Origin of the sequence: Psychrobacter sp. NPDC064578, assembly GCF_044901245.1 — a bacterium.
GTDB lineage: Bacteria > Pseudomonadota > Gammaproteobacteria > Pseudomonadales > Moraxellaceae > Psychrobacter > Psychrobacter cibarius_C.
The window spans coordinates 1-57,671 of record NZ_JBJDPI010000014.1; the positions used below are offsets into that span (position 1 = coordinate 1).

Below are 57,671 nucleotides of genomic sequence, written 5' to 3' on the forward strand. Positions count from 1 at the left end.
AACCTGCAGATGTCATCACCCAAGCAACCATGAAGGATCTGTATAACGTCGATGTTACCGTGCTCAGTCATCAAGGTCGCCCAGTGATTGTCGATGCGGTTTAAGTACAGCATATCTTATAGTTGCTCTTTAATGGCTGGTTTCGCGTAATCGCTTCAAAGAGTTGTCTTTAACCGTCAATTTTTGCCTTTGCTTTAACCGACTTTGACGCCCTTTGACCCATAAATACACACCTGTGCCAGATAAGGCCGCCACGGCTAACCCCGTCAATGCTAAAAATATTTGATACAACAAATGACCTACGCCATGGCTGATATGACCCATGTGTAGCGTTGCCATCCATTGATCAGCTTGATTACCAAATGCGCTCTGATAACCAAAATTGACCTTTTCAACTTTGCCAGTCGCCGCATCCACGGTGATAGATGACGCACCGCCTTTTTTACCGATATCTTTATTGGTTTTAAAGCGCATTTGCCATTGATTGTCCTCTTCTACCCAACGCACTCCCAATAGCTGCTGGACACTGACGCCATTTTTTTGCGCGGCGATCTCTGCCTGCCTGCTTAAATAAGCAATACTGTTAGCCTTGTCTACCTTATTAGTACTGTTCATATTAGTGCCAATAGTAGTCGCCTTATCACTACTAGATTCCGTATTCATCGCAGGCTTCTTTTGTTTATCTCCTTTACCTTCTCTACCTTCAAGACCCACCATTGCTTGCATCACAGGCTGATATACCGATTTTAAATTAAAACCGACACTCGACCACGCAATGACAAACAGCATCAACCACAGCCATAAGCCAAATGCATGATGCAAGTCATAATTGAGTTTAAAAGCATTGGTTTTACGACGGATTTTCCAAGCAGGCAGCCAGCGTTTAAAAAATGAAGCGCGGGGTTTACCAGATGATTTTCTCAATGCTGCTTGTTGAGATTTATTGGTACTAACCGCTCTGGGAAAGGTTAAATAAAATCCGATAAAACAGTTAATCGTCCAAATTAAGGACACGATACCCAGTATTAATTTGCCGATATCTCCCAGCAATAAATCTCGGTGCAACCAGAATACCTTGTACATCGTATTGCGCCATGCCCATTCCTCTTTATCACGTGTACCGATGATTTCACTAGTAAGGGGATCGACATACACCTCTTGGAACGGGGCTTTAGGAGCATTATCTGCTGCCTGACCTCGCGTTCTATCTACCGAAAAAACTGCTGATTTGTTAGGCTCTACTGAAGTTGGCATACTAGAAAATTGATACTGTGGATAGGCACTGATAACAGCATCATGCAGTGTGGCGATCGGTAGTGGCGGCTTGTGTTGCGCCTCAATATTTGCCAGCTTGTGATTAAACACATCATCTAGCTCATCATGAAATGCCAATAGCGTGCCCGTGATACCAGCAATGATCAAAAAAGCGGCCATTGCAAGCCCAGTATAGCGATGAATCCATAAGCAGCTCTGACGCAACGTAGGGGGAAATGAAGTCATTAGTATTGGTTTTTTATTCATCGTTTCTTTATTCATTGGTTATTTTGATTGGTATTCAAAAAAAGTTGTAATTGCTATCACATGCTTCATCATTTACTGACCATAAAAAAGCCAGCTATCTTATACAGACAGCTGGCCCTTTCATCTATCATCAAGTGACAATAAGATTAGAACTGATACGTCAATGACGCTTTAATATTACGACCTTTCTCAAAGTCAGTAGCAACATCATCAATCGGATTTAGACGAGATGAGTGGCTCGCATAAGCTTCATCAAAAAGATTGTAAACGCCAAGCGTGGCTTTTAATCCATCAACTTGTTTTGGCGAATAGTTCATAAAGATATCATGAACATTATAGCTTGGTTTTTCAATCTCATTTTCAGACGTATTCGGCATCACTGAAGCAACATACGTACTGCGCCAGCCGATATCTGTGGTCTCTGTTGGGGCATAAGCCAGATTGACCATATATTTATCGCCTGATTCTGAGCTGCTTCCGGTCACTGATGGAATGCTGTAGCCCGTTTTTTCACCTTTGCTGCGCGCGCGTGAATAGCTCAAACCCATACTAAAGTTATTCATTTTATAGTCGGCAGCGAGCTCGACCCCTTTAATTTTAAAATCTTCATCTTTATTGATGACGCCTTGACATTCACCACCTGATTGTCCAGTGACACAGTCTAAGCCAACGCGAGTTCCGCCAGAACGAACAAATTCGATATAGTTTTCGATATCAGTTTCAAAGTATTTACCGCTTAGTTGTAGTGCATCACCGGCTACCGTTAGGTCGCGTAACGTTGTGACTATACCCACTTCAGCATTAGACCCTTCTTCTGCTTTTAAGTCATTATTAACGTAAGTTTTGTCACCATTTGAATTAAAAATGGTTTGGCTTAAGTCAGGACCATTAAATAACTGCGTGTAGCTTGCAAATACTTGCGTCAATGGTGCAATCTCATAGCTTGCGGCAAGTGCACCAACGACATTATCATAGGTTTTGCCACCAGAGATAAACTCAGGAGATTTGTAGCGGTCATAACGCACACCAGGTGTTAAAGTGAGCTTACCATTTTTCCATTGGTCTTCTAGATATACTGATGTATTGGTTGCCTCGTCTGACCCTGCTTTGACGAAGTCGCGCTCCATCTCCGATTCTTTTTTGTAGTGCTCAATACCAGAGATGAGTTTGTGTGTGCCAACATTCGTAGCAATGTCACTGGTATTTTGGATTTTTGCGCCTGTGGTTTGAACTTGTGCGTTAAAATCAAAACCTGGATCATTGATATAATCAGAATCGCGCAAAATGCGGGTTTTGGTTTGATACACGTTGGTATCTACATCAATCAGTGGGTTGCTAGGATTAAAGGTATAATCAATACCATAAGTATCGCGCTTCACTTGTTGCGGAATTGGAGGCTCAGAGCGGCTAGGGAAGTCTGGACGGAATGGGAAAATACCTTTCTTTTCAGTTTGGCTGAAATTTGCGCCAATATGATGGTCATCCGCAATATAAGCACCCGCCTTTAATAAGATGCTTTCAGTTTTACTGTCTTCAAACAGCTCACGACCGTTACCATCTTCGCCAGAATCGCTATCACGCTTGCCATAATAAGCCAGTAAGTCAACATTGTCCGTTGGTGCGGCATATACAGTCGTTGACGTTAGTAGCTCGTCATTATTACTGGCATAGCCTGCGTGAACTTTAGCCCCTATTCTTTGACCCTGTTTCAGCAAATCCACTGCATCAACGGTTTTAAAGGCCACCGCCCCGCCAATGGCATCATTTCCTAGCGTCACTGAGTTATTACCGACTGAGACATCAGCTTGCTTAAGCAAGTCAGGGTCAATAGTAATGTCACCCATATGATAAAAAAGTTTGCCTTCTTGACGCGCCCCATCGATAGTGACTTTTAGGTTGCTGTCTTCAAGACCACGAATACGAATACGCTGATTGACCGCAGAGGTACCACCTACCGTAACCCCAGGAACGACATTCAAAAAATCGCTTAAATGGCTGGCTTGCTGCGCTGGCGTATAGTCTTCTATGTAAACAGAATCGGTTTGCACTTTATCACGTACTGAGCTATTGGCTGTCACCGTAATGGTCTGCAACGTGGTGCTTGGCATGTCTTCTGCAGGTGCTGCACTGACTGCTTGTGACCATAATACCGCTGCCACGCCCATGGACAATACCGTCATTTGACTAGATAGTTTTGATAACTTTACTTCACGCATAACACACTCACCTTATTGACTATCACAAATTAGAATTTTTAAGAGCTATTTACTGTTGAGCACAGCTTGTGGCAGTTGCACCGCTTATTATTGAAAACCATTTTTTAGACGATTAGAGTCTTGACAAAGACAAAGTCTTTCATACGAATAACAATGTTAATGATAATTATTAGCATTTTAATAGTGAGAGGCATAATAACGAAGTACTAACAATTTGGCAATAATTAATGCGAGAAATTTAATATTAAAAAATAGCGCTAAATCTGGCTGGCTTATTCCGTTTTGTTGCTTACTGTTTTTAGACAAGTCAAAATAGCGAGCAAACCAAATCCACTGCGCTATGTTCGTCTAATAGACTGTTATTATTTAAGAAATAAAGCCATCAACATGAAAAAAAACGTTGCAATGGCCAACCCTTTCACTATACCCTTAGATAGTTGACCAATTAGTCAGGTTTAAACCTACGACTATTAGTCATATTGATAAATAATAGCTAGCTGCTGATATTTATTAGCACAAGGATAAGTGCGACTCTTTGTGAGACAACTAAGCAATATGAAGATAAACGGTGTGTCGATATCCATCTCTAAATTCATCACACTGCTTAGCTCTCTCCACAGAGCTTGGACTAAAAGTCACTTTAGGAGGAAGCCAAGATGAGCGAACACATTCAAGGGAACCCCGATTTACTATACGGATTGCATGACCGCCCTACCCCTACAAAAGCCTTTTTGGGCGCAGTACAACACGTACTTGCCAGCTTTGTCGGTATCATCACCCCCTCATTAATCATAGGCGGCGTCTTGGGTTTGGGGGAACATATCCCTTATCTCATCAGCATGTCATTGATGGTATCAGGGGTCGCTACCTTTATTCAGACCCATAAAGTTGGACCTGTAGGTTCAGGTCTTATGGCGTTACAAGGAACCAGTTTTGGCTTCTTGGCCGCGGTATTGGCGGCAGGTTTTGTGGTAAAAAACAAAGGCGGGAGTCCGGAGGAGATTCTCTCTGTTATCTTTGGCGTCTCCTTTCTTGGTGCCTTCGTTGAGATTTTCTTAAGTCAATTTATTACCAGACTCAAATCCTTGATGAGCCCTATCGTGACGGGTTGTGTGATTGTGACCATCGGTCTGTCATTAACCAAGGTTGGTCTGACGGATTTGGCAGGCGGCGTGGGCGCTGAAGATTTCGGGAGTATACAGAATCTGCTGCTCGGTGGCGGGGTCTTGGTCAGTGTGGTATTGATTAGTATTGTTAATAATAAAGTCATTCGCTCCAGTGCTATTTTTATAGGTTTGATGCTTGGTCTGATCGCAGCCATTCTTATGGGACGCATTGATTTCTCTTTGGTCTCTGACGCCCCTATCTTTACGCTACCTGTGCCATTCAAGTTTGGCTTTGGGTTTGATTGGCAGGCTTTTATTCCTATCGCCTTTATGTATGTCATTACCAGTATTGAAACCTCTGGTGATTTGACGGCGACTTCGATGATATCGGGCGAACCCATCAAAGGACCTTTATACGAAAAACGTATTAAAGGTGGCGTATTAGGAGATGGTGTCAACTCGTTGATTGCGGCGGTATTTAACACGTTCCCAGTGACGACTTTTAGCCAAAACAACGGCGTGATTCAGATGACTGGTATTGCCAGTCGCTATGTGGGCTTTTATGTTGGGGCTATCTTGTTCACTATGGGGCTATTTCCTATTTTGGGTGCTATCTTTACCCAATTGCCAAAACCAGTCGTTGGCGGCGTGACGTTATTGATGTTTGCAACGGTAGCGACTGCTGGTATTCGTATCCTATCAACGGTCAACTTTACCCATCGAAATATCTTAATCATTGCCACTTCGCTAGGTCTGTCCATGGGCGTGGCTTTTGTTCCTGATGTATTCGCACAGGCGCCGCAGCTTTTCCGTAATATCTTTGGGTCAGCAGTTACTATGTCAGGTATTGTGGCCATTACTCTCGATATGATTTTGCCCAAAAACTACGGTGTCGAATTTGATACAGCAGAGCAGCATCTGGATGACGGTCTAAAGCCTCTTAGACAAAAGGCTTCTTAAACGTACGTTAGGATAGTCAAATTCTTTACCAATCAGCATTGCTGTTCTGGTTCTGGACATTGACTCTTTTAGCGCTCCTTAATACGAAAACATTCAGAATGCTTTCGTATTAATGGCATGTTATAGACGTAAAATAATGATGCATAAGCATTACTCAAGACCACAGCCACGCAAAATAAACGGCACCAAAAAGTCTGCCGCCCGCGCTTCATCCTGCTGATCGTATTCACTCTTTTCCATCAAACCGACAATTTCTGTCTCAAATTCTGCATATCGCTGCGTCGTTGCCCAAATCAAAATCAATAGCTGTAAAGGGTCAGCGATGCCAATTTTGCCTTGCTCATGCCAAGTTTTCATCACTTGTGCCTTGTCTAGCGCCCACGCCTTCATGGTCGCCGACATAAATTCATGCAGGTGCGGGGCACCGCCGATGACTTCCAGCGCAAACAATTTATGGCGATTGGGATGAGCAAACGCTTGATGCAGTTTGGTACGGACAAACTTTTCGATGACCGTTTTAGGGTCACTATCGACACTCATAGCGACCAAGCCATCGTTCCACTCTTGAATAATAGAATGCAGCACGGCTTGGTACAGATTTTTTTTATTCTTAAAATAGTAATGCACGTTGGCTTTTGGCAGCTCGGCTCTATCGGCAATACCTTGCATCGTCGCACCGCGAAAACCTTGCAGCACGAACTCCTCTTCTGCCGCCGCCAAAATGACGGTTTGGTTGTGGGCGCGGATATCTTGCTGGTTGCGCTGTACAGGCGCGTCAGACGCGGCTTGTGGTTCTATATCGTTATGTTGAGCCATGATTAATGTTACCTGTCATTATTGTGATGAATAAAGAGCCATATCCCAGCCAATAACTGGATTCATATGCTAATTTTTATGAAATATCACCAGTCTAAATAAAATATTTGCATAAAGTAGTTGACCAAATGGTCAGGTTTAAGCAGAATAGCTCATAGTAAACCAATTATTAATCGATAAATACTACTTTAGCATGAGATGTTATCTAGAGATGCTACTCCACTGCTTTTGTCAGAAAAGAAAAGGATGTCATAGTGAAATTATCTTTACAGCAGTTTAATGAGCTCTCAACAGCTGAGGCAATTTCACATCTATTGACCTGCTGTACCAGCACCCATTGGGCGCAGGCTTTAGAAAAAAAACGTCCTTTCGCTGATATATCTACATTACTTGCTCATAGTGATGATGCTTGGGCACAAGCACAGACAGCAGAAGCCCAGTTACTAGAGGCTTTTGATGGTCATCCACAAATAGGCAATGTCGACTCGTTAAAAGAAAAATACCGCAATACTCAAGACAGTGCTGCCCATGAGCAGTCGGGTGCCAATGATGCCAATGACGAGGTGATTGAAGCTTTGGCACAAGGCAATCAAGACTACCTTGATAAATTTGGCTTTATCTTTATCGTATTTGCTACCGGTAAGAGCGCGCAGCAAATGCTCGATTTATTGTTAGCACGCTTGCCCAATGATCGCGCTACTGAACTGGTCAATGCGGCGGCTGAGCAAAATAAAATCACCCGCTTACGTTTACAGAAACTGCTGAGTGACGCTTAAAGCATTCAGCCCATCTGACTCATTTATATAAAAGGAATTATTATGTCAGGTACTCTCTCATCGCATATTTTAGATACCCATTTGGGCAAACCAGCCGCTGGTATTGCCGTGACGCTAGATCGCGTAAGCGCAACTGGCGAGGCATCTCTATTAGCCAATGGCGTCACCAACGCGGATGGACGCGTGGCACCAGATAGCTGGTCGTTTGACCCAACGATTGATATTGCTGAATATCACTTAGATGTTGGTCGTTATACCTTAACCTTTGATACGCAGTCTTATTTCGATGCACAAAATCTCACGGCTTTTTATCCACAAGTAGTCATCGATTTTATGATAAGTGATAACGGTCACTATCATGTACCGCTACTGCTTAGCGCACATGGCTACAGCACATACCGCGGCTCGTAGTTATGTAGCATCACCATATAAAAGAACATCATAAAAGCACGTCGCCATAGCAAAACGCGTCGAAAGATTGAAAAAAGCTGAACAAAAGAAAATTGTAAAAAGGACATTTGCAACATGGGCGCTTATTATCTCGATTGGTTTAACTTATTTTTTCGCTGGTTCCACGTCATCGCTGGCGTGGCATGGATTGGTGCGTCTTTTTACTTTGTTTGGCTAGATCTTAGTTTACGCAAGCCACCACAGTGGAAGGCTGACAAAGGCATTTCAGGCGACTTATGGGCGGTACATGGTGGCGGCTTTTATGAAATTGCCAAATACAAGCTTGAACCCGAAGAGATGCCAAAAACCCTGCACTGGTTTAAATGGGAAGCTTATACCACTTGGCTGACGGGTATGGCGATGCTCTCTATCGTCTATTATGCCAATGCGACTGCCTACTTGATTGATCCCAGCAAAGTTGATTTTGGTAGTAGTATCGGTGCCATCTCGACCAGTTTGTTGTTTTTATTCGGCAGCTATTTCATTTATGAGGTGATTGTCCGCAGCCACTTGGGCAAAAACTCGTTCATTTTTAGCACCATTATTTTTATCCTATTAATCATCGCCTGCTGGGGTTCTTATCAGCTATTTAGTGACCGTGCTTCGTTCATTCATATCGGTGCTATCTTAGGTACGGTAATGGCAGGTAATGTGTTCTTTGGCATCATGCCCGCTCAACGAGCGCTGGTAGAAAGCGTGAGGCGTGGCGAAAAACCAGGCAAAGAAGTAGCGGACTTGGCACTACAAGCAAAAAATCGCTCGCTGATGAACAACTATTTTACCTTACCGCTGATCTTTACCATGATTAGCAACCATTATCCGATGATGTACTCTCATGCTCACGGCTGGTTGGTATTGGTATTTGTGGGTATCATCACGGCTATTGTACGTCACTATTTTAACCAAAAGCATTTAGATAATCATAAGCCGCGTTATTTGGTCATCCCTGCTGTCTTAACTGTATTATTAATTATTTGGATGCGCCCAGAACCAATTGAGCCATTACCTGTTGTCAATGCTGCAGTCGCTGCTGAAACGGCGACACCAAATAGTGTGCCACCAACAACTACTGATAGTGCAGTCGACGGTTCTACTATAAGCACTGATGCCACCTCAAATGAAAATATCACTGCCGACGTCGTGCCAGTAACTGCCTCTGCTGATGATGCCATTATGGATGTCGTGCACACGCGCTGTAGCACGTGCCATGCCGCCCAGCCTACTCAGCAAGGATTTGCCGCGCCGCCAGCTGGTATCATCTTGCAAACACCGACCGACATGAAAACTCATAAAGCAAAAATCGTCACTGCCGTACAAACGGGCTATATGCCACTGGGTAATCTCACAAAATTGACTGATGAAGAACGTCAGCAAATGGTGGCTTACGCATCGGGATTATAGATAAAGGTCGCAGATAAATATTATATAGATCCAAAGTTACGCCTTATTTTGCTTTAATTGACTTAAGTTGCTTTAAAATATTTAGGATATATTGACAATGACCAAAAAAATAATCAGCGATTTCAATCAAGACGCCTACCCTCGCGACTTAAAAGGCTATGCTGACAAGCCACCAAAAGCCAACTGGCCAGGCGGCGCTAAAATCGCTGTACAGTTCGTCCTCAATATCGAAGAAGGCGCAGAAAATAGCGTGATTCATGGTGACGGTCAATCAGAGCGGTTTTTATCGGATGTCTTGGGTACGCCAGAATTTAACAATCGTCATCAGTCGATTGAGTCGGCATTTGAGTATGGTAGCCGTGTGGGTGTTTGGCGAGTATTAGACACTTTTAAAGAATACGGTTTGCCTATTACGACCTTCACTTGCGCCGCTGCTGCCGAAAAAACGCCACATATTATCGAGCGAGTATTAGAAGATGGGCACGAAATCGCCAGTCACGGTCTACGCTGGATTACTTATCAAAATATGTACCGCGAGACCGAGCGCGAGCATGTGCGCCGTGCCACTGAAATATTCGAGCGCATGATCGGTGGTCAGCCGCTCGGTTGGTACACGGGACGAGATAGCCCGAATACTCGTGAGTTGGTCGCCGAACAAGGTGGCTATATTTATGACTCAGACTCTTACGCGGATGAGCTCCCTTACTGGCTCAATGTCAAAGTAGAAGACGGTAATAAAATCGCTCGTAAGCCGCATTTGGTCATTCCCTATACTTTAGAGACCAATGACATGCGTTTTTCCTCAAGCCCAGGCTTTACCAACGCCGAGCCTTTTTATCAATATTTAAAAGACAGCTTCGATACCTTATACGAGGAAGGCGCACACACACCCAAAATGCTGACCATCGGTTTGCATTGCCGCATCATTGGTCGCGCCGGTCGCATCATCGCCCTCAAAAAGTTTTTGCAATATATCACCAGCAAGCCCGATGTGTGGGTATGCCGCCGTGATGACATTGCCAAACACTGGTATAAAAACCATCCAGCCACTGCCGATAACACTGCAAACTGGATGTAACCATACGTTTAGACACAAATTTATTGCGGCACAACACCACTAAGGAACATCAACAATGTCAACAAAGAGTACTTATTACGCACCAACTGGCGGTTTGCCTCCACAAACACAACTATTATCAGATCGCGCTATCTTCACCGAAGCTTATGCCATTATTCCCAAACGTGTACTGACCGACATTGTTATTAGCTATCTGCCGTTTTGGACAGGTATGCGCATGTGGGTGCTTGCACGCCCACTTTCAGGTTTCTCTGAGACCTTTTCACAGTATATCGTCGAAGTTGAGCCTAATGGCGGCTCAGAAAAGCCTGAGCTAGATGCAAACGCTGAAGGTGTTATATTCATCGTTGAAGGCGAAATGGACATGACTATCGAAGGCGTGTCACATCATCTTGAATCGGGTGGTTATGCATTCTTACCACCTAGCTGCAAATGGTCGCTAAAAAACAATAGCGACAAGCACGTTAAATTCCATTGGATTCGCAAAGCTTATCAACACTGTGAAGGTATTGATGTGCCTGAAGCCTTTGTTACTAGCGATCACGATGTTGCAGCGATTGAGATGCCAGGTACTGATGGCGTATGGGCAACCACCAGATTTACCGAGCAGTCGGATATGCGTCACGACATGCATGTGAATATCGTCACTTTCCAACCAGGTGGCGTGATTCCATTCGATGAAACACATGTAATGGAACATGGACTGTATGTCCTAGAAGGTAAAGCGGTCTATCACTTAAACGGTGAATGGGTAGAAGTTGAAGCGGGTGACTTTATGTGGCTACGCGCATTCTGCCCACAATCTTGTTACGCTGGCGGACCTGGTCCATTTAGATACTTACTATACAAAGACGTGAATCGTCATATGCCGTTTATTCGCCCAGCACGATAAGCCCTGCGCAATAACAATAATAATCAGCACAACAAAGCATTCAGAACGATGAGCAATATAGCGGCATAATCGTTCATTCGAATATGTCATTTATTCCCAGATGTTGATTTAATTCGCGTACGGGCTTATGGCAAAGTGGCTCATAGCAATTATAAACAGTGATCACCAAAAGTAAGGCAAAGTCATGAGTACTCTTATGAAGACTACGATCGTTGCAAGACCTTTAACCAAAGCTGAGTTTGCGCCCTACGGCACCGTAATCGAACCCTATGACAAGGCAGCACAGACGCCTGAAAATAGCTACCATATCAATAAAGGCTATGCCTGCCGCCATCACGCCATTGCTGAAGCCAAACTTGACGGCGGCGATGTCGGCATGAGTATCTTCCGCGCCAAAAAACGTGAATTTCCTATTGCCTTATCGGTCATGGAATATCATCCGTTTGGCACGCAAGCGTTTTTTTCAATGAATGGGCAGGATTATATCGTCATCGTTGCGCCTGCTGGTGCGCCGCCACAGTCTGCGGATGATTTGACCGTGTTTTATGTCCAATCTCATCAAGGTGTGCAATACGATGCCAATGTCTGGCATCATCCGCTACTTGCCCTCGGTCGCGACTCTGATTTTTTGGTGATAGATCGCATCAATGGCGAAGGCAAAAACTGTTATGAGCTGGATATAGAGGATTGGCAGGTGCAAATTGAACTTGCCAGTGAGCACTCTTCCGTTTAATTAGGGTCTGTAAACGAGCTGTTAGCCATTTATAAAGATAAAGCCAGTTAATAAAAATTAGCTGGCTTTATCTTTATAAATGTAGGATCCATCCTATATTTATAATCATCTTCCAAAACACAGTGCCTATTTAACAGCAATAGCAAAACATCTACATAGGCTACTTGCCTTTTATGTACTATCGTACTAGAATACTGAAACGAAGTAAGCTTCCCTTTTCTTTTCCATTAAGATGAATGTTATGAGCACAGACCCTTATCAAAGCTTATTAAGCCATTTAGCCAGTTGTCATGACAGCACCGCTATCGACCTACTATTCAGTGCGCTATTGACGGAAAAAGAGCAGCAGGAAATCGCCAATCGTATCCGCATTTTTGACTTGCTTGAGCGCGGTGTCACCCAGCGCGAGATATCTGAGCAGCTAGGTGTCGGTATCGCTACCGTCTCGCGCGGCGCCAAAGCCATGCAAGTCCACGATGTGAGTGCCTTACTAATTACTCATAGACATGACTCATAGAAAACATTCATAAAAGACACAGCTGAAAAGGCCGCCTAATTAATCAGAAACTAGAATTTTAATTTGTCTTACTTTTTATTTGATCAATCATTGAACCAATTTGGATATTGTTATGACCTCTCCTAACTTAAAACCTAACCAACCTGCTGCTATTGATATTCCTAGTAAACCACAGCGCATTAAACTCACTCAGGATATTGATTTCTTTGCGTTGTTCAAACGTATTGAGCGCGCTTTTGAGACCTGTTATTTGCTCGAATCATTGGGCGAAGATGGACATATGGCGCGTCATCATGCGATTGGTTTTGATCCAGTGATGACCATTGCCGCCATCGATCGTACAACCCTCGCGATTACTGATAATAAAACTGCTGAAACTAGCCGTTATCAAACGGATAATCCTTACGAGCTACTGCGCAAAATTACGCCGCAGCACGTCATTGCTCGCGACCAAAGCGGTGGTCTTGTCGGTTATTTGGGTTACGACAGTGTCAATTTCTTTGAACCCAGTCTCAATGCTAAAGCGAGCGATGACTTTGAACCGTTTAAATTTGGCGTATATTTGGATGGTTTGACGCTCGATAAGATGACCGGTGAGATTTTCTACTTTTACTATCCAACTGCGCAGCAAGAAAACCGCATCGAGCAAATCAAAGCGCTACTTGATGAGCAAATTCCAAGCTATGAGCCGCCTACAGTTGAGTTTTTGGGTGACGGCATGAGTCCAGAAGAGCACGCTAAAGCCGTCATGCAAGTCAAAGAAGACATCATCTCAGGGCGTATCTTTCAGTGTGAGGTAGGTTTTAAATCCAAATACCGTATTGCCGGCGATAAAATGCCCATTTATGAAAAATTGCGGTCGGTCAATCCGTCGCCGCACATGTATTTTATGAAATTTGCCCAGCAATGCATCATTGGAGCGTCACCAGAGCTGCTATTTCGCTTGCGTCAAGGTGAGATGGAAACCTATCCACTGGCAGGTACTGCCAAGCGCGGTGTCGATGTCATCGAAGACCGACAGCTTGCCCGTGCATTGCTAAACGATGCCAAAGAGATTGCCGAGCACAATATGTTGGTCGATTTGCATCGCAATGACATTGGCCGTGTGGCACAATTTGGCACTGTCAAAGTACGTAGTCTCATGGATATCAAACGCTTCTCTCACGTGCAACATATCTCGTCTGAAATCGTCGGAATCTTACACCCTAATGAAGATATGTTTAGCGCCCTTGCCAGCAACTTCCCCGCTGGGACGTTGTCAGGCGCACCGAAAGTTGAAGCGATTAAAGTTATTAATGAGCTCGAACCCGATGGTCGAGGTGCTTATGGCGGTGCGCTTGGATCGTTTAACTTTAATGGTGACTGTATCTTTGCCATTCCTATTCGCAGCCTATTCATCAACGGCGAGTCTGCCTATGCGCAAACCTGTGGCGGCAATGTCTATGACTCCAATCCTGCTGATGAATATCTAGAAATTCAGCGTAAATTGTCTGCCATGAAAGTAGTCTTAGACAGTTTGATGAACCCGTAAATTGCTTATATTTTGCCAAAGAGTGGATAACCCATGAATGTTTTAATTATAGATAACTACGACTCGTTTACCTTTAATCTTTACCAATATATCGGTGAGATTTTGCAGACGATGGACGGCGATAAAGCCGCGAACGTCATTGTTAAACGCAATAATGAGATAACGTTAGCAGATGTACAGGCCATGAATCTTGACCGCATTATCATCTCACCGGGCCCTGGCGCACCCGATGATCCTTCCTACTTCGGTATTTGTGCCGAAGTGATTGAAGTCATGGGTAAGACGACGCCGCTATTGGGTGTGTGCCTCGGCATGCAAGGGATTGCGCATGTGTTCGGCGGCGATGTGGTACGGGCAAGCGTGCCGATGCATGGTAAGGTCTCATCGATTCGCCATGATGGCGCAGGTGTCTATCAAGGATTGCCACAAGAAATTGAAATCATGCGCTACCACTCCTTGATGGTAAAAGCAGACACCTTACCAGATTGCTTGGCTGTCACAGCTGTCGTTGCTAATGACGCTCATGCTGAGTTCAGCCTAACCGAATCTGCGCTAGCAGGTGAGGAGATTATGGGACTACAGCATAAAGACTATCCCATTCAAGGTGTGCAGTTTCACCCAGAGTCATTTGCGACCGAAGGTGCCAAACGCTTGCTGACGAATTTTTTACTACAAGTGTAAATCTTGATGCTTAAGTTTGGGGGATATGACACCAAAGGGTGATAAGCCAAAAACAAGCGTACCTCTAACTCAAATAAATTGAATTTTGTGTCTGACTAACTTGCGTTCGAACTTAATTAACGCTTTAATGATAGACTGAAAAAATAAACAAAAGACAGCCCTTACTCGGGTTGTCTTTTTCTTATTTCAGTATTGTATGATGCCATTAGCTAAAAGGCTTGGACTGTTTGAGGTTTTGAGTTTGGGCATGAGTTTTGATATCACATAAAAATAGAGAGCGATATGGCAAATACCGATGGCGTAATGTCAGCACGGCAGTCATGGATAGGCACTATTCAAATTATCACAGCCGCTGTCTGCTGGGGTACCTTGGGGATATTCTCGACCTACCTCAATCAAATCGGCTTTAGTGGCTGGCAGATTACGATCTTACGTATCGTAACCGCAGCTTTTCTTATTCTTGTCATGCTACCGAAATTATGGCCGCATCTTATCAAGCTTCGTCGAAAGCAGTGGCTTGGACTGGCATTGCAGTCTTTGATTGGCGTACTTGGTATGTCGGTATGCTACTTTTTTGCTGTGATCTATGTCGGTGCTGGGCCTGCGGTTGCCTTGCTTTATACTGCGCCTGTGTTTAGCTTAATGTTTTCGGCATTCTTGCTTGATGAATCTATCACTCGCCAGTCGGCATTACTGGCGCTCATGGCGGTATTTGGTGTTGGATTGACGATGCTGGGTGAGCAAGCACAAGTCAACTGGGGCATCCTATTAGGACTGCTAGCAGGCGTCTGTTATTCCTTATACGGGGTACTGGGCAAGCGCGCGATGCACGATGCACACCCTGCGCCTTTGGTGTTTTTTACCTCTATTATCATCAGTGCTGGTGTACTGCTATTATTACCTGAAACCTATCAAACCTATGGGCAGTTATTGAGCTTACCTTTACATACTTGGGGCTATGCCTTGGGGTTGTCTTTGATTGGAACCGTCGTGCCCTTTGCCCTTTATATGAAAGCATTAGAGAAATTACCTGCCACTCGTGCATCGGTATTTACGATTTTTGAGCCATTGACTGCCATTGCCCTTGCCATACTATTACTGCATCAATCCTTATCTTGGATTCAATATGTGGGCGTGGTATTAATCTTATTGGCAGCTTTATTTAATGCCATATTAAACGGCACTGCCACTCGCGTACCACGCTGGCTAAAAAGACGACAAAGAATTTAGTCTGTACTTTTTAAGACCTTTGAATAACCTTGGTACCATTGCTATTAAACGACAAAAGCCCCAACTATATCGATATAGTCGGGGCTTTCTTGCGCTTGACACTTTACTTAAGAGATAAGTATTTATGCCATAGATGGTTGCTAAATAACTTGGACTGTCTTTATGATATTACTGTTCAATACGCTGCAAAAAGGCCTGCGTACGTGGATGCGTAGACACTTCGAACATCTGCTTAGCGCTACCTTCTTCGACCACATGACCATCCTCAATTAACACCACATGATCTGCCACATCACGAGCAAATTTAATCTCATGAGTCACAACGACCATCGTCCAGCCTTCGGATGCCAGTTGCTTCATCGTGCCCAGCACATCTTGTACCAATTCAGGATCGAGCGCAGACGTTGGCTCATCAAATAATAATAATGACGGCTCGATAGCCAGTGCACGAGCAATGCCGATACGCTGCTGCTGACCACCAGATAGCTGAAACGGATACAGATCTGCCTTATCCGATAAGCCTACTTTATCAAGTAATGCCAGTGCCTGTTCGCGGGCTTGCGCCTTAGTTTGCCCTTGCACTACCGTCGGCCCAAGCATTAAATTCTCAATCGCGGTCTTGTGTGGAAACAAGTTATAAGATTGAAATACCATGCCTGATTTACGCTGCAACGCCAGCAACGTTTTCTTCTTGGGCTTGGTAGCAAAATTAACCGTTAAACTACCATCATCAAAAGCAATGATGCCTTGATCAGGAATTTCCAGCGCATTCAAACAACGTAAAAAAGTGGTTTTACCAGACCCTGACGGTCCTAATATCACCACTACCTTGCCTTTTTCGATGGTCAAGTCGATGCCTTTAAGCACTTGATTGCCACCAAAGGCTTTGTGAATATTAGTGACTTGAATCATAAAGCTTCCTGTTGTACTGATATCTGTTTGCTAATAGCACACGCTTATCAACGCGGTATTACCATCCTATACTGCCCCCATTATCAAGGGTTTATTTCGCCACGTAGCGATCGAGTCTGGTTTCAAGCTTACCTTGAATAAAGGTTAAGAACAGACAAATACCCCAATAAATAATCGCCGCTTCAGTATAGACCAACATAAATTCGTAGTTACGTGCCGTGATGATTTGCGCCTGCTTAAATAGCTCGGTTACCAATACCAATGACGCCAAAGACGTGTCTTTTACTAGGCTGATAAAGGTATTGGATAACGGGGGTACTGACACCCGAAGTGCTTGCGGCAAAATGACATGACGAAAGGTCTGTAGATACGTCAATCCTACCGTCGAGCCTGCTTCCCACTGTCCTTTTGGAATGGACAAAATAGAGGCACGCACCGTCTCCGATGCATACGCACCAATATTGAGCGAAAAGGCAATAATCGCTGAGGGAAAAGGATCAAGCTTTACTCCGATACTTGGCAAACCGTAGAAAATAATAAATAGCTGAACCAGCATTGGTGTCCCGCGAATGGCGGACACATAAATACGCGCAAGTCTGTATATGATTTCATGGAACCAGCCAGCACGCGGTACGATACGAATCAGCGCCACTATCAGCGCAATAGCCATACCAATCGCAAATGAGATCAACGCCAGCGGTATCGAATAATAAATACCGCCTTTAAGCATTGGCCAAAATGAATTGATGACAATTTGCGCCCGCGCAGGATCCATAAATGGTAGTAGTGCCAGTAACTCAGCCAGCATTGACGTGATAGACGCTAGCATTATTTTTGTTGACTTATATCAGCACCAAAGAACTCTTCGCTAAGCTTGGTCAGCGTCCCATCGGCTGCTAATGCGGCCATTGCTTCATTCAATTTTGCCACCACAGCGTCATCCCCTTTGATGAGTACTAAACCTGAACCAGTCTGCTCACTCGCAGGCGCTGTCAGTTTGATCTCAAGTGCTGCATCTGGGAATTTTTTGAGATAATCCAATATTGCCAGATTGTCATTCATCGTGAAGTCAGCACGGTCTTGCTTAACCAATTGAATCGCTTGCGCCATACCATCGACAGGAACGATTTCTGCGCCGTAGCGTTCTGCAAGCTCACCATAGTTGCTGCTCAGTGATTGCGCAGTACGCAGACCTTTTAAACCTTCCCACGAGCTATAACGATTGTCATCAGTCGGTGCTAGTACAACCGCGCCCGACCAGCTATAAGGCATGGCTTTGTCATACTTAGCCAAACGCTCAGGCGTGGTCAAGCTTACTTGATTGGCCACCATATCGAAGCGTTTTGAGTCAAGACCTGCCAGCATAGCATCCCACTGGGTCTCTTTAAATTCGACGTCTACGCCTAGTTTATCCGCAACCGCACGTGTCACTTCGACATCATAGCCAGTTAGCTTGCCACTCTCATCATGATAAGTGAATGGCGGATAAGTACCCTCTGTACCGACGTTGATGGTGCCACCATTATTGATACGTTGCAGCAAATCAGAGCCACCCGTCGCGGCACTGTCTGTCGCATTGGTTTCTGCTTCATTGGTAGTAGACTGACCACAAGCGGCAAGTAGCATAGTACTGGCGGCAAGTGCTAAAAGAGTACGACGTTTCATAAGACGTCCTTATAAGAGTGAATGAATAATGCAAAAAGGTATCGTGCCAATAAAACCATAGCAACAAATAAGGATAAGACCAGCACAGGCAAATACTATAATAAAGTATTTGCGCCGCATTATTTAGCTTTGGCTGCTCGATTTGAGGATGCTCAGCATATTTTTCAATACTGTTTCTATATTATCTTTGAATTTTTGGACATTTTTTAGGCAGATATTAACGTTATTATTGCCAATTAAATAGCCATTTATTCATATACTAGCGCACTTCAGAAAGAATAAACGTACAAAAACAGTGAGCATGCGTAAGACTATTATAATTCACCGGAGAATTGATAACGATCGCCTGCATGCCACATCTTCACAAAGGTCAATACTCGACCTGCTGAATACGTCTGACGACGCAATACCAATGTCGGCGACTGCGGTGCGATTTGCAATAGCGCAGCTATCTCATCTGGTGCCGCCAGTGCACGAATGGTATAGCGACCGCGCTCCAGTGGACTTTTGGCAATGAGATAATCACTGGTATTGACCACACTAAAATCCTGCTCAATAAATTCTGGCACCTTTTGAGCATCCACCCAGCGCTCTTCGAACTGTATGGGCTGACCATCCGCAAAGTGAATGATTTTTACCTCGTATAAAACAGCAACGTCGCTGCTACTATCTGCGCCAGTACTGTCATCCATTACGGTTGTATCAGCGTTTGTACTAGCGCTTGTATTAGAAGACACAGCTACTTCATCAATATCAAATTTACGCCGTAATTCATCGTCTAACATCGCAGCAGTAAGTATGCGTTTACTCACCACTTGCGCCTGATAATCACGGTTGGCAGATTTTAAATCCTGCGCGATATTGCGCACTTCTACAAAGGTATGATTGAACTGCTGCTGGGCGACAAACGTCCCCGACCCTTGCCGGCGCTCTAGCACTCGCTCTTCGCTCAGCTCTTTTAGGGCGCGATTGACCGTCATACGCGATACGCCAAACTCTTTTGCCAACGCCATTTCTGTAGAAATTGCATTGCCCGCCTGCCATTTACCCGAGTGTATATTGTCTAATATGGCGTTTTTTATGCGCTGATATGCCGGAATCGTCTTTGTCATGTCCGTGTTTAACCGTTAGTTTCACCAATAATAGTAGCGCCATAATATCACGAGATAACGTCATGAACCTTGTCAAAACACTGTGACATTTATCTATCTACCAAAACCCTCACAAAAATAATTGAGTCATTTATAAAAAATTGCTTGCATGAAAAAAGTATCTTTGATAATTTGTATATACAACTTTACGACGGTGCTAAAAGATCTGCGTCATCTAATCGATGTTTCGCTGAATTTATAGACTGACGGTAAAACACTTACTTTTATTACTTTATCGTCTTAACAGATATCACAAGGATATGATAATGACTACTGACCATGGAACCAATAAAGAGACTAAGCTGACTCGCCGTGATGAGAGCCGCGAAATCGCCGCGCCCACTGGCAGTACTCTACATTGCAAAAGCTGGCTGACCGAAGCACCTTATCGCATGCTGCAAAACAATTTGCATCCTGATGTGGCCGAAAACCCTAAAATCCTAGTCGTCTACGGTGGTATCGGACGCGCAGCTCGTAATTGGGAAAGCTATGATCAAATCCTAGAATCACTAAAAGAATTAGAAGACGATGAGACGTTGCTCGTGCAATCAGGCAAGCCAGTTGGCGTGTTTCAAACGCACGAAAATGCCCCGCGTGTATTGATTGCAAACTCTAACCTTGTGCCGCGCTGGGCGACGTGGGAGCACTTTAACGAGCTCGATCGCAAAGACTTAATGATGTACGGTCAAATGACAGCTGGTAGCTGGATTTATATTGGCACGCAAGGCATCGTGCAAGGGACGTATGAGACCTTTGTAGAAGCAGGTCGTCAGCATTATGATGGTAGCTGGGCGGGACGTTGGATTTTGACTGCGGGTCTTGGCGGCATGGGCGGTGCGCAGCCATTAGCCGCGACTTTTGCAGGTGCCACTTCATTAAACATCGAGTGTCAGCAGTCTAGTATCGATTTCCGCTTACGTACTGGTTATGTCGACAAGCAAGCCAATGACTTAGACCATGCTTACGAGTTGATAAAACAGCATACCGATGCTGGTGAAGCGGTCTCTATTGCCCTACTTGGTAATGCAGCAGACATCTTGCCTGAGATGGTCAAGCGAGCCAATGCTGGCGGTATGAAGCCTGATTTGGTCACTGATCAAACCTCAGCACATGATTTGATCAATGGCTATCTACCAAGTGGCTGGACAGTTGAAGAATGGAAAGCTGCGCAAGAAGATTCAGAGCAACATGCAGCATTGACCAAAGATGCCGCTCAGTCTTGTGCCGTACATGTACAGGCGATGCTAGACTTGCAGGCAATGGACATCCCAACGACCGATTATGGCAATAACATTCGTCAAGTGGCTTTTGATGAAGGCGTTAAAGATGCCTTTAATTTCCCAGGTTTTGTCCCCGCTTATATTCGCCCGCTGTTCTGCCAAGGTAAAGGCCCATTCCGCTGGGTAGCATTATCAGGCGATCCAGAAGACATCTACAAAACCGATCAAAAAATCAAAGAGCTGTTTCCTGAAAACCAACATATCCATCGCTGGTTAGACATGGCAAAAGAGCGCATTCAATTCCAAGGCCTGCCTGCTCGTATCTGCTGGTTAGGATTGGGTGAACGCGATAAAGCTGGCTTAGCATTCAATGAAATGGTCAAAAACGGCGAGCTAAAAGGCCCTATCGTCATTGGTCGTGACCATTTGGATACGGGCTCTGTTGCCAGTCCAAACCGCGAAACAGAAAGTATGAAAGATGGCTCAGACGCGGTATCTGACTGGGCATTATTGAATGGTATGCTCAACGTCGCAGGCGGCGCAACTTGGGTATCGCTGCATCATGGCGGCGGCGTTGGCATGGGTTACTCGCAACACTCAGGTATGGTCATTGTCGCAGATGGCACTGATGCCGCTGCCAAACGCTTGGCACGAGTACTTGTCAACGATTGCGGCTCAGGGGTTATGCGTCATGCCGATGCAGGCTATGAGCTGGCGATCAAAACAGCGAAAGATTATGGTCTAAATCTGCCGATGGTTAAGTAGCATACCCTTTATCCTTATAAGTGATTACTTGACTTAAGGATATCATCGACATTTTATCAAGGAGGATAATGTGATTGAGCAAAATACGACACTAAATCTCAAGGATGCAGCAGCGAAACCAACTGAAGCACTACTGTCTAAACCTGTAGCGTTACTGCAACTGATAGTCTTTAGTGCTATCGGTTTGGTCATGTTTTTTGTGCCATTTACCATTGGTGAGAAAAGCACGATTTTGTTCGATCATGGGGCAACTTATCTGGTCAATCAGCAGCATACATTGTCTGTGACGTTATTATTTTTATTGATGATCTTTGGGGTAAGCAAGCCATTTATAGACGGCTCATGGCGTAAAAACATCACCCACATGATTATGACTGCTTTTAAAATCATTGGTCTGATACTAGCAGTGATGTATGTGGCTGACGTAGCGCCTGCCTTTATGATGGAAAAGGACATGCTGCCGTTTTTGTTTGAAAAACTGGCATTACCAGTCGGTATGATTGTACCGCTTGGGGCATTAATTTTAGCATTTTTGGTGGGTTTTGGTTTGCTCGAGATGGTCGGTGTGCTCATGCAGCCGATCATGAAACCTATCTGGAAAACCCCAGGTTCATCAGCGATTGATGCGGTCGCATCCTTTGTTGGTAGCTACTCTATCGGGCTACTCATTACTAATCGCGTGTATTTGCAAAAGCAATATTCAGCCCGCGAAGCCATTATCATTGCGACTGGATTTTCGACCGTATCAGCAGCGTTTATGGTCATTGTTGCCAAAACGCTTGGTCTGATGGAGTTCTGGAATGTGTTCTTTTGGTCTACGCTAGTGATTACTTTTATTGTCACTGCGATTACCGCTCGCATTCCGCCTATCAGTCTGTTTGATGATAGCGTCGAACGTCCAACGATAGATTATAAAGGCAGCACTCGTTTGGCAGCAGCATTTGCTTTGGGTTTATCCACATCTCGCCAAGCTACTGACCTCAAGCAAATTTTATGGTCTAACTTTCGCGACGGTCTAACGATGGCTGCCGCTATTGTGCCTTCTATCATCGCTGTCGGCTTAACAGGATTGCTATTAGCAAAATATACGCCTGTTTTCGATGCGTTAGGTTTGCTGCTTTATCCATTTACTTGGCTGGGTGGCCTACCAGAGCCGCTCGTCGCGGCTAAAGGGATGTCAGCAGGATTGGCTGAGATGTTCTTGCCGGCATTACTACTAAGTGATGCAGATATATTGACACGTTATGTTGCAGGGGTCATCTCTATTAGCAGCGTGTTGTTTTTCTCTGCCATGATTCCTTGTGTACTTGCCACTGAAATACCATTATCTGTCGGCAAAATGGTCATTATCTGGTTCGAGCGCGTGGTACTCAGTATTTTATTGGCTGCGGCATTCGGACATCTAGCCATGTACTTCAACTGGATTGGCTAAAGAAACAAATTTAATAACAGGTATTACGTTAACTAAAAACATTTAAAAAACGTCATTTCAACAAAGACATGAATCAAAAATAATATAACCCATATGTCTTACAATACTAGGATCATCTTATGAACGATATCAAACAATTAACGCTACACCCTCGCCAGCTTAGCTTTAAGATGCTACGTGATATCTATGAGCAGCCTGTCATATTGACATTACCTGAGAGTGCTTATGAGGCCATCGATGCCTCACATGAAGATGTGCGTACGATTATTGCCCGAGACAAAAGCGCATATGGTATCAATACTGGTTTTGGCTTGTTAGCAAAGACCCGTATCAGTGATGATCAGCTTGAGCTACTTCAGCGTAACCTAATCGTTTCTCACTCAGTAGGTACTGGTGAGGCACTTCCTGCCAGCGTGGTACGACTGATTATGGTGATGAAAGTGGCCAGCCTAGCACAAGGTGTATCAGGCGTACGCCGCGAGGTAGTGGACAGCTTACTTGGCTTAATCAATAATCAAATCACGCCAAACATTCCGGCAAAAGGGTCTGTTGGTGCTTCTGGTGATTTAGCGCCTTTATCACACATGACACTTGCAATGATGGGTGAAGGTGACGTGTTTGTCGCTGGCGAAAAAGTGCCTGCAGCAGAAGCTCTAGCTCAACATGGACTTGAGCCAATTACCCTAGCAGCCAAAGAAGGCCTCGCGCTTATCAATGGTACGCAAGTTTCAACCGCGCTAGCATTACGGGGTTATTTCTTAGCGCGTGATTTGCTTGAGACAGCGACTATCGTTGGTTCACTGTCGATTGATGCGGCAAAAGGATCCGATTCGCCATTTGATGCGCGTATTCACGAAGTACGTGGTCATCATGGTCAAATCGAAATCGCCAAAGCACACCGTCAATTGATAAAAGGCAGCGCTATTCGTGCGTCACATGACGGCGAGCAGGACGATCGAGTTCAAGACCCTTACTGCCTACGCTGCCAGCCGCAAGTCATGGGTGCCTGCCTTGATATCATCAACCAAGCAGGAAAGACCTTATTAATCGAATCCAATGCCGTAACTGACAATCCACTTATCTTCAATAACGAAGATGGCCCCGTTGCCATATCAGGAGGTAACTTCCATGCTGAGCCAGTCGCTTTTGCCGCTGATATTTTGGCCTTGGCAATCGCCGAGATTGGTTCTATGTCTGAGCGCCGTGTTGCTTTGCTAATCGATGCGACGCTGTCAGGTGGTCTACCGCCATTCTTGGTTGATAACGCTGGGGTGAACTCAGGCTTTATGATCGCCCATGTGACCGCAGCCGCGCTGGCATCAGAGAATAAATCTATCGCTCATCCCGGTAGCGTCGACAGTATCCCAACTTCTGCCAACCAAGAAGATCATGTATCGATGGCGACCTATTGCGCACGCCGCCTATATGAGATGGCACAGAATACTGCCACTATCATTGGTATTGAGCTATTGGCTGCTGGTCAAGGGATTGATTTTCATCGCGGATTAGAGACTTCAGAGCCTTTAACAGTGGCACATAAGAAACTGCGTGAGAAGGTGACTTTCTATGACAAAGATCGCTACCTAGCGCCTGATATCGAAGCGGCCAAGCAATTGGTATTAGACGGTACGCTTGCTGAGCACTGGCAGTCATTGCGTAGCGACTGGTATGAGTCTAAATAAGCGTTAGATAATTGAAGGGAATGAGCAATGGCCATGACGAAAATTAGCACAACCGTGAGTCACACAGCGGCTGATATGACGCTGTGGACCGGGCGTGCAGAGCCATTTGAGACGGCACGTGCCCGCTACTGGTATCAGCTCGCAAAGCCATATGCTTTCGATAGTACCAGTCAGCAAAATGGCCAGCATATTGGGCTAATCGGCTTTGCATGTGATCAAGGGGTTAGGCGCAATCAAGGCCGCGTGGGTGCACGAGCTGCCCCGCCGCTGATTCGCCGAGCGTTTGCGACACTGCCAGTCATTGCACCATTGCAAATACGATATGACAATCAACTGGCAACATTGCTAGGTGATGCAGGCGATATCTATTGTCACGACGATGATGACTTTGCGGCGCACACTCTTGAGCAAGCTCAGCTCAAATATGCGGACAAAGTGAGCACTATCGTCAAACAAGGCGGCTTACCTATCGGGCTTGGTGGTGGTCATGCCATCGCTTATGGTAGTTTTTTGGGACTATGGCAGGCATTAGAAAATAAAAGCGAAGCAAATGCCATGCCTACTATCGGCATCATTAATTTTGACGCCCATCTGGATATTCGTCAATCTGATGTGGCAACTTCTGGTACACCGTTTCGCCAAATTGCCGAGCATTTAACAGCACATGAGCAACCTTTTCACTATTGCTGTATTGGCGTCAGTCGCTTCTCTAACACGGCGGCGCTGTTTGATCGTGCTGAGCAATTGGGCGTGCATATCATCAGTGATGAAGACTGCCATTATCAGCCTTGGCAGATACTTGCCGATCAGGTTATAAGCTTTATCAATCAAGTTGATGTGGTTTATCTGACCATCGATATGGACTGCCTGCCATCTAGTGTTGTGCCGGGTGTGAGCGCACCTGCAGCCTTTGGTATTGAGCTGGGTTTCGTTGAGCGCATGGTAAAAACTATCATGGCTACTGGTAAAGTAAAAATGGCCGACATTGCCGAGATTAATCCCACCTTTGATATTGATAGTCGTAGCTGCAAAGTTGCTGCTCGCTTATTAGCGATTATTGTAGAGCAGTACTTACTTAGTGCTTAGATCTTGCCAACAAAGATTACCGACTTCACAATAATCAGGAGCATATTATGAATGAATCAAAGAACTCCATATTGAAAAACCCTACAGAACAGACGCTAGACGAGTCTACTATGACATCATTTGACCATGTCATTATTAACGCCAATCTTGCGACTTTCTCAGCGCAGTATGGTTTTGATATTTATACAGATGAGCATACAAATAGCATCCCATATGGTCAATTGAACAACGCTGCTATCGGTATTAAAAATGGCAAAATTGCTTGGGTTGGCACTCAAAGCCATATTACTGCTTATCTGACTCACTATCAAAACCATCAAGTCACAGACGTGGGTGGTAAATGGATAACTCCCGGACTTATCGACTGTCACACTCATATCGTCTATGGTGGCAATCGCAGTAACGAGTTCGAGGCACGTTTGCAAGGCGCTAGTTATCAAGACATTGCGGCACAAGGTGGCGGTATCGTCTCAACTGTCACTGCTACCCGCGCTGCCAGTATCGAATCGCTATTTGCACAAAGTGAAAAACGTTTAATAGCACTGATGAAAGAAGGCGTCACCAGTATCGAAATCAAATCGGGCTACGGCTTAGATTTAGATACTGAACGCAAAATGCTCACGGTTGCTCGCCAACTTGGTCACAAACACAATATCCATGTGAGCACCACTTATCTAGCGGCGCATGCCCTACCACCTGAATACAAGTCTCACATGCAGGACCGCTCGGATGACTATATCGAGCAAGTGTGCGAGTGGCTACCAATCTTGCATTCAGAGGGCTTGGTCGATGCGGTCGACGGCTTTTGTGAAAACATCGCCTTTAGCACTGAGCAAATCAGACGTGTTTTTGAAGTAGCACGTGTGTTAGGCCTACCAGTCAAACTACATTCTGAGCAATTATCTGACATAGGTGGCAGCGCTTTGGTTGCTGAATATAAGGGGCTATCAAGCGACCATTTAGAGCATTTATCAGAAGACGATATCAAAAAAATGGCGGCAAGCAATACGGTTGCAGTGATATTACCAGGGGCTTTTTATACGCTACGTGACACCAAGTTGCCGCCGATTGAGGCACTGCGTAAACATCGCGTTCCAATGGCTATTTCAACGGATTGTAATCCTGGCACTTCACCGTTAACGTCGCTACTACTAACGATGAACATGGGCTGTACGCTATTTTACTTAACGACTGAAGAGGTACTGGCAGGGGCAACTGTTTATGCAGCACAAGCGCTGGGATTGTCTAATAAAGGCAAAATAGAGATTGGCTGTGATGCAGATTTGGTCTTATGGGATATCGCCCGACCTGCGGATTTGGCTTATCAGATGGGACTAAACCCTATTAACGGCATTATGGTTCAAGGCAAGTGGCGTGAGACGGTATAGCGAAATTATCTAACTACTCACATTAAAAAAGCCCCAGTCATTGAATGATTGGGGCTTTTTTAATAATAAATGCACAGCTTTGCTACCCCATTTTCAAAAAACTGAGTAGCAAGAAAAACGACTATTAGCGACTCCTGTCTAACTATCTATCTAACTTAGCTATTTCTTAAACTTATTGTTAAATACACTGCCAGTATTGGCATCAACATTTAGCCAAACGATACTATTACCTTTGAGGATATCAGCTTCATAATAGGATACATGATCACTATAATCTCGGTCGTTTTTAAACTCAATCTCGATAACACGGCCGCCCGATTGTTTTTCAGCAATTTTCATTGCCTGTTTAACATCAATCTTCGCTTGTTTAAGTGCCTTATAATCTACCAGATCGTCACTGTCTAATCGTTCCACATCCGTACTGATCACTCTACCATTCATGGCGTCGACTTTGATTTCATAGTTTCGGCTACTGGTTACGAATTCCATCTCATACACACCGCCTTGCGCTTTATCATCATCGTGATCAAAGCTGGCACTCATCAATAGACCAGATGACTTTTTCGCCGCAATATTCATTGCTTGTTGTAAGCTTATTCTACTGGCTTTGGCGGCTTGCACCTCACTTGCTAGCGGTTGCTGTGTAGATGCATAGATTGTCGTAGTCAACATAGCCGCACCCACTACTACTGCAGCACGAGTACCCAAAGTCGTTAGCGAAAATGGCTTGAAAATCTTGCTCATAACGGTCTCCACAAAATTAATCTTATTGAGTGTTCTAAAATTATTATCTTTTAAAAAACACATATTATCAATAGGTCAATCGTATCGCTTCATAAAAACCACTTTGACTGTTCACGGTAGGGTTCATCCATAAAAAACGCGCCTATCGTTAAAACAGACGCGTTATTCGTTAGTAGGTGGCTATGATAAAAGTGCTTAGTTTAAAATACCGTAAGCGACCAATGCATCGGCAACTCGTTTAAAGCCAACGATATTTGCACCAGCCATATAGTTGATATAGCCATTATCCGTTTGACCATACTGTTCTGAGGCATCAGCTGCACAGTCATGGATATTTCTCATGATATTTTTGAGGCGCAAGTCGATTTGCTCAAAGCTCTTATACTGACGGACTGAGTTTTGTGACATCTCAAGCGCAGAGACTGCTACACCGCCCGCGTTGGCGGCTTTACCTGGGGCATAATGCACACGGTGCAAACGAATATAGTCGATGGCTTCAGCAGTCAATGGCATGTTGGCACCTTCGACAACGTATGTGATGCCATTTTCAACCATGAGCTTGGCATCTTCTTCATTGACTTCGTTTTGCGTCGCAGATGGAATCGCGATGTCACCTTTGAATTGCCACGGCTTTTGCTTCGCAAACCACTCTCCACCATAAACATCGACGTACTCAGCCAACGGTTTGCTTTTTGCTTTTTGTGCCTTGAGCCAATCAATTTTTTCTTGATTCAGACCCGCTTCATCATACAAAGTTCCTTGTGAGTCTGACACAGTGACGACGATTCCGCCCAGCATATGGGCTTTTTCAGCAGCATGTAATGAGACGTTACCAGCACCTGAAACCAATACTCTCTTACCTTTGATATCATCATTTTGCGCCGTAAGCATGTTTTCTAAGAAATACACCGCGCCATAACCTGTCGCCTCAGTACGCATCAAACTGCCACCGAAGCCAACGCCTTTACCGGTCAAAACACCGCCGTATTCGTGCGTTAAATTCTTATACATCGCAAACATATAGCTGACTTCACGCCCACCCACGCCAATGTCACCAGCGGGCACATCGATGTCTTTATTCACATAGTGATGTAGCTCACGCATAAAGGCATAGCAAAAACGGCGGATTTCACTGTCTGTTTTGCCTTTGGGATCAAAATCAGAGCCACCTTTACCACCGCCCATTGGCAATCCAGTCAAAGCGTTTTTGAATATTTGCTCAAAGCCTAAAAACTTCAACACAGATTGGTTGACAGTCGGATGAAATCTCACGCCACCTTTATAAGGACCTAAGGCATTGCTGAACTGGACACGCCAGCCGCGGTTAACCTGAACTTCACCTTGGTCATTTTCCCAGTTAATACGAAAAGCAATAACGCGGTCAGGCTCAACGAGGCGCTCAAATATTTTAAAAGTATCATATTCTGGGTGGGCGTCGTATAACGGCGCAATCGTAATTGCAACTTCTTTTACCGCTTGAACGAATTCAGGTTGATGGGCATAACGCGCTTCGACTTTTTCGATGGCCTGACTGATACTCATATCTTTTCCTTAGGGTAAAAATGGTGATCATGCTTACTTACACCGATGTCACGTCGTATGACAACAAACGAGAGGATTGTGGACACTGGTGTAAAACTGAAATTGCCCCGACACGCTGGCTTGTGTAGAGACAAATGGGATTAAAAAAGCTGACTGAATTTATGCCTAGATGCCACATTCAGAGACAAGAACATTTTTTATCTCATAATATATATCATTTTTGAGGCGTATAAGTCTAGTAAATATCACCATCATGAAAAGTTATAAGCGATTTTTATTGGCACAGTCTAGAGTGCGCCTTTTCATAGCACCTTGAGACGCCGGCTGATAAGCTTACAGATCTCATTGATTGTGCTAAAAATAGTCCTGTATTACTAAAAAACCTTCGTTTTCCTAATCGGTCAATAAATCAAATATTAATGGATATTTGTGTATTGATAACCGTTAAGTAAAGACGAGAGGTCAACAATCAGCACCAAACGGTATAAAAAACCCAAAAACTTGGCTTTTTGCTCGAGCTAATGTATATCAATATTAATAGCAAGGGTTTATAATAGCCGACTTAGTCAACATTTATTCTCCACCATTACTAACTGTTATTTTATCAATTGAATAACCCGTCATAGAGAAAACTATATGCGTACAGATTCATTCCAACAAATCTTGGAAGACCTAAACAGCTCATCAGCCGATGTTGAAGCATCTGCCCTAATTTCTAACGATGGTCTGATGATTGCCTCAGCACTACCAACGGGCGTTGATGAAGACCGTGTTGGCGCTATGTCAGCGGCTTTATTGTCATTGGGTGACCGCGCAGGTCGTGAGTTGGCACGTGGTAGTATCGATCGTATTATGATTCAAGGTGAAAAAGGCTACGTGATTATGACCTCATCTGGAGATGAAGCGGTACTTACTATTATGGCAAAACCAAATGCAAAACTTGGTTTGATATTCTTAGATATCAAGCGTGCCTCAGAAGCCCTTGCAAAACTTATCTAATTGGTAAATTTAGATTTTTGTCGATAACACATTTTTATTATTTAACGTCATATAGCACATAGCGCGACTGATAAATATGACTTTTAATCAAAATGAAGTGACTGTATCATACAAAATATTTCAGATGGCACACATTATTTGTATGGAATAATAGCCTGATAAATATTGGGACGACGACTGAGCTGAAAGGCAACATGATGTTATCGACAACTACCACACCAGATTGGCTTTTTAATCATTATAAATATAACGATAAATAAAGGAGATTACGATGGGTTCTCCAATCCCTGATGCACATAAGCCTGATATGCCCGCTGAGCAGATTACTCTGACTTATTATGATGGTACATCACGGACTGTCTATGATACTGGTATTGAACGCCCTTATCCTGATGGCAAGCTGATTGTATCTCGCACCGATTTGGATGGTGTGCTGACTCACGTCAACGATGCTTTTGTCGAAATCAGTGGCTATAGCGTTGATGAGCTTATTGGTCAGCCACAATCTATTTTGCGCCACCCTGATATGCCAAAAGCCGCTTATAAAGATTTGTGGGATACCGCAGCGGCTGGGCAAAAATGGCATGGCTACGTTAAGAATTTATGCAAAGATGGTAGTCACTATTGGGTCTATGCGACCGTTGTGCCAAACATTCGTCGCGGCGAAACAGTGGGTTATACCTCGGTACGCCGTAAGCCATCACGTAGCAAAATCGAAGCTGCTATGGCTCAGTATGCCCAAATGAATCAAAATGAGGAAGGCTAAATCATGACGACACACAATATGTTAATCGCCCCTGATTTTTCTCCTGAGCATTTTGCAGGCTGGCACATGTTTAATATTTTGATTCAAAAACGTGCCAATCTAAATATGCATCTGAACATACCTACTTCACATGCTGAACAAGAACAAATCATTGAGGCAGGTGACATTCAAGTTATCTATGCCAACCCATTTGATGCAGCTACTTTGATCCGTGAACAAGGCTATCGCGCTGTTGCTCGCCCTATCGGCAAATCGGATGAGATGGTCATTGCTGCTGCGGCAAACAGTGATATCAAGCGCTTAGAAGACATTAAAGCGGGTGCGACCGTAGCAATGGCGGACAACCGTGATGTTAAGCTGATTGGCTTACGCTTACTAGAAGCCGTGGATATAGAAGAGTCTGATCTTAACTGGGATATCACTGAGACTTATCAGGCAGCCGCCCGTAAAGTCATCAAAGGTGATGCTCAAGCGGCTTTTTTCTTGGCAGAGATTTTTCATAGCTTTTCACGCTTGACCAAAACTCAGCTGTCAGTGCTAATCGAAAGTGATTTGGCAGACATTAGCCATGTATTATTGATTAAAGATGGCTTTCCTGATACAGAAATATTCATGAATGCGATCCTGAACTTGCATAATGATGACGATGGTAAAGAAGCATTGGCTGAACTTGGCATGCCTCAAGGGTTTGAAGCCATGGACGAAGAAGATGCTGAATTTATGATAGATTTGATGCAAACTTTACTTGATTAATTATTAATTACTACTTATTAATTGGCACGTTGCACCGCTTCGCTTAGTGAAGTCATAGCCTATTGTCGCTCAATAGTGGCTATATCATTTTGACCATACGATATTAGCCATAAGCTGTTAGCCATACAATAGACACTATGACTTAAAGGACACTATTATGTCTGATTTAGACCTTATCAAAGAAAATGAGATGGAAGCGCGCCGAGTATTTCGTTTATATTCGCGTAAAGTGTTTTTGGCACCCAATAACCGTCATTTTCATGAACAACGTATCAATGCCGCATTACTTTTAACCGAAAAAGAGCCGCTACAAGGTGCCGTCGCAGACTTTTTTTATGGCTGTTGGTATGACATTCCTTACGATGTAAATAATCTGTTTACGCGTATTAAAGATCGCTTGTACCCTCATGTCCAGCAAGGGTTTCGCGATTGTATTAGTAAGAAGCGATATATTCAACGCAATAGTATGCTGGCGACTCGCTGGAGTGTTCTGATATCGCCGTCTCTCAATGAGCAAAAACAGCGATTGCTTATCAGTAGCGATGATGCCAAAGAAATATCCAAAGACATCACCGCTGAGCTCATGCAGGCGCGTGAAGATAAGGATTGGGGCACTATTGAGCAGATCGAAAACGAATTCTTTGCTCACTGTATCGCTCGCAATGATCGACTTGCCTTCTCGTTAGTATGGTTTCGCTTGGGTAAAAGCGACTGGCAGTTCGATGAGCGCTGGAACAACTGTCAACAGCATCTTGATCAGACCATCAAGACCTAATTTATCGTCGATTTAACCCTTTCATCACAATGGTAGCCGCTATGTCCTCTTACTTAAATGCTGATAAAACGTATCTAACCCTCACTCCAGCCGGTATTTTTGAGGCATTTTCACAAAGTGAGCCCACTGATGAACAGCTGTCATTACAAGACTTAATGTCCTATGGGCAGACGTTGCTCGCCGCTGATTGGCTTGAGCGTTATTCTGACGAATGGCTACAGAGCTTTATAGAACATGGCTGGATTGAAAAGCTGTCTTTGTTGTTACCCGCACCCAATCTGCCGTTGGACCAGTTTTTACCGTATGTGGTTGCCAGCTTATCCGGTAAACGCCGTGCCGCTATTGGCTCTGATGAAGGGTTTTGCCTAGCACGAATCGGTTACAGCCAAGAAGAAGCGGACATGCTAAGTGTTGCAGCTGCTGACTTTTCAGGTTTCATGATTCGCCAAAAACAACGCGGCTGGGCGGTCGAAAGCCAAGCCATCTCGTTTTTTCAACAAGTTGACTTATTGATTCCTGAGACCAGCTTTGTGTTCTTATGGATTGATGGGTCAGGTTACGCCCTCATCATCGATGGCGAGCCTTTAACTAATAGCCGCGCCTTTGTTGAGATGGTATGGGCATTGAAAACGTCTGGCTTAAGATTTCTTAGCTAAATCAACCAAACCGCTTGATATACCATTAAATATCAGTATGACACGCTGCCATACTGACCAGTGCTCTTATATCAAACTAAGCGCACTTCTTTCAATCTCTCACATCTGCTTTACTTTCAATATCTTTTTTTCTTTCATCTTCTGCTATAGCCGATTTGTATACAAGGATAACGTACTACAAATTGCACTTAGCCTTTACGCATTATTAAGATGTGATATTCAAATAAATTATGAAATAAAAAAAAGACGCTTTAAATAGCGTCTTTTTTGTTTGTTGCTAGGGCGTGTCCTCATTTCAAAAATGGTGATAAAAATGATTTAAATTGCCGTCAAACGAGGAAAGTATCGCAGATAATATCGGGATATTAACCAGCTATTTAACGATGTTTGGCAAAATTTAGCCATTTTTAGCCCGTTTAGATATGATCAATTGAATTGAGAACACGCCCTAGAACTACATTTATATATTGCGCACCACAATTGATGGTATACGTGAATACATAATTAAGGATATGCCGTTAGATATCAACTCGACGGCCAACAGTATGCCAAGAATATACGTCGCTGACTGCGGATAACTGGTAAATATCATGATAGCCAATATAATAGAGAGCAGCCCTGATAGTAATATTGGGACAAAAGCCACTGTCCGACGTAGACCGAAAGCAACAACAACTCTGACTATACCTGTTGCCATAAATAAAATTGCAATTACCATGGTCAAGGTTAATATGCCTTGTAACGGATCTTGTAATAATTCAATACCAATTAATACACCAAGTACACCGCCGATGGCAGCCAGCACTTTTCCAGTGGTACTAGGTGCTCGGAACAAGGCAATAAACTGTAAAACACCCACTAAAAGGAAGATAAAACCTGCTAACTGCTCAGCGGCCAAAGTGGCGCTAAGAGGATTAAAAAATGCAAAGATACCGCCAAGAATACTAATGATGCCAATGACTAACCATAATGTACGATTCATAAGACGACCTTATTTTACATTTAATAGAAAATAAATTATATCGCAAACCTTACCTTGTGTTGTATAACGGTAGTAATATCTTCGAGTAGTCCTGTTAATATCAGAGTGTGGGGATTGATTTGTGGTCACAAGCCTGCTAACTGATTGTTCCACTGTTGCCGCGTCATGTTATACAGTACATGCTCAGCCAGCCGATGGTTAGGGTCAAGGGATGGATGGTAGAAGTTGGCTCGGGTATTCATCATGCCAAGGCGCTCCATAACCAATTGCGAGCGCTTATTAATAACCGCTGTGAATGACACAACCTCATCGAGCGATAGCTCAATAAAAGCAAAATTCAGCGTCGCACGTGCCGCCTCTGTAGCATAACCCTGTCCCCAATAATCTTTATGTAATCGCCATGCAATCTCGACAGCAGGGGCAAAAGACATATCTGCGTGAGTATCATTCAAGCCAACGAAACCGATAAAATCATCATATGTTTTGGTGCTATTTTTTAAACATACTGCCCAAAGTCCCCAGCCTTGATTAGCGATAAGCTGCTGGCATTTACTAGCGATGATGTCACTTACTTTAGGCGTTAATAACTTGGGAAAATACTTCATTACCTCAGGATCAGCATTTATTTCAGCAAAGACAGCAAAGTCACTTGCTTGCCACTGCCTGAGGTAAAGGCGTTCTGTTTCTATCACATTTATCATTTTTATCACTTATGGATTGACACTATTAATACTATTTATCCAGCCAGCCTTTTTGCTTAGCATGAGCAAGTTGCTCAGGAGTATCGATATCATAGCTCAGTTGATTATTAACAACGGTACTTATCTGACTGGGCGGTAATTCTCTAATTAAATAACGCAGACCTTTATCGCCTACCAGCAATGCTTGCCACTCTCTGAGTAAATCACAATCAATCGTTAAAGGTAGTCCGATAATATTTTGCTTCAATGCAGTGGCAGCAGACGTTTCATTTAAATTCATGTTATTTAAATGCTGCCAGCTACTATAAGCACTTGCCACTACAGACCGCTTATCTGCTAGCAGTTTTACTAAATGCTGCTCATCGAGTAGAACTTGATCAACACCCATGATTAATACGCGATCAATCGATGCGTTTGTCAACTGTGTGACTGCCTCAATAGCCAAATTCAAACTATACGCCATACCTATTTCAGGCGTAGAATTTACGACCATTTGAATCATAGAGTAATGAAAAGCCAATTCATTCATCGCACTGGCTATTAATGGCTGATTATCAGGAATGACTATAATAATTGCTTGCGGTTTTGTAGAAAGTGCGAGTTTGGTCATGAACCAAATTAAGGGTTCGCCATCTTTACACAGTAACTGTTTTGCTTGACCTAAACGCAGGCTCAGTCCACTGGCCAAAATAATGACCACATAGTTTGGTGGATTTGATAGATTTATTGGCTTTAGTTGCGTAGATGCCAAAATAGATGCGTCGCGGCTCATGATAAACTTATCGATGCACGAGCACTTGTAGCAGTCATCTCTATAGAATCAATATGCGTAGAAAATAGCGTTGTAAAGTTAGTGTTTGACAGATGAGTGTCTGAGTTTTCTGCTGGCGGCAGCTGGTTATAGACGACCGCATTGACTTGTGCCATGATACCCAGTGCTAAAGCTTCAGGACCATCTCCGCCCAGCTTATAGCCAATCGGATAATGCAGTTTTTTGATACCTAGGTTTAAACTGGCAGGATTTGTAAGCCTTGTACTAATTTCTTCGATTAAGCGCTCGGTACGGTAGCGTGGCCCTAGTTGTCCAAGATATTTATAGTGATTAGCATGCTCTAATAATACGCCAAGGCGAGCACGGTCTTGGCTGAGACTATGCGACATCAAAGCAACAGCAGCATTTTTACTTAGTTCTAGTAAAGTATCACTATCATTTAACGCCAGTACCATCACGCTATCTGCCTGAGGAAAACGCCGCTGCGTAGCATATTGCGCTCGACTGTCTACCACTGTCACATGCCAATCTTGCAGCTTTGCCATCATAACTAGTGGCATCACATCATTGCCAGCACCACAAATCAGCAAACGTATCTGTGGTTGTAGGCGCTGAATCAGCCATTCTGTGGCTAAACCATCACTGTCATCTTTTACAATGACGTACTCAGCATTTTTATGGAGAAGTTTATATTCGGATAAACTTTCAACTGCATTGATAACTGTGCTTGAAGCATTAGATATCACTTTGTCTGAATGATTAGCGTCGATAGCAGTGAGTTTTCCTGACTTGATATAATTATCTAAGTTAAGACGCAAACCAATTTGAAATTGAGAGTTTGGATTATTTTGGTTATTAAAATGGGTTGTAGAGCGAATTAAAGTTGCTACCGTTACCGGCTGCTGAGACTGACGAACTTGACTAATGACATTTAACAAAGACATTGACGTCGCCAGCCTTTCAAACAACACGTGTACGCGCCCATTACAGCCTAATCCAAAATTTAACTCGTCTAAATCAATATCTTGTTCATCGTATTTATTATCTGTGCCCTTATTATCACTGCCTCTATTAAAGTCAAAACCCTCTTCTGATACGCTTGCTGGCACATTACCATTTTCAGCATATTCGATATCATCACCCGTTTGGTAAACTTGCACGTTTGCACCTTGACGCGTGAGCCAAAAAGCACGTTTAATAATATGTGGCTCCAAGCAGCCGCCGCTAATCATCCCGACCGAACGACCATCTTCACAGATGAGCATCATCGCGCCTGCGCGGCGATAGGCTGACCCTTCGGTACGCACGACAGTTGCTAATACCGCGTCAACCTGTTGTTGCTGAGCATCGCATGCCAGCTTAAGAATATCAGCGATTTGATTCATAACGCCTCTTACTTTGATTATTGATGATCTTTTATTTAGAATATAAACCATTAGGTTAAAAAACCCGCTAACGACTACAATTAGCGAGTTTATGTTGTCCATCTATTTGACTAAAAACCTATTCTGGTAGCTCATAAAGTAATTTGTCGAGGGTAATAGGAAAGTCATAAACTCGTACACCCACGGCGTTGTAAACGGCATTAGCAATAGCAGCGGCAGCACCAGCAATCGCCGTTTCCCCAATACCTTTTATGTGCATTGGATTGGTATACGGATCGTCCTCTTCTACCAAGATAACATCAAGCTGAGGGACATCCGCATTGACTGGGACATGGTATTCTGCAAGATTATGATTACATAGCCGACCGTCACGCTTATCGTGAATCACCTGCTCCATCAATGCCGAACCAATACCAAATACCATGCCGCCATAGCACTGCGAGGTCGCGGTTTTGTGATTGAGGATACGCCCTGCTGCAAAGGCACCAGTCATACGTTTAACGCGTATTTCACCAGTGACTCGGTGTACAGCGACCTCGGCAAAATTAGCACCAAATGACGCTTGGCGATGACTTTTTGCATTTTTACCCGGTGCAATTTGACCTTTGGCACTGAGTTTTTGGTCATCATATTGAGCGACGATATCGGCTAATGAATGAGTCTGGAAATTACTAAAGTCATATTCTTTCGATTCAGTTAGTGAGATTCCTGTTATTTCAGCTAATTTGTCTTTTAAATCAGCGACTTTATCTACGATATTATCGCCCAAACCTGCTACTTTTTGTTTTCCTGCTTCTATAACGGTTTCTGCAAAGTTAGCATCATGCTCACCTATCTGCTTAATTTGACCGTTATCCAGCTGAATGGTGTCAGGGTATAGACCGACTTTTTCTGCGATCATTTCACGTAGCTGCTGACAAGCAAGGTAAATACTACTGCCTGAACTGGCCGCGCCCATACTGCCCCCTGAGCCTACCGCAGGTGGCAAACTGGTATCACCAAGCTTCATTTCAATATGATCTATTGGTAGCCCTAATAAATCTGCAGCAACCTGAGTAAATACGGTATAAGAACCTGTACCGATATCGGTCATGTCTGTCTCGATTACCGCCTTCACGCCCAGTGCTTTTGAGTTATCTATTTGCAGGGTCGCCCGTGCTTCTGATGGCGCTAAGCTGTTGCCGCGAGCTGCCGCTGCCATACCCATACCCATCCACCAATCACCTTCTAAGCGACTGGCAGGCTTAGCATTACGTTGATTCCAGCCAAACTGTTCAGCCGCTTGATCGATACAAGCGATAAGCTTACGCGTTGAAAACGGAATGTCTTTACTAGGATCTTGCTCAGGCTCATTGCGACGGCGCAGCTCGACAGGGTCTAGGTTGAGTTGCTCTGCCAATTCATCCATCGCACACTCAAGGGCAATCTGTCCGACTGCTTCGCCAGGGGCACGCATTGAGCCTGACAATACTTGGTTTATATCTACTTGTTGGTAATTGACTCGGCGATTGTCACCGCGATACAGATAATGCGTAGAGAGCGCTGCTGGCTCAAAAAAGGCCTCTCCTGGCAAATTACTAGAGACCGTCTCATGAATCATGGTGTCGATAATACCGTCTTCACTACAGCCAATAGCGATGCGTTGACGCGTGTTTGAGCGTCTAATCGTCGCCTCCATCACTTGCGGGCGCGTCATGGTAATTAACACGGGACGACCCAACTCTTTTGCGGCGAGTGCGGCGGCTATGGATTCTGGTGAAATACCAAGCTTGCTACCAAAACCGCCACCGACATAACGAGCAATTAATTGTACATTTTCTGGATCCAAATCCAATGCATCAACGATTTGCTTTTTGCACGAGGACAGCATCTGATTAGAGGAGTACATAATCAGCTTCTCACCTTCCCAGTGAGCAAGCGTTGCATGAGGCTCCATCGCTGCGCTGTTTTGACTTGGCGTATGATAAAAGCGATCAAGGGTTACTGCAGCATTTGCGAGGCTTTGTTCTGGATTACCCTTTTCTGAATTTTTATCCGAACCTTTTTTTTCATTAACATCATGAGCATTTGGCAGCTCTGTCGTAAAGTTCAATGCCGCCTGCTCAGTCTCATCCTCATAATTCACTTTGAGCGCTTTTGCACCTTCGGTCGCCGCCTCAAACGTCTCGGCAATGACAACCGCTATCGGCTGACCATGATAAAAAATCTCACTGACGCCTTGCTTAGGTGATTTGGTTGCACCGCCCTGTTGGGCATTGCGTAAAAAATGCTCAGGATCGGTCACCACTTTAATAATGTCAGGAATACCCTCTAAAGAGCGGCTATCAATTTGCTTAACGCGTCCTTTGGCAATCGTTGCGCTCACCAAAACACCATAGGCTTGATTGTCTAAATGAATCTCTGCCGTATAAGGCGCTTGACCACTGACCTTGAGTGACCCCTCAACTCGGTTGATGGGTTTGCCCACCAATTTGCTCGCTGTTTTGTCAAAAAGTGATTCGACAGGCGCATTCATCATCATCTTTTTGGTCGGTTCTGACGGAAATACTGAGTCCAATAATGACATGATTATGCTCCCTTGCCCGCTAATGCGCGTTGAATAACTTGTTTGAGTAGACGACGGGTCAATGGTATTTTAAAATCATTTTGACCGCTGCCTTTGGCCTCTTTTAATAATAAGTCCGCTGCTTGTTTAATGACATTTTCATTGCCATCAGTACCCGTCAGCAATGCCTCAACGGCTTCGTTGCGCCATGGCTCAGTGCCAATACCGCCGAATGCTAGGCGCACTGTGTCCAAACGCCCATTATCAGTCACGTCTATGATCGCTGCACAAGACACTAAGGCAAAAGCATAGGACGCGCGATCACGCACTTTGTCATAAGTGTGCATACCGCTGACAGGCGCTGGCAACACCACATGGGTGATAAGCTCACCAGGCTCTAAAATGTTTTCGATATGTGGCGTGTCTTTTGGTAGACAATAAAAGTCTTTGATTGCAATTGTACGCGTTGAACCATCCCTTTTTAACGTCTCAATAGTGGCATCTAATAAGCGCATCGCGACGGCCATATCAGATGGATGCTGGGCAATACAGGACTCGCTAGTACCTAAAATTGCCAAGGTACGATTTTCACCATTGATAGCTGGACAACCAGAACCTGGGTTGCGTTTATTGCAGGCGCTGTCTGTCTGATAAAAATAATAACAACGCGTACGTTGCAATAGATTACCGCCCGTCGTCGCTCTATTACGCAACTGTCCTGTCGCACCTGCCAAAATCGCCCGTGATAGCACTGGGTAATTGGCAATGACCTCAGAATGCGCGGCCAAGTCGCTATTGGTCACTAGCGTACCGATGCGTAGGCCACCATCTGTAGTCTTCTCAATTTGAGCTAATGCTAAGCGAGTGATATCCACCACCTTAACTGGCCTTTCAATCTCTAACTTCATCAAATCTAATAGGTTGGTACCCCCTGCGATAAATGAGGCGTCTTTTACGCTAGCAGATTGGGCTGCCTGCTCTGGCGCGGTAGCACGGCTATATTCAAAGCGTTTCATGAGCGACCTCCTGACGTGCTAGTTGCCGTCTTATTACTTTTCGTTTGGCTTCCTAATTGCGCTTCACTAGGTGGTGGCGACCAAATACCCGTTACCTCTGATTTTTGTACTGCATCAGTTTTAGATGAGTCATTCATTTCATTTTCTAAAACGTGTGAAATGGCCTTAATAATATTGGGATAAGCAGAACAGCGGCAAATATTGCCACTCATACGCTCAGCGATTTCTTGCACTAGCAATCCATCAGGATTTTGCAAATCTGTAGTGACATGACTGGGCCAGTTTTGTTTAATTTCATCGATGAGCGCTGTTGCTGAACAAATCTGCCCAGGGGTACAGTAACCACATTGAAACGCATCATTATCTTTAAAGGCTTGTTGTAACTCCGATAATGATTCGGGCATGCCAATACCTTCAATCGTGGTAATGTCATCACCATCGTGCATAACTGCCAAGGTCAAACAAGCATTGACCCGACGCCCATTGATAAGTATGGTACAAGCGCCGCATTGACCATGGTCACAGCCTTTTTTAGGCCCCGTAATTTTGAGGTGCTGACGACAGACATCGAGTAATGTCGTGCGTGAATCAAGATTGTCGAGCTGATAATCTTGCTTATTAATGGTTAAGTTCAAGGTAGACATGCTGGCTTCTCGCTGGCAGATAATCAAAAAAATAGGGTTAAACGCTTCTTAAAAGTCGCGCCAATTAATTTATTATGACTTATTAGAAATGTCGATTTGTTTTCACTTTGTAGTTATTACAGTGTAGTTTTTAATCTATGAAAACTTTACTTCTCACTATTTTATCTCGCTTATTCACTATCAATTTTATAAATGAAACTCAAAAACTCATTTTATGAGCAAAAAAAATAGCGCTATAAACATGCCGTTTATAACGCTATTTGAGTTCAATATAGTCAGTTAAAAATACCAGTCGGGCATTACGCTTTAGTAATTATGCTCGCTTCACTCAATCGAGATTTTGGCAAATCGGCATTAAAATCATCTTCACTACGATAACCAAGTGAGATAACGGCAACGGCTGTGTAGCCTTTGCTACGTAGCTCAAACTCTTCATCGAGTGCCTTTAGATCAGCACCTTCCATCGGTACGGCATCAATGCCTAAAGTAGCAGCACCCAGCAATAATGCGCCCATATTTAGATACACTTGCTCGACCAGCCAATGTGGCTCGTCTTTTTGCTCATAACGACGAATGTCCAAAAACATCTTGCGCACTTGATGCATCTGCTCTTTGAATTTTGGTTCTGCGAAGCGACCATCAGCATCTTCTTTGTCCAGTACTTCATGCAAAAATTCATCATCAGCATAGATACGACTACAGAAAATGATGACGTGTGAGGCATCTTTCACCTTTGCCGTGTTGAAATCAAACATCCCTTGCGTACCTTTTGCGATACGTGCCTTGCCAGTCTCATCATCAGCGATTACAAAATGCCAAGGCTGAATATTGGTGCTTGATGGGCTAAGTCGTAGGATATCCTTTAAACTTTGAAAGTCTGCTGGTGATATTTTTCATTTATGACTCCAAGATTTTTAGTACCGCCACTTTAAGCAAAAACCCGTTTGATGACCGTTACATATTGGTTAAGTAGTCACCTATTTTGTTATTACGTTACTGATGATTCAGTGCATCGCTGAGTTATTTGAGCCGCCATTTGAACAGTTATTTAAGCAGATACTTATTAGACAGAGACTCATTAAACAGTAACTTAGACGATATTGTAATTGTTCCCTCATTCTCTTAGCATTAGTTAATTAGCATTGATAATGAGCATTGATTTATAAGGCGGTCGACCACAGACAGCTTATATATAAAATAAATACTGAATTAGGCAGATAGATATGGAACATTCAAAGCAGTTATTCTCAGAGCAGCCACTACGCATAGATATCGTCTCAGACGTTGTTTGTCCTTGGTGCGTCATTGGTTACCGCCAGCTGGCAGAAGCCCTCAAGCAAACCAACACCGAACACGAGATTCACTGGCATCCGTTTGAGCTTAATCCCAATATGCCAAGCGAAGGACAAAATATGCGTGAACATATTATGGAGAAATATGGGTCGAGCAAGCAAGAATCTGATGCTAGCCGTGCTCGATTAATGGAAGCGGGTAATGAGGTTGGCTTTACGTTTAATTTTAACGATGACACGCGTATGCACAACACGTTCAACTTGCATCAATTGCTGCACTGGGCAGATCAGCAAGGTCGCATGCATGACTTAAAGCAGGCGTTATTCATCGCTCATTTTACCAATGGTCGCAATATTTCTGACAATGCAGTGCTTGCTGATATCGCCGCAGAGATTGGACTAGATCGTGATGAGGCATTAGCCGTGTTAGCAGACCAAAGGTTCGCTAAAGAGGTGCGCGCAGAAGAGCAACATTGGCAACAACAAGGCATTCAAAGCGTCCCAGCGGTAATTTTTAATAAGCGTCATCTGGTTAGTGGTGCACAAGGCGTGGAAAATTTCAAGAATATCTTGCAGCAGCTGTCTAACATGCCAGACTAGGGCGCATCTTCAGTTCATTCGATAGTCATCTAAATGAGCTAAAAATGGTTAAATCTTGCCAAACATCGTCAAACAGCTGGTTAATATCCCGATATTATCTGCACTATTTTCCTCGTTTGACGGCAATTTATCTTATTTTTATCAACATTTTTAAAATGAAGACACGCCCTAGTTTTCCTGACGAGATTTTTTGGCTAGATTTCGTTTGCTATTCCTAAAAGGATCCTTTATGTCCTCCGATAAATCCCTTCCTATTATCGTGTTTGATGTCAATGAGACACTACTCGACATTACCACGCTTGAGCCATTATTTGCTCGCCTATTTGGCAAAAAAATACTACTAAGAGAATGGTTTGCGCAATTGGTGCTATATTCGCAAACCGTGACGTTATCAGGACTTTATACGCCTTTTGGCGAGCTTGGCGTCAGTGCCTTACAGATGACCGCTGATATTCATAACGTTAGGCTGATAGATAGTGATGTCGACGAATTAAAAGAACGTATGAGCAAAATGCCTGCTCACCCTGATGTAGTTCCAGCATTAACCAAGCTGCGTGAGTCAGGGTTTCGACTGGTAACGTTGACCAACTCAGCAAATAGCGCTTCCCCGACCCCGCTTGAAAAAGCTGGCATCAGCCATTTTTTTGAACAGCACTTTAGTGTTGAGCAGGTTGCAAAGTTCAAGCCTGCGCCTGAAACCTACCAAATGGTCGCTAAGGAGCTGTCTGTTGAGTTGTCAGATTTATGCCTAGTCGCTTGTCATCTTTGGGATACGATTGGCGCTCAAGCGGCTGGCTGCCAAGGGGCGTTTCTCACGCGACCGCACAATGCTTTACTATCAGCGCCAAACCTTCCAGTACCTGACTTTATGGCAGCAGATCTAACCACGCTTTCCGAACAGATAATTTTTTCCACTAAAAAATAATTGCCAATACCAAAAAAATGCCGCCCTATATAAGGACGGCATTTTTGGTTTAGCATACTGCTATTTTATAAGGCTAAATCTATAATCACTATTATTAATAATGATTTTTAAAAATGAATAACCGTACGGATACTCTCGCCTTTATGCATTAAATCAAACGCTTCGTTGATATCTTCTAATGGCATGGTATGGGTAATGAAATCTTGTAGTGGAATCTCACCAGCCAAATAACGCTCAACATAACCTGGTAATTCACTGCGACCTTTTACGCCGCCAAATGCTGAACCGCGCCAAACGCGACCAGTCACTAACTGGAATGGGCGAGTCGAGATTTCTTGTCCAGCACCAGCGACACCGATGATGACCGACTCACCCCACCCTTTATGACAGCACTCAAGCGCTGAACGCATGACATCGACGTTACCGATACACTCAAATGAATAATCAACGCCGCCATCGGTCAATTCAACGATGACTTCCTGAATTGGCTTGTCGTAATCTTTTGGGTTAATACAGTCAGTCGCGCCAAGCTTTTTAGCCAGCTCAAATTTGCTCTCATTGATATCAATAGCAATGATACGACTGGCTTTTGCCATTGCCGCACCGATGACCGCTGATAGACCAATACCGCCGAGACCGAAGATTGCGACCGTCGCACCCTCTTCTACCTTGGCCGTATTCATCACTGCACCCATACCCGTGGTGACACCGCAACCAAGCAAGCAGACTTCTTCTAGTGGTGCTTCTTTGTTCACTTTCGCTAAAGAAATCTCAGGCAACACGGTATATTCAGAGAAGGTTGAGCAGCCCATATAATGATAAATTGGCTCACCGTCTTTATAAAAACGCGTGGTGCCATCTGGCATTAAGCCTTTACCTTGAGTCTCACGTACTGCTGAGCACAGGTTGGTTTTGCCTGATAGGCACATTTTACATTCGCCACATTCTGCTGTGTATAAAGGAATGACATGGTCGCCAACTTGCACACTGGTGACGCCTTCGCCGATTTGCTCAACGATACCGCCACCTTCATGACCTAAAATCGCTGGGAATACCCCTTCTGGGTCTTCACCAGATAGCGTAAAAGCATCAGTATGACAGACGCCGCTTGCTACGATTTTTACCAATACTTCGCCTTTACGGGGCAGCATGACATCCACTTCTTCGATAGATAATGGCTCATTTGGGCCCCAAGCAATGGCGGCTTTTGATTTAATAAATTTATCTGACATCGTTATCTCTCTTTTTAATTCATTTTATGGGTTATTGAGCGCAGACCTCTATTCAGCTTATCTTGCTTGTTGAATGGAGGCAAGCGGCAGTTGTAGCAGTCTGTAAAGCTTTATACTGACTATTATAGTTTTTTCTATAGCGATAACAATGTGCTATATTTGCAAATATCTTTTACACAGTGGTAATAATCATGCGCTGGGATGGTATTAGCGAATTTGTTTATGTAGCAGATTACGAAAGCTTTACGCGCGCGGCAAAAGAACTGGGCATTTCTACCGCGCAAGTCAGTCGGCAGATAAGCGCTTTAGAGAAACGGCTGAATATTAAACTGCTGTATCGCACGACGCGTAAGGTATCGCTGACTGAAGAAGGTCGGGTGTTTTATCAGCACTGCCGCGGTGTGCTCGATGGCTTGGATGCCGCTGAGCAGGCGGTTAGCAACTTACAATCAAAGCCGCAAGGTAGGATTAAACTGACCGCTCCTGTCACTTATGGCGAGCAGCAATTATTGCCACTGGTCAATGATTTCATGGTGCAATATCGCGATATCGAGGTGACGGCGTTTTTGAGCAATCAAAAAATTGATTTGGTTGATGGCGGCTATGATTTGGCCATTCGTATCGGCAAATTAAGTGATTCGACGATGATGGCAAAAAAGCTCAGCCGTCGTACCAATTTCGTCTGTGCCGCGCCTGCTTATCTCGAAAAATACGGCATACCACATTCTTTGAGCGATCTGAGTCAGCATAACTGTTTACTTGGCACGCGTGACTATTGGCACTTTATAGAAGATGGCAAAATAAATTCTGAAAAAAACGCTGATAAAGAAAAAAACCTGCGCGTGTCTGGCAGTGTCCAATATAACAGCGGTCACAGTCTAGTCGATGCGGCGTTAAAAGGTCTGGGTATCGTGCAGCTGCCTGACTATTATGTGCAAAAATACTTAGCATCAGGTGAGCTGGTCAGCTTACTGAATAACTATCGAGAGCCTGAAGAAAGTATCTGGGCTATATATCCCCACAACCGTCATTTATCACCAAAGATTAGACTGCTCGTTGATTATCTAGCAGAGCATTTGGTTTAGCTATGCGTTTTGGCTTAGGCATTCTCTAAGGTGTGTTGCAATGCGCGGTTTATTACGCACAATGCTACTAAGCACAAGGAATATTATGGTTCACACTAAATATTCGATCTTGCCAGCCATCATGTGCTGAATAAACAATGACAATAAAAAGACTTTTCATGCTTAAGATTCTCTCTATCGCTTCCCTAGCATTGGCAGTATCCTCTTGCGCCAGTGTTGAAAATATTTTAAACACGCCAGACAAAGCACCATCAATGCCAGCAACGATGACTGCTATCGATGCCGAAAAAGGCTTGGTTACGCTGCAAAGCAATCATTCCGTGCAAGATACTGCAGATAAACTGGCGGCAATTATTGAAAGCAAAGGTATGAAAGTATTTGCACGCGTCGATCATCAAAAGAACGCCCAAGGTGTCAATTTAACATTAAGACCGACGCAAGTGATTATGTTTGGTAATCCAAAAGCGGGTACGCCATTGATGAATTGCGAGCAAAGCGTCGCTATCGACTTACCACAAAAAATCCTCATCAGTGAAGATGCTGATAAAAAAGTTTGGTTGTCGTACAACAATCCCGAATACCTAAAGAGTCGTCACAATATCAAAGGTTGTGATACCCAATTGGCGAATATTGCAAAAGCCCTTGATGGTGTCAGTAAAGCCGCTATTGCAAAGTAATACCAAACCCAAAAAATACGATTAACGACGTCAGTTTTGCTTGTTCCGCTCGCCTAGTCTACTAGATGTCGTACTTGCACTCGTTTTCCTTGCTACTCTAATTTTTTGAGAGGGTATAAGCGTTGGGTGAAAACCTAAAGATATAAAAAGGTGGGATGCAAAAGCACTCCCACCTTTTTTATATCTTTAAAAGCTTCATTTACTAGCAATGCTCAGACCGTGCTATTTGCTCATGCAACTCTACTTTTAACTTCTTCGCACATTCGATAATCTTTTTTCGACCAGCAGGAATAGCCCCATATTCAATCGCTATTTCTCGCATTTGTACCGTGACGTCATAGTGCGGATAGCTGGCGTTTCGATGGAATAAGCGCTTATCCACTTCAATTAGTGCGGCAAAATCATGCAGCTCTTGCAGGGTATCTGCCAGCATATGGCACCACTTATAGCCTTTAAATTCTATCTGCATAAAATCCACATATATCGCCATAGAACCGCCTCCTTTATTATCCTTAATTTTTTATCATGTGCTAAGCAACGCCTTCACAAAACAGCCATTAGAACAATTCACTCGCATCTTTCTTTAGTTGTTTGAGTACGGCTTGGTATTCGCTATGATTGGTTTCAAATGTGCTTAGACGCCCATAACGGAGCTGACGATAGTCCTGCTTCATCTGCATGATTTTTGCTTGGACAATATCTGAATGACCGCTATCTGTGAGCTTACCAACTTTACGACTCTTATTACTACTTTCAATGTTTGTAGTGTTGGTATCATTGTTTGAGTCATTTTTTCGCTCATCAACCGCTATTGCCAAGCGCTCAAGCCAAGCCAACTGACCTTCACTTTCATCACGAGCAAGTGATTTATCCACTTTGCCAATACGTTTTGATAGCTGTGCAAGCGGCTGGTCTGCTGGATGCCAGCGCTTGCGGCGACGTTGCCAAATGACAAAGACCAAAATAGCCATGACGGTAATAGCACTAACTGCCAACCAAATAATTTGTTGCATCACTGAACGGATATTAAACCATTTGAGTAATGAGTCAGCTTGCTTATCCTGATCGTAACCGACGACGTCTTTTTGCCAATAGTAGCTGGCTTGGTCGGACAGACGGCGTAAGGTTTGTAGCATTTGATACTGCTGATAGCTGATTTGTGCGCTAGCGCCATCGCCGAACATTGCCGCTCCTTGTGCCTGCGTCAGCGCATCCATCCCTTGCTCGACACGCTCAGGCGCGACAAAAGCCGTCGGATCGACACGTGCCCAGCCTTGACCCTCAAGCCAAACCTCCGTCCAAGCGTGCGCATCCTTTTGCCGCACCTCCCACACATTGCCACCGCGGCTCAGCTCACCACCTTGATAGCCGGCGACGACGCGCGCGGGTATGCCAGCGGCGCGCAGCATAAAGGTAAAACTGGAAGAATAATGCTCACAAAACCCAGCTTTGGTCTCAAATAAAAACTCGTCAATACGGTTATTATTCAGCCGTGGCGGTGATAACGTATAACGAAATTCTGTTTGATTAATCCAGCGTTCAATAGCCGCCATATAGCGCACTGGGTCTGAGTCTGATTGCGCAAATAACTGCTGTGCCAGTGCTCTTGCTTGCGGATTTCCGTCGGCTGGCAAGGCAAGATTCAGACGTCGCAACTCATCCGAAAGAACAGGGTCAATACGCATCGGTGCAAATTGCAATACTTCATAGCGTAACTGCTGAGTGACGGGCTGATCTTTTAATAAGGTAAAGTTTGAAGTAATACTGACATCTTGGCGCTGGGCAAAAGGATAATCAAGTCCAAATAGCCAGTTTTGCTGCGTCGGCTCTAGGACAATTTCATAGCTGGTAGGTGCAACTTTTACTTCATCAGGGACAGTTGCAAAGGCATCCTCAATCCAAGATGGCATTTGCGGTGCAGGTCGCCATTGTCGTTGCTGAGGGCTAGGACGCCATGTAATACCGTCAAAGTCGCTAAACACCAAACCACGCCAATATAACTGCTGTTGCGGCGGGCGATTATCTGCAAACTCTACCCGAAACGCCAGCTCAGTCGATTGTCCCAAATTGGCAAAATCCCCGGGTGACATACTGTCGGATACGCCAGTGGTTGCTTGCTGACCTGATAGCTGTACTGACCATAGTGGTGGCAAGCGCGGGAAGAACAAAAATAGCACGACTAATAACGGCAACGCCCCGATACCCAGCACACCCAAAGTACGCAAGCGACCATCACCGCGAGTGTTGCCATCATCATTAAGCGCAATAAATGCCAATAAAATGATAACTGCACCCACAATCACTTCTAAAGTTGTAACAAGACCTTGATCCATCAAAAACAGCGCAGCAAGAACAAACAGTGATAAATTTAGGACCACATAAGCATCTCGCCGCTTATACATCTCCCACAATTTACTAATGAGACATAGCACTAAAAACGCCACGCCCATATCCAGTCCAAACGCTGTATTGTAAGTCAGCCATAGACCTGCCAGTCCCAATAAAAAGCCGAGCATTTGCATGCCTTGATAGACACGTTTTAAATGCGCTGTTTTTTTAAACTTAGCTTTTATAGACGGTAGCTGGGCGGCGATGCTGACCACCGCAAAACCTATCAACCAAAACGGCAGATGCGCCGCATGAGGTAAAATAACGGTAATTTGAGCAATTAGTACCCAATAATAAGCAGGTAAGGCGAATAGCTTACGAGTCCATTTTGCAGCGCTATCCTGTAGAGCACGATCAGTGACGTTTTGACCAAGTGCCAACTGCTCAAAGCTTGTGGGACTTGTTTCAGGAAAACCTATAAATGTGTTTTCAGCATCATTTGTAGGGAGTTTTTTTGAATTGGTCCTATTAGTCATTGTGCTTTCGCCAACCTTAGCAAGCACGCTTGTGCAAAACTGTCGCCTTCACCCATTGGTGCAGTAGAATGGGTATCATTGGGTAAGCGCATATGAAATGTCACGCCCAGCTCACCTAATTTCATCGCCCCATACGCCAGTTGTGCCAGTTTTTGCTCATGATGTGCTGCTGGCATATCCGCATAATCCAACGTTTGCTCATGACCGACTGGATCAGCAAAGTGCTTAGTCAGCATGCCTTGACCACGTGCTACATGTCCCCACGACACCCGTGCCAGCGACTCGCCTTCAACGTAGTTATCTAGCCGCTCAAAATCATCTTGACCTTGCCGATATTGCCCACCTGCTGGCAGATCCTCCTGACTGGCAACGGCATACTGCGCCTGCCAATCAAACACTTCAGGTTTTGGATATACCCAAGCAGTACGGGCAAAATAAACATAGGACCACGCCCGCATAATGCCCAAAGGATAAACCGTTTTTATTTTTAAGCGTGGTAATTCAAACTGCCCACGATTCTGCGTCGGTACTGGCAAGCGAATAATTTGCTCGCCTTGCAGTCGTGTCACCAGTATCGACTGTTTATTATCAGCGCTATGTTTGGTTTTTTTATGGGCTTTTTTATCTTTTTTATTATTAGGCTTGCTATTAGCTTTGCCGTCAGTCTGCTCAAAGCTAAATAACAACTGTCGTCTTGGTTGACGGCTCTCACTGCGCAACTGCAAAGTCACCCAGACAGGCGCGCCCGCTTCTGCCATGGTCACTTCAAGCAAACGTACTTGCAGACCTGAAATGTGGGCAAAGGTTACATGAAAGCTGATAAGCCAGACGCTGACCAAATAAAAACATAAACCTAATACCAAGTTATTGCCATAGTTAATGCCAGCAATAAAGGTAATAATTAATAACACCGCATATAGCGTCCCTTCACGGCTAAAAAAGATATAGACGTTACGCAAATTGAGGGTGGCACTATCACTTTTGGGCGCACGCGAGGCAAACCAACGGCTTAATGCTGAAGTGGCTGGTACGGTTAAGGCTTTTGGCAAAAAGCTCATGACTACCCTATCCTTACCATAAAATTGATACTCTCATTCATAATTGGTGATAGCTTTAAAAATAAATACGCCATGAGACAACAAGCAGCTAAAAAATAAATACTCAGATAATAGTGATTGAAGTAACAACTATTTAAATAACCATCATTTAACTGATAACAGCCACTTCTGCCAATATACGTTGCGCGATGGTCTGCGTCGCCTGCCCACCAGTCACATGCGCTGGGACAAAACGCTGACCGAGACGATGATCCGTGACCGCGGCAAACACCGCTTGGATGTCCTCAGGTGTTACTTCCATATGCCCCGATACGTACGCATAAGCCTGCGCGGCACGCTGTAGCGACAATACTCCACGCGGTGATAAGCCATGATACTCGGAGCTTGCTCGTGTTTTTGCGACCAATCGCTGCAGATAATCCAAGACCACATCCGCGACATAAACTTGTTTAACACCTTGCTGTGCTAATAAGACCGCCTCGGTATCAAGCAACGCATCTAAATTTTTTAGTAGCTCGCGGCGATCCTGACCTTTTAATAGCTCACGCTCTGCGGTAGGCGACGGATAACCAAGCGACAAGCATAGTAAGAATCTATCTAGCTGCGATTCAGGAAGCGGATAGACACCTGCCTGCTGCAAAGGATTTTGGGTTGCAATGACAAAAAACGGCTGCGGCAAAGGATAGGTTTGCCCATCTTGAGTGACTTGCCGTTCTTCCATCGCTTCTAGTAACGCGCTTTGCGTCTTAGGGCTAGAGCGATTAATCTCATCAGCGAGTAAAAGCTGAGTAAAAATAGGACCTGCTCGAAACTCAAATTGCTGTTTCTTTTGATCATAAATGCTCATCCCTAAAATATCTGCTGGCAGCATATCATTGGTGAACTGTACACGGCTAAAGCTCAAGCCTAATAATTGCGCCAAGCCTTGCGCCAATGTCGTCTTGCCCATACCCGGCAGATCTTGCAGTAACAAATGTCCACCTGCCAAAATACCACTCAGCGCAAGCTTAACCACTTGCGGCTTATCTAACACAATATGATTTAACTGCGCCATAAGTTGGGCAATTTTTTGCTGATTGTGACGACAGTCGGCAGCGCTAAAGGTCGACTTATGAATCACCTCTGCTGCTGATTGATGTGGTGTTGTAATGGCTCTATCGATAGCTGCGTGGGTCATAGTCAATTATTGGCTCAATTTTTATTGGATTAGTGTTTCTAGGGCGTGTTTTTATTTTGAAAGTGGTGATAAAAATGAGATAAATGGCAACCAAACAAGGAAAATAGCGCTGATAATATTAAGATATTAACCAATTGTTTGACGTGGTTTAGCAAAATTTAACCATCTTTAGCCCATTTAGTCGCTTTCGTTTAGCTTGAGGACACATCATAAACTGGCTATTGCTTCGAGTCATCTTCAGTTATCGGCACGGCGGCACGAAGCGTTGACAGATAAGCAATGACATCTGCGCGTTCTTGCGCATCGGGCATCGGGTTTGATAGCATTTTTGAGTCTAGCATGGCTTTTTCTGCATCCGCAATATAAGGGTCGAGCGTTTGCGCATCCCATACCCAACCTGATGTTTTTAGCCCGTTACTATAGGTGTAATCTTCCAGCTCAGCGGCGGGCGCACCGTATATATTCATCAGCTGCGGACCTTTTTTGTTGAGCCCCGCATTCAGCTGATGACATTGACCACAAGCGTCTTGATAAATGATCGCGCCGTTATCAGCATCACCTTCCGTATAGATCGGCAATGTCACAGCAGCACGATGATCCGGTGGCGTACTTTCTCCGCAAGCGCTGAGCAATAAAACAGCAGCAAATATACTGCTTATTTGATATTTATTAATGATGGGCATTTTCGGCAATCTTTGGTTAAGGAATGTCAGCTATAGGTGAACAATATAGATAATAAGGTAGGGTCAAACACATGCAAAGTGGAACCCTCTTCACATCTAAACAGCTGCTTGTAAAAACATAACGTTATTTATTGGGGCATATCGAGCCAATAAACAACGTTTATAGGACAGTTTGAGTAAAACTTTTGTAATGTATGACGATAAAGAATTTATGAGCTATTAAGCCGTGTAGAGTATTCCATAAATAGGCACTGTTGATAGTTGCATATCAAACGCACCCTAAATGACTTTAGGTCGCAACCTTTATCGTACTGCTGGGTTCTTCTAAATAATAGCCTTGTAAATAGCGCGCGCCCACGCTCCAAGCAACGGACATGGTCGCCGCATCTTCAATATAAGGCATCAATACGTCCACATTGACTTCATTCGTACGCATAATAAGTGATTTGACAGTTTCTAAATTGTCTGCTGAGTCAATGCCATCCACATAGCTACGTGCTAAACGCACCATATCTGGCTGCACAAAACTGACAATCTCTATGGATTTGGCAGAAGAACCGAAGTTATTGATGCCCATCTGACAGCTGACTTGGCTAAGGGCGGCAAACTGTGTTTTTGCCACTGTAAGATGGTCTGAGACGTCTTTTTCGTTGAACTGCAAGGTGAGTACACCAGCTGCACCGCCCACCGCTTTTATAAGCTGACTGGCAACACTAGGCAGTTTTTTGTCTATCAATGAGGCACTAGTCAATTGCACTAGCAATCTGGCTTCAGGATGTGTTTTACGTACCTCATTGACCTTTTTACAGGCATTGATGAGCACCCAACGATCTATTTTTTCGAGCAATTTATGCGTCTTGGCGACTGCCATAAATTGATCAGGCGTCAATATCGTATTGTCCGCATCCGCCAATGGCAACCGCAGATATACTTCAAAAAAGTCGCTTCGGTCATTGCTAATATCATATATTGGCTGGAAAGATAACTCAAAACGGCTATTGGCAATGGCATCAACTAAAGATTCGGCAAGGGCATGATCATCACTATTGGCATGCTCGCTTGGATCGTACAAATGATAGGTGCCGCCATGATTAGAGGTCTCTATCATAATCTGATTGATGGCATCCATCGCTCGTTCAAGCACGATACTTGGCTCTGCTGTATTGGTTTCGATTTTGACAATACCAATACTGACAGTCGTACTCGTCGTACGCTTATCTACTTCAATGAGCATATCACTGATATGTGAACCAATATGCTTAGCCAGTGTTTCAAGCTCTGTGGTGCTCTTGTCCTCGACCAGTATGGTAAAGGCAGTATCACTAAAACGACTCACATGCCCGTCTGATATCAGCTCATCTAACGCATAGGCGACTTGCTTGACGGTCGCATCTACCCCTTGCAAACCTAGACTGCTTCTTATTTTACCGACATTATCGAGCTGAATATACAAAAGCCCAGCCGTCAGTACACCTTGACGTGCTTGCTGGTACACGATTGCCATTTGTTCTTCAAAGCCGCGGCGGTTGTTGATTCCTGTCAGGCTGTCTTTGCATTCAGCAGCTGCCAAACGCTTAGCGACTTCCGCACTATTATTATGGTTTTGTTGGATAATAACCTGCGTCACCGGTTCGCCATCTAAGGTCGCGGCTGCCAATTGTAGCTTTGCTTCAAAAGTACTGCCATCCATCCGCTTACTTTCAAAATTGAACTCGACTTCTTGGCGGCTACCTTTATCAAATTGACGTAAGAACTGTTTGAAACCCTTAACGTTATCACCGCCTGCAATCAGGTCAACAACAGGCACGCCTATGGCATCATTCATCGACTCAAAACCAAAAAGCTGAAGATAAGGGTCATTGGCAAAAATATGGATACCCTGATCAATATAGGCGACCGCACTTTTAGAGTTTTTAATCAATACGTTGGCGCGTTGCTCTGCTTCAGAGAGAACATGGCGCAACGTTCTAAGCTCACGGCGACTGCGTAAATTATCATGCTGTAGGCAGATAGACATCACTACTGCCATCTCTTGGTCTACTTTGAGCGATTTGACCATCGTGCCGCTAATAATATCAGGTAGCCCCTCATCGTTATTGGTGGACGCTACCATCTCTTCATTGAATAGGCAGATCATAGGCAAATCAATACTTTGCTCTTGAACGACGCCCACCACATCGGTGAAACTCATATCATAAGCATTGCCAAACACCAAGACATCCCACGGTTGTCGAAGTGACTTTAACAGCTCCTCTTTATCGTCCAAAAACCCTAAATTGATGGTGTCATAATAGCAACCTAGTAAGTGCACAAGACGCTCAGCGTAGAGCTGATCGTCATCAATGACTAAAAGGTTTAAGATGGACTGAGTACGCATAAGAAGCCTTTTGGATCTTGTGATCTTATTTTTATGTTTGATACCCTACACCTTTTCCAAGCATTAACCTAGCAAGGAAAATACTATCAGGGATAGGCTTAGCGGTTTTTAGTAGATTGGCATCGTCTTTCGAATCAAGGCGACATCTTGGCGAAGCAAAAACATCATATAAACGAACATAACTGTATCAATCATTATAGACAATAACTTGACTGATTGCAGACTAACTTATCATCATTATTCAGTACATTTATTCACTGCTATTATCGAATAAAAAAATTCAATGAAGTAACCTTTAAACCAGTATTTATTGACATTACTATTTGACAACTTTTCAATAGACGCTCAAACAAACTAAAGCTGCACCACCTCATACTGGCTGAATTCATCCGTAATCAGCAACCTCTGTCCCAAACGTAAAGGGGTTTGTTTGCTATTAATACGCATAATGACTCTATCATCGGTCTGAAAGTAAGAAGTCGGTACAATCAAAGTACCAGTGGTTTGTAGTCGCTCATCTCTACCAAGGATAAATGCTGGCACAAAATGGCGACTACGCGTTTCTCTACCTTCTAAACGCAAGCCACAAGCCACTAGCTGATGTCCGAGTACTTGCCACTCGATCTCTGGGTTTTTGCTATCAAAATCAAGCCAGCGCGCCACGCCCATTGACCAATCAGGCGGCGTGATTGTATCAGATCGACAGACCAAAAAAAGGCTCATCATATGTAATGCTGGCGGTGCAGTCGTCGCAGATGTATCCTCATCAGCCACTATGTTAAGGCTATTTTCATGAACACTTTCTTCATGAAAGCGATCTTTATGAAAGCGGTCTTTATTTAAAATATCTACTGTTGGTAATAATCGTAGGGTACGAAATAATGACAAATCATCATTACGATCAAAGGTTTCACTCGCTAATACGTGGCTGCTGTCTTGTTTTTTATTCACGGTATCATAACGAGGACGCTGCTCATCTGGTAACTCTTTTATAGCGATTAAACTGGTAAAGCTATGCGAATGGCTCACCCGATAATGAATATTATTAAAACCTGTAATCAAAACAGCGTCTTCTTTCGCACTATGTTTAGTCGCTAGGGTAAGCGGCGGCTGTAAATAGCGGTAATTGAGCGTCATCGCTATTTTATTAAGCAAATGACTCTCAACGCCGTCACCCCCTTCCTTAACTAAAGCCTGTTTGCGTCGTTTAAGATACTCAACCAGCGGGGCAATTTCTATAAATAAACAGTGATAACGATCGTCGTATGGGTTAATTGTAGAGCTGGCCGTCAGGTAAGTTGGCGGATTGTCACTTTGTAAATCAACGAACACGCGGGTCTCGGTGGTTGGCTCAATCGTCGCAACGATATGCTTAGCCCATTCAGGTAACAAACGTTGGACGAGCAGAATATTGGGACGACGCATGGCACGTACATTTAATAGACTGTATAAACAAATTTGGCAATACAGCTGATGAACCGTCTTGGCACGCTGGGTGCCTGCCGTAACACTCATATTAATCTCAGCCGCATGGTACTGATAAGCAAGGTAATACAGCTGATTGATTTTATGCCATAAGTAAGATGAGGGTTTTTGATAGCACAGTGCTTCTTCGCCCAATAGCTTCTGGTACATCAGCAGCGTCTGGTAAATAGCAATGGCGAGTGTCGTTGATGAAGACTTATCACCATTAAAATAGCGCTGCCAGCCATTACTTGCAGCGTATTTTCGCTGATTATTGAGCAATGAGGTTTTATGACGTATCACTCTGTCATAGACCATAATCATTGAATAATATAGCGACTTTATTTGAGCCACATAACCCATTTGAATGTCGCTAAGCGCACCTGTCTCATAAATATAAGACTGTCGCAAAGTGGCAATTAACTGATCTGAGGCGTCTATCACCGTCGCCATAAGGGTAAGACGTTGCGACTCATCGATATTGGCCACACGTAGTACCGTAAGTATTTTTGCTAATTGTTCAGCTTGCTGTGCTTGCGTTTGCGAAGGTAACGCTGCCAACAATTTTAGCAAATAACCTTCTTGGCCATTAGCGGATCGCTTAGAAACTAGTGGCAATGCCTCTGTAGAAGATAGGTGCTCTTGAAACGTCGATAAAGTTATCATCAGTATTCCTAGTAACCTTGAGTAACTTGGCAGGAGGCAAATATTCAACCATGCCGTATGCAACAATACAAGATAAAAGATA

Annotated in this window: 50 protein-coding genes; 25 read left to right on the forward strand and 25 right to left on the reverse strand. The window is 44.1% G+C overall.

The genetic code is table 11. The annotated features are described in order from the left end of the window. Positions 1–129: 129 nt before the first annotated feature. Both ACI2JM_RS13605 and ACI2JM_RS13610 read right to left on the reverse strand, forming a co-directional pair. Positions 130–1,500 carry a PepSY-associated TM helix domain-containing protein gene (locus ACI2JM_RS13605; protein ID WP_055124838.1) on the reverse strand — a complete coding sequence of 457 codons (1,371 nt, stop codon included), beginning with the start codon at positions 1,498–1,500 and terminating at the stop codon, positions 130–132. A 167-nt stretch (positions 1,501–1,667) separates the two neighbouring features. Continuing rightward, complete coding sequence (locus tag ACI2JM_RS13610) at positions 1,668–3,737, reverse strand: TonB-dependent receptor domain-containing protein (RefSeq protein WP_404644894.1); 2,070 nt, start codon at positions 3,735–3,737, stop codon at positions 1,668–1,670. A gap of 656 nt (positions 3,738–4,393) precedes the next feature. Here ACI2JM_RS13610 and ACI2JM_RS13615 point away from each other — a divergent pair. After that, positions 4,394–5,803, forward strand: a complete 1,410-nt coding sequence (locus tag ACI2JM_RS13615; protein ID WP_270894380.1) for a nucleobase:cation symporter-2 family protein — start codon at positions 4,394–4,396, stop codon at positions 5,801–5,803. A gap of 150 nt (positions 5,804–5,953) precedes the next feature. On the opposite strand, the gene ACI2JM_RS13620 is transcribed toward ACI2JM_RS13615, so the two are convergent. Next, positions 5,954–6,619 (reverse strand): TetR/AcrR family transcriptional regulator, encoded by a 666-nt coding sequence (locus ACI2JM_RS13620; protein ID WP_055124609.1) that lies wholly within the window; start codon positions 6,617–6,619, stop codon positions 5,954–5,956. A gap of 254 nt (positions 6,620–6,873) precedes the next feature. On the opposite strand from ACI2JM_RS13620, the gene uraD reads away from it, so the two are divergent. The 10 genes from uraD to ACI2JM_RS13670 all read left to right on the forward strand — a co-directional run bounded on the left by uraD (position 6,874) and on the right by ACI2JM_RS13670 (position 15,908). Further along, positions 6,874–7,395: a 2-oxo-4-hydroxy-4-carboxy-5-ureidoimidazoline decarboxylase gene (gene uraD, locus ACI2JM_RS13625; RefSeq protein ID WP_045453217.1), complete on the forward strand. Its 522-nt coding sequence runs from the start codon at positions 6,874–6,876 to the stop codon at positions 7,393–7,395. Positions 7,396–7,437: 42 nt separating this feature from the next. Further along, positions 7,438–7,806, forward strand: a complete 369-nt coding sequence (gene uraH / locus ACI2JM_RS13630; protein WP_045444443.1) for a hydroxyisourate hydrolase — start codon at positions 7,438–7,440, stop codon at positions 7,804–7,806. 114 nt (positions 7,807–7,920) lie between these two features. Then, entirely contained in the window at positions 7,921–9,246 is a 1,326-nt protein-coding gene (locus tag ACI2JM_RS13635; RefSeq protein ID WP_404644897.1) for a urate hydroxylase PuuD, read from the forward strand. Positions 9,247–9,343: 97 nt separating this feature from the next. Further along, positions 9,344–10,324 carry an allantoinase PuuE gene (gene puuE / locus ACI2JM_RS13640; RefSeq protein WP_404644899.1) on the forward strand — a complete coding sequence of 327 codons (981 nt, stop codon included), beginning with the start codon at positions 9,344–9,346 and terminating at the stop codon, positions 10,322–10,324. 55 nt (positions 10,325–10,379) lie between these two features. Further along, positions 10,380–11,216 carry a bifunctional allantoicase/(S)-ureidoglycine aminohydrolase gene (locus ACI2JM_RS13645; protein ID WP_045453223.1) on the forward strand — a complete coding sequence of 279 codons (837 nt, stop codon included), beginning with the start codon at positions 10,380–10,382 and terminating at the stop codon, positions 11,214–11,216. Between the two features lie 184 nt (positions 11,217–11,400). Continuing rightward, positions 11,401–11,949: an ureidoglycolate lyase gene (locus ACI2JM_RS13650; protein WP_404644901.1), complete on the forward strand. Its 549-nt coding sequence runs from the start codon at positions 11,401–11,403 to the stop codon at positions 11,947–11,949. Between the two features lie 241 nt (positions 11,950–12,190). Beyond that, entirely contained in the window at positions 12,191–12,466 is a 276-nt protein-coding gene (locus ACI2JM_RS13655; protein WP_193008648.1) for a Trp family transcriptional regulator, read from the forward strand. Positions 12,467–12,578: 112 nt separating this feature from the next. Next, complete coding sequence (locus ACI2JM_RS13660; protein WP_404644903.1) at positions 12,579–13,997, forward strand: anthranilate synthase component I family protein; 1,419 nt, start codon at positions 12,579–12,581, stop codon at positions 13,995–13,997. Positions 13,998–14,030: 33 nt separating this feature from the next. Then, positions 14,031–14,678, forward strand: coding sequence for an anthranilate synthase component II (locus tag ACI2JM_RS13665; RefSeq protein WP_404644905.1), 648 nt, complete (start codon positions 14,031–14,033; stop codon positions 14,676–14,678). A gap of 282 nt (positions 14,679–14,960) precedes the next feature. Next, positions 14,961–15,908, forward strand: coding sequence for a DMT family transporter (locus ACI2JM_RS13670; RefSeq protein ID WP_404644907.1), 948 nt, complete (start codon positions 14,961–14,963; stop codon positions 15,906–15,908). Between the two features lie 168 nt (positions 15,909–16,076). Here the strand turns inward: ACI2JM_RS13670 and ACI2JM_RS13675 are convergent, their stop codons facing one another. From ACI2JM_RS13675 to ACI2JM_RS13690, 4 genes are all read right to left on the reverse strand, one after another. Then, positions 16,077–16,820, reverse strand: coding sequence for an amino acid ABC transporter ATP-binding protein (locus ACI2JM_RS13675; RefSeq protein ID WP_404644909.1), 744 nt, complete (start codon positions 16,818–16,820; stop codon positions 16,077–16,079). Positions 16,821–16,911: 91 nt separating this feature from the next. Beyond that, the gene (locus ACI2JM_RS13680; protein ID WP_201540277.1) at positions 16,912–17,595 is read right to left on the reverse strand and encodes an amino acid ABC transporter permease; all 684 of its coding nucleotides are present in this window, start codon (positions 17,593–17,595) and stop codon (positions 16,912–16,914) included. A gap of 53 nt (positions 17,596–17,648) precedes the next feature. Continuing rightward, positions 17,649–18,485: an amino acid ABC transporter substrate-binding protein gene (locus tag ACI2JM_RS13685; protein ID WP_201502727.1), complete on the reverse strand. Its 837-nt coding sequence runs from the start codon at positions 18,483–18,485 to the stop codon at positions 17,649–17,651. 314 nt (positions 18,486–18,799) lie between these two features. Then, positions 18,800–19,597 carry a UTRA domain-containing protein gene (locus ACI2JM_RS13690; protein WP_404644911.1) on the reverse strand — a complete coding sequence of 266 codons (798 nt, stop codon included), beginning with the start codon at positions 19,595–19,597 and terminating at the stop codon, positions 18,800–18,802. Positions 19,598–19,902: 305 nt separating this feature from the next. Between ACI2JM_RS13690 and hutU the strand changes: the two genes are divergently transcribed. The 5 genes from hutU (at position 19,903) to hutI (ending at position 27,209) form a co-directional block, all read left to right on the forward strand. Continuing rightward, positions 19,903–21,621 (forward strand): urocanate hydratase, encoded by a 1,719-nt coding sequence (hutU, locus tag ACI2JM_RS13695; protein WP_404644913.1) that lies wholly within the window; start codon positions 19,903–19,905, stop codon positions 21,619–21,621. Positions 21,622–21,691: 70 nt separating this feature from the next. Next, entirely contained in the window at positions 21,692–23,053 is a 1,362-nt protein-coding gene (locus ACI2JM_RS13700) for a YjiH family protein (RefSeq protein ID WP_404644915.1), read from the forward strand. Positions 23,054–23,172: 119 nt separating this feature from the next. After that, on the forward strand, positions 23,173–24,735 hold the full coding sequence (gene hutH, locus ACI2JM_RS13705) for a histidine ammonia-lyase (protein ID WP_404644917.1): 1,563 nt from the start codon (positions 23,173–23,175) through the stop codon (positions 24,733–24,735). A 33-nt stretch (positions 24,736–24,768) separates the two neighbouring features. Continuing rightward, positions 24,769–25,821 (forward strand): formimidoylglutamase, encoded by a 1,053-nt coding sequence (gene hutG / locus ACI2JM_RS13710; RefSeq protein WP_404644919.1) that lies wholly within the window; start codon positions 24,769–24,771, stop codon positions 25,819–25,821. A gap of 47 nt (positions 25,822–25,868) precedes the next feature. Next, entirely contained in the window at positions 25,869–27,209 is a 1,341-nt protein-coding gene (gene hutI / locus ACI2JM_RS13715) for an imidazolonepropionase (RefSeq protein ID WP_404644921.1), read from the forward strand. A gap of 159 nt (positions 27,210–27,368) precedes the next feature. Here hutI and ACI2JM_RS13720 read toward each other — a convergent pair whose 3' ends face one another. Then, positions 27,369–27,953, reverse strand: a complete 585-nt coding sequence (locus tag ACI2JM_RS13720; protein ID WP_404644923.1) for a PepSY domain-containing protein — start codon at positions 27,951–27,953, stop codon at positions 27,369–27,371. A 195-nt stretch (positions 27,954–28,148) separates the two neighbouring features. Continuing rightward, on the reverse strand, positions 28,149–29,495 hold the full coding sequence (gene gdhA / locus ACI2JM_RS13725; protein ID WP_055124628.1) for an NADP-specific glutamate dehydrogenase: 1,347 nt from the start codon (positions 29,493–29,495) through the stop codon (positions 28,149–28,151). A 636-nt stretch (positions 29,496–30,131) separates the two neighbouring features. On the opposite strand from gdhA, the gene ACI2JM_RS13730 reads away from it, so the two are divergent. The 5 genes from ACI2JM_RS13730 to ACI2JM_RS13750 all read left to right on the forward strand — a co-directional run bounded on the left by ACI2JM_RS13730 (position 30,132) and on the right by ACI2JM_RS13750 (position 33,444). Then, positions 30,132–30,494: a roadblock/LC7 domain-containing protein gene (locus ACI2JM_RS13730; RefSeq protein ID WP_010201036.1), complete on the forward strand. Its 363-nt coding sequence runs from the start codon at positions 30,132–30,134 to the stop codon at positions 30,492–30,494. Positions 30,495–30,765: 271 nt separating this feature from the next. Next, the gene (locus ACI2JM_RS13735) at positions 30,766–31,260 is read left to right on the forward strand and encodes a PAS domain-containing protein (RefSeq protein WP_055124629.1); all 495 of its coding nucleotides are present in this window, start codon (positions 30,766–30,768) and stop codon (positions 31,258–31,260) included. Between the two features lie 3 nt (positions 31,261–31,263). Then, positions 31,264–32,013 (forward strand): PhnD/SsuA/transferrin family substrate-binding protein, encoded by a 750-nt coding sequence (locus ACI2JM_RS13740; protein WP_404644926.1) that lies wholly within the window; start codon positions 31,264–31,266, stop codon positions 32,011–32,013. A gap of 157 nt (positions 32,014–32,170) precedes the next feature. Then, complete coding sequence (locus tag ACI2JM_RS13745; RefSeq protein WP_060491697.1) at positions 32,171–32,788, forward strand: hypothetical protein; 618 nt, start codon at positions 32,171–32,173, stop codon at positions 32,786–32,788. Positions 32,789–32,829: 41 nt separating this feature from the next. Next, the gene (locus tag ACI2JM_RS13750) at positions 32,830–33,444 is read left to right on the forward strand and encodes a hypothetical protein (protein ID WP_055124632.1); all 615 of its coding nucleotides are present in this window, start codon (positions 32,830–32,832) and stop codon (positions 33,442–33,444) included. Between the two features lie 460 nt (positions 33,445–33,904). Here the strand turns inward: ACI2JM_RS13750 and ACI2JM_RS13755 are convergent, their stop codons facing one another. From ACI2JM_RS13755 to nfsB, 8 genes are all read right to left on the reverse strand, one after another. Next, positions 33,905–34,426 carry an HdeD family acid-resistance protein gene (locus ACI2JM_RS13755; RefSeq protein ID WP_404644928.1) on the reverse strand — a complete coding sequence of 174 codons (522 nt, stop codon included), beginning with the start codon at positions 34,424–34,426 and terminating at the stop codon, positions 33,905–33,907. A 125-nt stretch (positions 34,427–34,551) separates the two neighbouring features. Further along, positions 34,552–35,127 carry a GNAT family N-acetyltransferase gene (locus ACI2JM_RS13760; RefSeq protein ID WP_404644930.1) on the reverse strand — a complete coding sequence of 192 codons (576 nt, stop codon included), beginning with the start codon at positions 35,125–35,127 and terminating at the stop codon, positions 34,552–34,554. Positions 35,128–35,158: 31 nt separating this feature from the next. Beyond that, a complete protein-coding gene (locus ACI2JM_RS13765; RefSeq protein ID WP_404644932.1) occupies positions 35,159–35,899 on the reverse strand; it encodes an NTP transferase domain-containing protein in 741 nt (246 codons plus the stop codon). Further along, the gene (locus tag ACI2JM_RS13770; RefSeq protein ID WP_404644934.1) at positions 35,896–37,284 is read right to left on the reverse strand and encodes an XdhC family protein; all 1,389 of its coding nucleotides are present in this window, start codon (positions 37,282–37,284) and stop codon (positions 35,896–35,898) included. The genes ACI2JM_RS13765 and ACI2JM_RS13770 overlap by 4 nt, the downstream gene beginning before the upstream one ends. A gap of 118 nt (positions 37,285–37,402) precedes the next feature. Further along, entirely contained in the window at positions 37,403–39,850 is a 2,448-nt protein-coding gene (locus tag ACI2JM_RS13775; protein WP_404644936.1) for a molybdopterin cofactor-binding domain-containing protein, read from the reverse strand. A 2-nt stretch (positions 39,851–39,852) separates the two neighbouring features. Then, positions 39,853–40,845, reverse strand: coding sequence for an FAD binding domain-containing protein (locus ACI2JM_RS13780; RefSeq protein WP_404644938.1), 993 nt, complete (start codon positions 40,843–40,845; stop codon positions 39,853–39,855). Continuing rightward, positions 40,842–41,489 (reverse strand): 2Fe-2S iron-sulfur cluster-binding protein, encoded by a 648-nt coding sequence (locus ACI2JM_RS13785; RefSeq protein ID WP_404644940.1) that lies wholly within the window; start codon positions 41,487–41,489, stop codon positions 40,842–40,844. Before ACI2JM_RS13785 ends, ACI2JM_RS13780 begins: the two co-directional genes overlap by 4 nt. A 299-nt stretch (positions 41,490–41,788) precedes the next feature. Then, positions 41,789–42,379 carry an oxygen-insensitive NAD(P)H nitroreductase gene (gene nfsB, locus ACI2JM_RS13790; RefSeq protein WP_404644977.1) on the reverse strand — a complete coding sequence of 197 codons (591 nt, stop codon included), beginning with the start codon at positions 42,377–42,379 and terminating at the stop codon, positions 41,789–41,791. Positions 42,380–42,712: 333 nt separating this feature from the next. Between nfsB and ACI2JM_RS13795 the strand changes: the two genes are divergently transcribed. Together ACI2JM_RS13795 and ACI2JM_RS13800 are read left to right on the forward strand one after the other, a co-directional pair. After that, a complete protein-coding gene (locus ACI2JM_RS13795; RefSeq protein ID WP_404644942.1) occupies positions 42,713–43,381 on the forward strand; it encodes a DsbA family oxidoreductase in 669 nt (222 codons plus the stop codon). Between the two features lie 229 nt (positions 43,382–43,610). Continuing rightward, entirely contained in the window at positions 43,611–44,306 is a 696-nt protein-coding gene (locus ACI2JM_RS13800; RefSeq protein WP_404644944.1) for a haloacid dehalogenase type II, read from the forward strand. A 107-nt stretch (positions 44,307–44,413) separates the two neighbouring features. Here the strand turns inward: ACI2JM_RS13800 and ACI2JM_RS13805 are convergent, their stop codons facing one another. After that, on the reverse strand, positions 44,414–45,538 hold the full coding sequence (locus ACI2JM_RS13805; RefSeq protein WP_201502745.1) for an S-(hydroxymethyl)glutathione dehydrogenase/class III alcohol dehydrogenase: 1,125 nt from the start codon (positions 45,536–45,538) through the stop codon (positions 44,414–44,416). A gap of 191 nt (positions 45,539–45,729) precedes the next feature. Between ACI2JM_RS13805 and ACI2JM_RS13810 the strand changes: the two genes are divergently transcribed. Both ACI2JM_RS13810 and ACI2JM_RS13815 read left to right on the forward strand, forming a co-directional pair. Further along, positions 45,730–46,623 (forward strand): LysR family transcriptional regulator, encoded by an 894-nt coding sequence (locus tag ACI2JM_RS13810; protein WP_404644946.1) that lies wholly within the window; start codon positions 45,730–45,732, stop codon positions 46,621–46,623. 158 nt (positions 46,624–46,781) lie between these two features. Then, on the forward strand, positions 46,782–47,300 hold the full coding sequence (locus ACI2JM_RS13815; protein WP_404644948.1) for a DUF302 domain-containing protein: 519 nt from the start codon (positions 46,782–46,784) through the stop codon (positions 47,298–47,300). Positions 47,301–47,502: 202 nt separating this feature from the next. On the opposite strand, the gene ACI2JM_RS13820 is transcribed toward ACI2JM_RS13815, so the two are convergent. The 7 genes from ACI2JM_RS13820 to ACI2JM_RS13850 form a co-directional block, all read right to left on the reverse strand. Next, positions 47,503–47,790 (reverse strand): DUF4031 domain-containing protein, encoded by a 288-nt coding sequence (locus tag ACI2JM_RS13820; RefSeq protein WP_238048581.1) that lies wholly within the window; start codon positions 47,788–47,790, stop codon positions 47,503–47,505. Positions 47,791–47,857: 67 nt separating this feature from the next. Next, on the reverse strand, positions 47,858–50,164 hold the full coding sequence (locus ACI2JM_RS13825; RefSeq protein ID WP_404644950.1) for a transglutaminaseTgpA domain-containing protein: 2,307 nt from the start codon (positions 50,162–50,164) through the stop codon (positions 47,858–47,860). Further along, positions 50,161–51,222, reverse strand: coding sequence for a DUF58 domain-containing protein (locus ACI2JM_RS13830; RefSeq protein ID WP_404644952.1), 1,062 nt, complete (start codon positions 51,220–51,222; stop codon positions 50,161–50,163). Before ACI2JM_RS13830 ends, ACI2JM_RS13825 begins: the two co-directional genes overlap by 4 nt. A gap of 148 nt (positions 51,223–51,370) precedes the next feature. Further along, positions 51,371–52,399, reverse strand: coding sequence for an AAA family ATPase (locus ACI2JM_RS13835; RefSeq protein WP_404644979.1), 1,029 nt, complete (start codon positions 52,397–52,399; stop codon positions 51,371–51,373). A 218-nt stretch (positions 52,400–52,617) separates the two neighbouring features. Next, positions 52,618–53,082, reverse strand: coding sequence for a cytochrome c family protein (locus ACI2JM_RS13840; RefSeq protein ID WP_201604642.1), 465 nt, complete (start codon positions 53,080–53,082; stop codon positions 52,618–52,620). A gap of 289 nt (positions 53,083–53,371) precedes the next feature. After that, positions 53,372–55,459 carry an EAL domain-containing protein gene (locus ACI2JM_RS13845; RefSeq protein WP_404644954.1) on the reverse strand — a complete coding sequence of 696 codons (2,088 nt, stop codon included), beginning with the start codon at positions 55,457–55,459 and terminating at the stop codon, positions 53,372–53,374. A 354-nt stretch (positions 55,460–55,813) separates the two neighbouring features. Continuing rightward, positions 55,814–57,589, reverse strand: coding sequence for a hypothetical protein (locus ACI2JM_RS13850; protein WP_404644956.1), 1,776 nt, complete (start codon positions 57,587–57,589; stop codon positions 55,814–55,816). Positions 57,590–57,671 lie beyond the last annotated feature (82 nt).

Excerpts from the sequence above, each read along its gene's own strand:
- ACI2JM_RS13605 (WP_055124838.1), bottom strand. The coding sequence starts at position 1,500 with ATGACTTCATTTCCCCCTACGTTGCGTCAGAGCTGCTTATGGATTCAT.
- ACI2JM_RS13610 (WP_404644894.1), bottom strand. The coding sequence starts at position 3,737 with ATGCGTGAAGTAAAGTTATCAAAACTATCTAGTCAAATGACGGTATTG.
- ACI2JM_RS13615 (WP_270894380.1), top strand. The coding sequence starts at position 4,394 with ATGAGCGAACACATTCAAGGGAACCCCGATTTACTATACGGATTGCAT.
- ACI2JM_RS13620 (WP_055124609.1), bottom strand. The coding sequence starts at position 6,619 with ATGGCTCAACATAACGATATAGAACCACAAGCCGCGTCTGACGCGCCT.
- uraH (WP_045444443.1), top strand. The coding sequence starts at position 7,438 with ATGTCAGGTACTCTCTCATCGCATATTTTAGATACCCATTTGGGCAAA.
- ACI2JM_RS13635 (WP_404644897.1), top strand. The coding sequence starts at position 7,921 with ATGGGCGCTTATTATCTCGATTGGTTTAACTTATTTTTTCGCTGGTTC.
- puuE (WP_404644899.1), top strand. The coding sequence starts at position 9,344 with ATGACCAAAAAAATAATCAGCGATTTCAATCAAGACGCCTACCCTCGC.
- ACI2JM_RS13645 (WP_045453223.1), top strand. The coding sequence starts at position 10,380 with ATGTCAACAAAGAGTACTTATTACGCACCAACTGGCGGTTTGCCTCCA.
- ACI2JM_RS13650 (WP_404644901.1), top strand. The coding sequence starts at position 11,401 with ATGAGTACTCTTATGAAGACTACGATCGTTGCAAGACCTTTAACCAAA.
- ACI2JM_RS13655 (WP_193008648.1), top strand. The coding sequence starts at position 12,191 with ATGAGCACAGACCCTTATCAAAGCTTATTAAGCCATTTAGCCAGTTGT.
- ACI2JM_RS13660 (WP_404644903.1), top strand. The coding sequence starts at position 12,579 with ATGACCTCTCCTAACTTAAAACCTAACCAACCTGCTGCTATTGATATT.
- ACI2JM_RS13665 (WP_404644905.1), top strand. The coding sequence starts at position 14,031 with ATGAATGTTTTAATTATAGATAACTACGACTCGTTTACCTTTAATCTT.
- ACI2JM_RS13670 (WP_404644907.1), top strand. The coding sequence starts at position 14,961 with ATGGCAAATACCGATGGCGTAATGTCAGCACGGCAGTCATGGATAGGC.
- ACI2JM_RS13675 (WP_404644909.1), bottom strand. The coding sequence starts at position 16,820 with ATGATTCAAGTCACTAATATTCACAAAGCCTTTGGTGGCAATCAAGTG.
- ACI2JM_RS13680 (WP_201540277.1), bottom strand. The coding sequence starts at position 17,595 with ATGGATCCTGCGCGGGCGCAAATTGTCATCAATTCATTTTGGCCAATG.
- ACI2JM_RS13685 (WP_201502727.1), bottom strand. The coding sequence starts at position 18,485 with ATGAAACGTCGTACTCTTTTAGCACTTGCCGCCAGTACTATGCTACTT.
- ACI2JM_RS13690 (WP_404644911.1), bottom strand. The coding sequence starts at position 19,597 with ATGACAAAGACGATTCCGGCATATCAGCGCATAAAAAACGCCATATTA.
- hutU (WP_404644913.1), top strand. The coding sequence starts at position 19,903 with ATGACTACTGACCATGGAACCAATAAAGAGACTAAGCTGACTCGCCGT.
- hutH (WP_404644917.1), top strand. The coding sequence starts at position 23,173 with ATGAACGATATCAAACAATTAACGCTACACCCTCGCCAGCTTAGCTTT.
- hutG (WP_404644919.1), top strand. The coding sequence starts at position 24,769 with ATGACGAAAATTAGCACAACCGTGAGTCACACAGCGGCTGATATGACG.
- hutI (WP_404644921.1), top strand. The coding sequence starts at position 25,869 with ATGAATGAATCAAAGAACTCCATATTGAAAAACCCTACAGAACAGACG.
- ACI2JM_RS13720 (WP_404644923.1), bottom strand. The coding sequence starts at position 27,953 with ATGAGCAAGATTTTCAAGCCATTTTCGCTAACGACTTTGGGTACTCGT.
- gdhA (WP_055124628.1), bottom strand. The coding sequence starts at position 29,495 with ATGAGTATCAGTCAGGCCATCGAAAAAGTCGAAGCGCGTTATGCCCAT.
- ACI2JM_RS13730 (WP_010201036.1), top strand. The coding sequence starts at position 30,132 with ATGCGTACAGATTCATTCCAACAAATCTTGGAAGACCTAAACAGCTCA.
- ACI2JM_RS13735 (WP_055124629.1), top strand. The coding sequence starts at position 30,766 with ATGGGTTCTCCAATCCCTGATGCACATAAGCCTGATATGCCCGCTGAG.
- ACI2JM_RS13740 (WP_404644926.1), top strand. The coding sequence starts at position 31,264 with ATGACGACACACAATATGTTAATCGCCCCTGATTTTTCTCCTGAGCAT.
- ACI2JM_RS13745 (WP_060491697.1), top strand. The coding sequence starts at position 32,171 with ATGTCTGATTTAGACCTTATCAAAGAAAATGAGATGGAAGCGCGCCGA.
- ACI2JM_RS13750 (WP_055124632.1), top strand. The coding sequence starts at position 32,830 with ATGTCCTCTTACTTAAATGCTGATAAAACGTATCTAACCCTCACTCCA.
- ACI2JM_RS13755 (WP_404644928.1), bottom strand. The coding sequence starts at position 34,426 with ATGAATCGTACATTATGGTTAGTCATTGGCATCATTAGTATTCTTGGC.
- ACI2JM_RS13760 (WP_404644930.1), bottom strand. The coding sequence starts at position 35,127 with ATGATAAATGTGATAGAAACAGAACGCCTTTACCTCAGGCAGTGGCAA.
- ACI2JM_RS13765 (WP_404644932.1), bottom strand. The coding sequence starts at position 35,899 with ATGAGCCGCGACGCATCTATTTTGGCATCTACGCAACTAAAGCCAATA.
- ACI2JM_RS13770 (WP_404644934.1), bottom strand. The coding sequence starts at position 37,284 with ATGAATCAAATCGCTGATATTCTTAAGCTGGCATGCGATGCTCAGCAA.
- ACI2JM_RS13775 (WP_404644936.1), bottom strand. The coding sequence starts at position 39,850 with ATGTCATTATTGGACTCAGTATTTCCGTCAGAACCGACCAAAAAGATG.
- ACI2JM_RS13780 (WP_404644938.1), bottom strand. The coding sequence starts at position 40,845 with ATGAAACGCTTTGAATATAGCCGTGCTACCGCGCCAGAGCAGGCAGCC.
- ACI2JM_RS13785 (WP_404644940.1), bottom strand. The coding sequence starts at position 41,489 with ATGTCTACCTTGAACTTAACCATTAATAAGCAAGATTATCAGCTCGAC.
- ACI2JM_RS13795 (WP_404644942.1), top strand. The coding sequence starts at position 42,713 with ATGGAACATTCAAAGCAGTTATTCTCAGAGCAGCCACTACGCATAGAT.
- ACI2JM_RS13800 (WP_404644944.1), top strand. The coding sequence starts at position 43,611 with ATGTCCTCCGATAAATCCCTTCCTATTATCGTGTTTGATGTCAATGAG.
- ACI2JM_RS13805 (WP_201502745.1), bottom strand. The coding sequence starts at position 45,538 with ATGTCAGATAAATTTATTAAATCAAAAGCCGCCATTGCTTGGGGCCCA.
- ACI2JM_RS13810 (WP_404644946.1), top strand. The coding sequence starts at position 45,730 with ATGCGCTGGGATGGTATTAGCGAATTTGTTTATGTAGCAGATTACGAA.
- ACI2JM_RS13815 (WP_404644948.1), top strand. The coding sequence starts at position 46,782 with ATGCTTAAGATTCTCTCTATCGCTTCCCTAGCATTGGCAGTATCCTCT.
- ACI2JM_RS13820 (WP_238048581.1), bottom strand. The coding sequence starts at position 47,790 with ATGGCGATATATGTGGATTTTATGCAGATAGAATTTAAAGGCTATAAG.
- ACI2JM_RS13825 (WP_404644950.1), bottom strand. The coding sequence starts at position 50,164 with ATGACTAATAGGACCAATTCAAAAAAACTCCCTACAAATGATGCTGAA.
- ACI2JM_RS13830 (WP_404644952.1), bottom strand. The coding sequence starts at position 51,222 with ATGAGCTTTTTGCCAAAAGCCTTAACCGTACCAGCCACTTCAGCATTA.
- ACI2JM_RS13835 (WP_404644979.1), bottom strand. The coding sequence starts at position 52,399 with ATGACCCACGCAGCTATCGATAGAGCCATTACAACACCACATCAATCA.
- ACI2JM_RS13840 (WP_201604642.1), bottom strand. The coding sequence starts at position 53,082 with ATGCCCATCATTAATAAATATCAAATAAGCAGTATATTTGCTGCTGTT.
- ACI2JM_RS13845 (WP_404644954.1), bottom strand. The coding sequence starts at position 55,459 with ATGCGTACTCAGTCCATCTTAAACCTTTTAGTCATTGATGACGATCAG.
- ACI2JM_RS13850 (WP_404644956.1), bottom strand. The coding sequence starts at position 57,589 with ATGATAACTTTATCGACGTTTCAAGAGCACCTATCTTCTACAGAGGCA.